Source organism: Sphaerisporangium sp. NPDC088356 (assembly GCF_040685555.1).
In the GTDB taxonomy this organism is placed as follows: Bacteria; Actinomycetota; Actinomycetes; order Streptosporangiales; family Streptosporangiaceae; genus Sphaerisporangium.
The window spans coordinates 1-40,652 of the sequence record NZ_JBFBIK010000068.1; the positions used below are offsets into that span (position 1 = coordinate 1).

The following is a 40,652-nucleotide window of genomic DNA, read 5'->3' on the forward strand; positions in this document are numbered from 1 at the left end:
CTACCACGTGTCCAAGCGCCTGTGGGCGCTCGCCGCCTACAGCCGCTTCATCCGGCCGGGCGCCGTGCGCATCGGGGCTCGGACCACCGAGGACGGGCTCAAGGTCACGGCCTTCCGCAACGCCGACGGCGGCCAGGTCGTCGAGATCCTCAACACCGGCACCACGGCCGTCACCACCGGCCTGCTCACGGGAAGCGACGCCCGCGCCACCGCCTACCTGACCGACTCGACCCACTCGGTGACGCCCGTCGCCGCCGTCCGCGGGCGGGGAGGCCACCTGCGGGCCGACCTGGCCCCGCGCTCGCTGACCACGATCGTGCTCGGCGGCGGAGGGCACGACGGATGATCCGCGTCGCCATCGTCGGGACGGGGGGCATAGCGGGCGTCTGCCACATGCCCGCCCTCGCCGGGGAGCGTCACCGGGCCGAGGTCGTGGCCGCCGTCGACATCGACGGCTCGCGGGCCAAGTCCTTCTGCGCCGAGCACGGGATCCCTCAGGCGTACACCGACCTCGGCGAGATGCTGGCCTGCGAGCGGCCGGACCTTGTCCACATCTGCACACCGCCCTACGCCCACGCGCGCCAGATCGTGGAATGCCTGCGCGCCGGGACGTGGGTGTGGTGTGAGAAACCGCTGTGCCTGTCACTGGCGGAACATGATCGGATCACGGCGGCGGAGCGCGGCACCTTCGCCGCCGTGGTCTTCCAGCACCGCTTCGGCTCGGGGGCCCGCCATCTGCGCCGCCTCGCCGCGAGCGGGGAACTCGGCCGCCCCATGGTCGCGCTGTGCGTGACGGCCTGGTACCGCGACAGCGCGTACTACGCGGTGCCCTGGCGCGGCACGTGGGAGACCGAGGGCGGCGGCCCGACCCTTGGGCACGGCATCCACCAGATGGACCTGATGCTGTCGGTCCTCGGCGACTGGGAGGAGGTGCGCGCCATGGCGCGCCGGATCGACCGTCCGGTGGAGACCGAGGACGTGTCCATGGCGTCGGTCAGGTTCGCCGGCGGCGCCATGGCCTCGGTGGTCAACAGCGTGCTGTCCCGCCGCGAGGAGAGCTACCTGCGCTTCGACTTCGCCGAGGCGACCGTGGAGCTCAGGCACCTGTACGGGTACGACAACCACAACTGGACGTGCACTCCCCCGGACCTGTGGAACCCCCCGGACGACGTGCCCAGCTCCCACGCCGCCCAGCTCTCGGCCCTGCTGGACGCCTACGAGCGCGGCGAGCGCCCGCCCCTGAGCGGCGCGGAGGGGCGGCAGACGCTGGAGTTCGTCACCGGCCTGTACGCCTCGGCGTTCACCGGCAGGCCGGTGCGGCGATCGGAGCTGACCTTCGACAACCCCTTCTACCATCGCCTCGACGGGGTGTGACCCTGTGAACGGGGCTCCGGGGGTGATCCCGTGAGCCACCCGCTGAAGGACACCGGCACCGAGCTGATCGCCGAGGCGGGCGGCGTCGAGCTGATGCGGTACGTCTACCGGCCCGAGATGCCCGCCTTCGAGGGGCCCAAGCCGTACTTCCACCCGCTCAGAACGGCTGCGGGCGACGTGGTCACCGCCTACCGGCCGCACGACCACCGCTGGCACAAGGGCCTGCAGATGACGGTCTCCCACCTGTCCGGCCAGAACTTCTGGGGCGGCGGCAGCTACGTACGCGAGCTCGGGGCCTACGCCGACCTGCCGAACGTGGGCACGATGCGCCACGAGGAGTTCACCACCCCCGGCCGCGAGCGGCTGACCTGGCACACGCGGGCGGGCGAGCACTGGGTGGACGAGGTGCGGGAGCTGGCCGTACGGGACGTCGAGGACGGCTCCTGGGCGCTCGACCTGTCCACCTCGATGACCAACGTGCGCGGGGAGCCGCTGCGCTTCGGCAGCCCGACGACCGAGGGCAGGCCCATGGCCGGGTACAGCGGGCTGTTCTGGCGGGGCCCGAGGTCCTTCGCCGGCGGCCGGGTGATCGCCGGGGATGGGCAGGGCGGCCCCGAGATGATGGGGCGCACCGCGTCCTGGCTCGCCTACACCGGCGAGCACGACGAGGTGGACCGCGCCTCGACCCTGCTGTTCCTCTCGGGGCCTGGCACCACCTGGTTCGTGCGCACCACCCCCTTCGCCGCCGTGAACCCCTCGCTGGCGTTCTTCGAGGAGGTCGAGCTGCCTTCCGGCGGGACGTGGACCCACCGCTACCGCGTGGTGGTCGCGGACAGAGCCTGGGACCGCGGCAGGCTGGAGGCGTACGTGCGCGCCCACCCTCTGGAGGGATGTCCATGAGCTTTCCCGGGGGCGTGGGCGTGTCCGGGCTGCGGGTCTACGACTGGGCCTCGGCCGACGGCGTCTGCGGCGGCTCACCGCACATGCACCTGCTCTGCTCCGAGGCCTACATCGTGGTCGAGGGGACCGGGGCGGTCCAGACCCTGACCTGGGACGGGTACGCCGTGACGCCCCTCGAACCCGGGGCCGTGGTGTGGTTCACCCCGGGGACGGTGCACCGGCTGGTCAACGACGACGGGCGGCTGCGCATCGTGGTCGTCATGCAGAACAGCGGCCTGCCCGAGGCCGGGGACGCGGTCTTCACCTTCCCGCCCGCCGTGCTGGCCGACCCGGTCATGTACGGCGAGATCTCCGCGATCACCGACGCCGACGGGGCGCGGCGCCGCCGTGACGTGGCGATCGAGGGCTTCAGCGAGCTGCGCGACCACGGGCGCGACGCCCTCGCGGCGTTCCACCGTCAGGCCGCGCGCATCGTCTCGGGCAAGCTGGACGCCTTCGAGAAGCGGTGGCGTGAGGGTGCGCTCCAGGCCGCCGAGGTCACCGGGGTCCACCTCCAGGCGCTGCGCGAGGGGGACGTGGACCACCTCAAGGAGGCCCGGATCATCTCGGCCTCCCCCGAGGCCCGGCTCGGCATGTGCGGCAGGCTCGACACCTACCTGCTCGACGGCTGACGGCCGCCAACAATGGACAGGCCGAGGTCTCGGTGGAGTATGCCCCAGTTTGGGGGGTTTAGCGCAGGGTAGGCCGTGCACGCCAGCCGAAAGGCGAATGAGGCGGTAGTCATGTCCAACCGCGTTTTCCAGGACAGGCGGGATGCCGGACGCGTTCTGGCGGGCCTCCTGCGGCACTACCAGGGCCGTCCCGGGCTCCTGGTCCTCGGGCTCCCACGGGGCGGCGTGCCGGTCGCGTACGAGATCGCCGTCGCCCTCGACGCCCCGCTCGACGTCTTCCTCGTCCGCAAAATGGGCGTACCGGGACGCGAGGAGCTCGCGATGGGGGCCATCGCCACCGGCGGGGTGGTCGTGGTCAACGAGGATGTCGTACGCGGGCTGGAGATCCCCCCGGAGACGATCCAGGAGGTCGCTCAGCGCGAGGGCCGCGAACTGCTGCGCCGCGAGCAGGCGTACCGGGAGGGGCGCCCGCCGCCCGGCCTCACCGGCGTGACCGTCATCGTGGTCGACGACGGCCTCGCCACGGGCGCGAGCATGCGCGCCGCGATCGAGGCCACACTGCGGCACCGGCCCGCGGAGATCGTCGTCGCCGTGCCCGCCGCGCCCGAGTCCACCTGCCGCGAACTCACGACCATGGTCGACGAGGTCGTCTGCGCCACCACGCCGTCCCCGTTCCTCGCCGTCGGGCGGTCGTACTGGGACTTCACCCAGACCACCGATGAGGAGGTGCGCGACCTGCTGCGCGCCGCCGCGAGGACGCGGACGCCGGACGTGCCGAGGCTGCCGACCGACGTCGCGCTCGTACGCTCCGAGGCGCTCCCGACCGAGGACGGCGCGCCCGGCGACGACGTGCTCTTCGACCTGGTGGGCGACGCCCGTTTCGTCCTGATCGGCGAGGCCTCGCACGGCACCCACGAGTTCTACGCGGCCCGCGCCCACATGACACGGCGGCTCATCGAGAGCCGGGGGTTCTCCGCCGTGGCGGTCGAGGGCGACTGGCCCGACGCCTACAGGGTCAACCGGTACGTCCGCGGCCACGGCGACGACGCGACGGCCGAGGAGTCGCTCCGCGGGTTCCAGCGCTTCCCGACCTGGATGTGGCGCAACTCGGCGGTGCTCGACTTCGCCGGGTGGCTGCACCGGCACAACGAGGAGATCGCCGCGGACGACCGGTCGAAGGCCGGGTTCTACGGGCTGGACCTCTACAGCCTCCACGCCTCGATCCACGAGGTCATCGCGTACCTGGAGCGGGTCGACCCCGAGGCCGCGGCCCGCGCGCGGGAGCGCTACTCGTGCTTCGACCACGGCTCGGGCGACGACGGCCAGGCGTACGGCTACGCGGCCGCCTTCGGCGCCGGGGAGAACTGCGAGCGCGCCGTGGTCGAGCAGCTCGTCGACCTGCGGCGCCACGCGCTGGACTACGCCAGGCGCGACGGGCTCCTGGCCGAGGACGATCTGTTCTTCGCCGAGCAGAACGCGCGGGTGGTGAGGGCCGCCGAGGAGTACTACCGGACGATGTTCGGCGGACGGGTATCGTCCTGGAACCTCCGCGACGGCCACATGGCGCAGACCCTTGAGGCGCTGGCCGACCACCTCGGCCGCAGGCAGGGCCGCCCGGCGAAGATCGTCGTGTGGGCGCACAACTCCCACGTCGGCGACGCCCGCGCGACCGAGGCCTCGTCGCGCGGGGAGGTCACCATCGGCCAGCTCGTCCGCGAGCGGTATCCGCGGGAGTGCCGCCTGATCGGCTTCACCACCTACACCGGCACGGTGACGGCGGCCGACGACTGGGGCGGCCCCGCCGAGCGCAAGCGGGTACGGCCGGCGCTCTCGGAGTCCATCGAGGAGCTCCACCACGAGGCCGGGAGGAAGGAGTTCATGATCTCCTTCGGCGTCGCGCCACGGGCCGCCGAGGCGCTGCGCAGGGCCCGCCTGGAACGGGCGATCGGCGTGATCTACCGGCCGCGGACCGAGCGGCAGAGCCACTACTTCCACGCCCGCGTGTCGGAGCAGTTCGACGCGGTGATCCACATCGACGAGACGCACGCGGTCGAACCCCTGGAGCGCACCGCCGGCTGGGAGGCGGGAGAGGCCCCCGAGACCTACCCCTTCGCCGTGTGACGCACCCGCCTCACACACCCGCGCGGCGTCGCGCACGAGCCGAGGAGGTCCGATGGCGGAAACGGGATACCCGTCCTTCAACACGACGGTCGACAAGACCAACCGCGTGCTGAAGGAGATCGAGCAGGCCTACGGATGGCCGAAGGAACGGAGGAAGCAGTCCTACGCCGCTCTGCGGGGGGTGCTGCACGCGCTGCGCGACCGCCTCACCATCCAGGAGGCGGCCCAGTTCGGGGCCGAGCTGCCCATGCTGATGCGCGGCGTCTACTACGAGGGCTGGGACGTCAACCGCGTCCCGGTGAGGATGAGCAAGGACGGGTTCCTCGCCCGGGTGCGCCAGGAGTTCCCGTATGAGGTCAAGGGCGGAATCGAGCAGCTCACCCGGACGGTGGTGGATGCGCTGAAGATGTACGTCTCCGAGGGCGAGTGGGCCGACGTCAGGGCCGGCATGCCCAAGGACCTCGCCGAACTGATCTCGTAACCGGGCGCCGTAACGGTACGGACGCGACGCTCACGCGGCCGTCAGGGGACGGAACGGATCTTCCACACCAGGCTCGCGCCGAGCAGCACGAGCGCGGCCGAGGTGAGGTAGAGAACGGGGTAGCCGCCGAGGCTCGCGACGATCGGGCCGGCGATCACCGGGCCGAGCACCTGCGGGCCGGAGTTGGCGATGTTGATGACCCCGAGGTCCTTCGCACGACCGGCCGCGGCCGGGAGCACCTGGGTGACCAGGGCGTTGTCCACCGAGAGATAGATGCCGAAGCCGATGCCCATGATCACCGCGGCCACCATGACCATGGTCCACTCGGGCCAGAAGGCCATGATGATCGCGGGCAGCGCGCTGATGACGCCCGACACCGTGACGAGGGTCTTGCGGCGCCCCAGGCGGTCGGAGATCACGCCGCTGGCCACCGTCGTGAGCACCACGGCCGCCGTGTAGATCAGGATGAGCACCAGCAGCCCGTCCTCGGCCTTCTGGCCGGGGAACCGCTGCTCGTAGTGGACCGCGTCGGTGAGGAAGTACAGCAGGTAGAGCAGGGCGACGGCGTTCCCGAGCTGCATCAGGAACCGGGTCAGCCAGGCCCAGGCGAAGTCCGGATGCTCGCGCGGGCTGATCCAGAAGCCGCGCAGGAACTCCCTGGCGTCGAACGGCGCCCGACGCGCGGCGGGCAGCCGCGCGTCGGCGGTGGTGAGCACGAACGGGAGCACGCACAGCGGGACCAGCGCGCCGATCAGCAGGTATCCGGACCTGGTGGTGGTCGCGACGGTCGTCACGAGCACGACCGCCAGCACCACCCCCAGCGTCTGCGGGATGCCGATCCACCCGGACACCTGGCCGCGCTGGCTCACCGGGACGTGGTCGGGCACCCCCGCCGTGAGCGAGGCCTGCATGGCGTTGAGCCCCGCCTGCGCCAGGCACCAGCCGATCGCCACGCCGAGGACCGTGCCCTGGAACGCGAGGAACACCAGGCCGAGACCGCCCGCGACCGCACCCGCCAGCGTCCACGGGTGGCGCCTGCCGAAGCGCCCCGCCGTACGATCGGACAGGGCGCCCGCCACCGGGTTGAAGACCATGGCGACGGCGGCGCCGACGCCGGTCACCCAGGCGAGCGCGGCCTCCTTGCCCAGAGGGTCCGCCGCCTCGATCTGCTGGGGCAGCAGCACCTGAAGGGGGCCGAAGTAGGCCATCCACAGGGCGAGGTTCGCCAGCGAGATGAAGGTGATCCATCGCGGCCCCACCCGCCGTACGGGCTCGGCGAGGGCGACCGGGAGGTCGGACGGCGGCGTGACCGGGGGGACAGTACTCACCAGCGTGGCTCCAGGTAGTGAGGCGTGCTGGGATAGTAGTCGCCCCCGCCCGCCCAATGAAGACCCACTTTCCACCGCCCCCACCCGGCGACCTACGGGGCGCGCCGGTGGACGAAGGGGGCCCAGGTGCGTGGGGACGCCGCATGCGCGTATAGATGGCACCATGGCTGCGTCCATGGAAGGCGAAGGAAAGGTCATATCGCGGTGAGGCGACTCCTTACGGTCCTGCTGGTGGCCTGCGCGGCGCTGGCCGTGGGCGTCGCGCCCGCCCAGGCTCACAACGTGCTGACGGGCAGCGATCCGAAGGACGGCGCCCGGCTCGCCTCCGTGCCCGGCCGGGTGACGCTGACCTTCGACCAGCCGGTCAGGGCCGACTTCGCCCAGGTGGCGCTGACCGGCCCGGACGGCACGGTCTCCAAGGCGCCGGTGCAGGTGGCGGACAACAAGGTGGTGGCCACGCTTCCGGCCACCGCGACGGCCGGCGCCTACGTCGTCGGCTACCAGATCGTCTCCAACGACGGCCACCCCGTCAGCGGGAAGGTCGGCTTCACCGTCGCCGGCGGCGCCGCCGCCCCGGCTCCGGCCCCCGCCGCTCCGGCGAAGGAGTCGTCCACCTCGGCGGTTCCTCCGGCGAGCGGCGGAGGCTGGGTGTGGGGGCTCCTGGTGGTCGCGCTCCTGCTCTCCGGCCTCGGCGTCCTCGTCGTCGCCCGCCAGGGACGCCAGGCGAAGGGAGAGAGCGCGTGAGCACCACAGGCGAGACCGGCACGCGCTCCACCACCACCGAACCCCCCACAGCGGAACCACCAGGCGAGCCGTCCACGACAGCCGGGCCACCGAATGTGGCGGGACCGGCCGGGGCGGCCGGCGTGGCGGGTGGGGTGGCGCGGTGGGGGCTGGTCTGGGGGGCGGCGGGGGCCGCGTTGCTGGCCGTGCTGGTGGCGAGCTGGTGGACCTCACCGGAAACCGTCCCCGGCATCGCGATCCCCGGACCGGTCGTCGAGTACGGCCTGCCGGTCGTCCGGCTGATCCTCGACCTGTGCGCCCTCGCGACCGTCGGGCTCAGCCTGCTGCCCAGGTTCCTCGGCTTCGACGATCCGCAGCGCACCGAGCCGGTCCTCAGCATGGCCCGGAGCTGGGCGGTCCTCGCGGCGTTCGGGTGGGCCGTCGCGGCGCTGGTGGCCATGGTGCTCAGCGCCGCCGAGGTCACCCCCGGACGGATGCCCGACCCCGCCGCGTACGTCAGCGTGATCGGCTCCGGCCAAGGGCTGGTGATCAGCGCCGCGTGCGCCCTGATCTACACGTGCTTCGGGCTGCTCGCCGTGCGCTTCGGCGAGAAGGTGCCCGCCGAGCTGCGCGTCGTCGTCGCCCTGTTCGGGCTGCTGCCGCTGCCGGTCAGCGGCCACGCGTCGAACTGGTACTGGCACGACCTGAGCATGGTCTCGATGGAGCTGCACGTCGTCGGGGCGTCGGCGTGGACCGGCGGCCTCGTGGCGCTGGCCGTGCTGCTCACGAGGGACCGCGACCTGCTGGCCCGCGCCCTTCCGAGGTTCTCTCGGCTGGCCACCGTCGCGCTGGTCGTGGTGGCCCTCTCCGGGCTGTTCAACGGCCTGGTGGAGCTGGGGTTGTCGCCGACCACGCGGCTGCCCGGGTCGCTGTTCACCACCCACTACGGGCAGCTCGTGGTCGCCAAGATCGTCCTGGTGTGCGTGGTCGCGGTGCTCGGGGCCCACATCCGCTGGCGCCTGCTGCCGGGTGTCGCGCGGCGGCAGGCGACGTCGTTCGCCGCCTGGGCCGCGCTCGAAGTCGGCGTGATGGGCCTCGCGTACGGCGTCGCCGTGGCACTCACCCGCGCCCCGGTCGCCTGACCCGGGCGCCGGTCGCTCCACCGGGCCCCGGTCGCCTACCCGGGGCCCAGGTCGTCTGACCTCGGTAAAACGTCCTGTCCCAGGCCGCGATCACGGGGCCCGGGGCAGAGCCGGTTGAGCGGTCCGCGGAGCCCTAAGGCGTGACGGGGGCGCTCACCGGGAGGGGGCCTCGGGTCTTGGAGGCGCCCGAGCGCCTGCGGCCGTACCACTCGACGCCGAACCACGCCGCGCCCAGCACGACGGCCGCGACCGGGGCCGAGGCGAGCATGTAGGGCGGGGCCTCAAGCACGAGGTCCTGAACGGCGAGCCCGCCGTACACCGCCACCGTGACAAGGACGGCGCCGAGCGCCGCCCGGGCGGCCGGTAGCCGGATCAGGAACGCCAGGTCCACGCAGACGGCGGCGGCGATCAGGAAGAACGGGACGGCCGACGGCGGGAAGTGGAAGACGACGAGCAGCGGCCAGATGGCGGCACGGAAGCCGACGTACACCGCGGCCACCGCCGTGGCGGCCCACCTGCGGCCGATCAGCCTGCGCACCACGACCAGCACGAGCACCGCCGCGATGCCGAACCACAGGGGATACACCCAGTCGGGGACGGGCAGCGAGAACTTCTCCACCATGCCACGGTCCATCGGGCGCTTCATCTGGTCGGCCGCGAACTTGATCAGGCTCGGCTCCGCGTACGGCTGGCCGCGATCCCAGGAGGCGAGCTCCAGCACGCCGTACTCCTGGTGCTCGCTCGGGAAGAGCGTGTTCTCCAGGAAGAAGACGAAGAGCGCCCCAAGGACGATCGGGCGCTGCCTGCCCTCGGGCGCGTAGAGGTACCACCCCCGGATCACACCGGCGATCATGAACGCCGTGCCGATGTAGAGCAGCATGTGGGAAGGGCTCCACGAGGTGATGTCGACGCCGTTCACCCTGTGGTTGATCAGGTCGATCGGGACCGCGATCAGGAACGCCCCGGTGCCCCACTGGATCAGCCGCTGCGCCGTGCGGTCGACGCCGTACCCGGTGTAGCCGTGCACGATCATCAGTGCGACCACGATGGCCGTGCCGGCGCTGTTGAGCAGGTGCGGAGGCGCCAGGTCGTCGCGCAGCCACTTGAAGTGCCAGGAGACGTCCCAGGATGCGCCGAAGACCTTCAGCACGAATGCCGCGATCCAGCCGAAGTAGAGAACTCGGAAGAGGTCCGGCGGGGTCTCCCTGCCCGCCTCTCCCCTGGTCCAGTAGGGGAGGGCCCACTCGATCCACTGAGTGGCCTTGTCCTTGGTAGCCGCGCCTGACTTCACGCGATGAAATGATGCCGGTCCTTGACATGCTCCGCAATCGGGGACTTCCCCGAGATAACCCGCATCCACCTCGGGCGAGGCGTCTCAGCGATCTCTCAGCGGCGATAAGTAGGCTCTCGGCATGAAGCTTGCGGGGAAGCGGCCGGCGGCGTTGATCGTCGCGGCGCTACTGGTCCTGGGCGCGGCGGTGTGGGCCCTGTGGCCCGCTTCCCCGCCCGTCAGGGGGTTCGACCAGGCGATCCAGGTCGTCGACGGGCCGCGTGACGACCAGCACGTAACGCTGGACACCACCTTCTTCCCACCGGCCGGGGGCGGTAAGGCGCCCGCGGTGCTCCTCGCCCACGGGTTCGGCGGCAGCAAGCGGAGCGTGCGAGACGAGGCCGTACGGCTGGCGCAGGCGGGCTACGCCGTCCTCACCTGGTCGGCACGGGGATTCGGCGCCTCCACCGGGCAGATCGCCCTGAACTCCCCCGACTACGAGGTCAAGGACGTCAGGCAGCTCATCGACTGGGTGGCCAAGCGGCCCGAGGTGCTGCTCGACTCCGCGGGCGACCCCCGCCTCGGCATGGCCGGAGGCTCGTACGGCGGGGCGATCACCCTGATGGCCGCCGCCTACGACAACCGGATCGACGCGATCGTCCCGCAGATCACCTGGTACGACCTGGCGGACGCGCTCTTCCCCGACGCCACCGGCGAGGGGCCCGGGAAGGGCGTCTTCAAGCGCATGTGGGCCGGGCTGTTCTTCAGCAGGGCCGTCGACTCGCCCCTCGCGCCGGGGGCCGGCGGCCTTGGAGGCGGACTTGGAGGCGGGCCGGCGGACGGGCGGGCCGCGACCGGCTCGGCCGACCTGGGCGCGCAGGCGCAGGAGGTGCGGTGCGGGCGGTTCCTGCCGGAGATCTGCCAGATGTACCAGCAGGTCGCGGAGACCGGCCGCGCCACCTCGGGCGCCGTCGAGACCCTGCGCAGGTCGAGCCCGATCTCGGTGCCCGGGAAGATCCGCGTGCCGTCGCTGCTGATTCAGGGCAAGCACGACTCGCTGTTCCCGCTCGGCCACGCCGACGCCAACGCCAGGGCCATCGCCGCCACCGGTGCCCCCGTGGAGGTCGCCTGGTTCGACGGCGGCCACGACGGCGGCGACACCGAGACCGACTGGGTGGCCGACCGCACGATCGGCTGGTTCGGCCACTGGCTCAAGAAGGACGGCTCCCCCCTCGGGGACGCCTTCACCGTCACCCGCGACGGCGGGCGCGACCCGGGCACGCGGCGTCCCGTGCTGGTCCACGCCGGCACCGGGCGCTATCCCGGGCTTTCCGGCACCGCTCAGTCGTCCGTCCAGATCGCGGGCCCGGACCAGCAGGTGGCCAGCCCGCCGGGCGGCTCCCCCGCCTCGATCTCCACGGTGCCGGGCGTGGGCGGGCTGCTGGGCAACTTCGGCGGGGCCGGCCTCTCGATCGACATGCCGGGACAGAGCGCCACCTTCGACTCCGCGCCCCTCACCGCGCCCCTGGAGGTGACCGGCGCGCCCGTGGTGAACATCCGGGTGCACGGCGAGGGCGAGGTGACGCTGTTCGCCAAGCTCTACGACGTCGGCGGGCAGCGCCCCGCACTGCCGCAGGGCCTGGTCGCCCCGCTGCGGGTCACCGCGAGCGAGGCCGGCACGCCCGTGTCGGTCACGCTTCCGGCGATCGACTACCGGTTCGACGTGGGGCACCGGCTGCGGGTCGTGCTGAGCACCACCGACATGGGGTACGCCTCGCCGACGGCCCCGGCCGTCCACCGCGTCGGGCTGACCTCACAGATCCTCGCGGTGCCCACGGACGCGTCGCTGAGGGCCGCCGCCGCCGGCCTCGCCTGGTGGGCCTGGGCGCTCCCGCTCGCCGCGCTCGCCGTCGCCGCCGTCCTGCTGCTGCTCGGACGTGGGCGCCGTACCGACGAGCCCGACCCCGAGCTGGCCGGGGTGCCGCTGCAGATCACCGGCCTGACCAAGAAGTACCGCGACGGCGAGCTCGCGGTGGACGACCTGTCGTTCCGGGTCGAGCATGGGCAGGTCCTCGGCCTGCTCGGGCCGAACGGCGCGGGCAAGACGACGACGATGCGCATGCTGATGGGCCTGATCCATCCGGACGCGGGCGAGATCCGGATCTTCGGGCACCGGGTGACGCCGGGCGCGTCGGTCCTGTCGCGGCTCGGGTCGTTCGTCGAGGGCCCCGGCTTCCTGCCCCACCTGACCGGCCGGGAGAACCTCGATCTGTACTGGCGGGCGACCGGGCGTCCGAGGGACGACGCCCACATGGAGGAGGCGCTGGAGATCGCCGCCCTCGGCTCGGCCCTCGACCGGGCGGTGCGCACGTACTCCCAGGGCATGCGCCAGCGCCTCGCCATCGCCCAGGCCATGCTCGGCCTGCCCGACCTGCTCGTGCTGGACGAGCCCACCAACGGCCTCGACCCGCCGCAGATCGCCGAGATGCGCAAGGTCCTGATCCGGTACGCCGCGCACGGCCGCACGGTGATCGTGTCGAGCCACATGCTGGCCGAGGTGGAGCAGACCTGCGACCACGTGGTCATGATGCACCGCGGCCGGCTGGTGACGGCCGGCCCGGTCAGCGACCTGCTCGTCGGCGCGGTTTCGTCCAACGGCTCGAAGGGGCGTCTCGAAGACGTCTTCCTTGACCTGATCGGGGAGAAGGCGTGACTTCCGTACCGAACACCGCGAACGCGGCCGGGCCGCGCGAGGCCGGCGCCGCGTACGCGCCGGGCCGCACGCTGCCGCTGCGGGTGGAGATCGTCAGGCAGTTCAAGCGGCGCCGCACGCTGGTGATGTTCGGCCTGCTGCTGGCGCTGCCGTGGATCCTCGTGGTGGCGTTCTCCCTCGGCCCCGCGCCCGCGCAGCAGAGCTCCCTGAGGCTCTCCGACCTCGCCACGCAGGGCGGCCTCAACTTCGCCGCCTTCACGCTTTCGGTGTCGGCCACGCTGCTGCTGGTGGTCGCCGTGGCGCTGTTCTGCGGGGACACCGTGGCGAGCGAGGCGAGCTGGTCGTCGCTGCGCTACCTGCTGGCGGCCCCGGTGCCACGCGACCGGCTGCTGCGCCAGAAGCTGACCGTCGCCCTTGGATACTCGGCGGCGGCGGTGATCGCGCTGCCGGTCATGGCGCTGCTGGCGGGCACCGTCGCCTTCGGCTGGAACGACATCCGCCTGCCCGGCACCGGTGAGACGATCGCGGCCTCCACGGTGCTGCCCCGGTTCGGCATCGTCATCGGGTACGCCCTGGTGAACCAGCTCGTGGTCGCGGCGCTGGCGTTCCTGCTCTCGGTGAGCACCGACTCACCGCTGGGGGCGGTCGGCGGAGCGGTGGGGCTCGTCATCGTGAGCAACATCCTGCAGGCGGTCGAGGCGCTGGGCGTGGTGCGCGAGTTCCTGCCGACCTTCTGGAGCACGGCCTGGCTGGACGCGCTCGTGCCGCAGCTCGACTGGAGCGGCATGATCAAGGGGGCGTCCCTGTCGGTGACCTACGCCGCGATCCTCGTGGCCCTGGCCTTCCGCCGCTTCCGCCGCAAGGACGTCGTCTCCTAGCCCCGGCCGTCATACCCGGTGCCCGACCCCGGTGCCCGACCCCGGTGCCCGACCCCGGTGCCCGACCTGGGTCTTCCAGCCACGCCCTCGCCGCCCGCCGGTCCGCCGACCCCCGAACTGGTCTTAGTCCGACAAATACCCCCAAAACCGAAAAATCGCATTTATCGCTTCATATCCGGCAATGCTCGGCGGAGCCGCGGGGCGCTCCCCCGGAGCGACGGGGGCCGCGGTGTTCGTACTCCTGGGGCGGCTGCGTAAGGTGACTTTCGCGAGACAAATGTCCGTTTATGCAAACATGTTTGGCGATATTCTGGAATGATCCTCTCGGTAATCCTGTCGGACATCGAGAACGACGGACAGAGACTGATGCCCCCCATCGATCAGATAACGACTTTCACCTCCGAACACCGGGTTGAAACGGCCATCATCTGCGTGTCCGCCCTGGTGCTTCTGGTCCTTGCTTACTTCGCCCTGCGCGCCGCCTACCGCGCGGCGGCCCAGGCCTTCCGCCGGTTCGCCGAGAACCGCCCGGCGGAGGACATCCTCACCATCGTCGCGGCCAGCATCGCCACCGGTGTGTCCGCGCAGGGCATGTGGCGCTTCTCCGGTGACGTGCTCGGCTTCGACGGGCCGCTGAGGTTTCTGCTCTTCGCGTTCATCGAAGTCGCCGTGATCACCAGCGCCGTGCGGGCCCGCCGCAACATGCGGGAGAACTTCTCCGCCGGCATCGACGGCATGGCCGTGTGGGCGCTCACGAGCCTGTCCGCGGTCCTGTCCAGCCTGGACGCGCGCAGCCTCGCCGAGGCGATCTTCCGGCTCGCCGCCCCGCTGGTCGCCGCGTGGCTCTGGGAGCGCGGCATGGCCATCGAGCGCCACCGCATCACCGGGCGTTCGCGCATCAAGTGGCGGCTGACGCCCGAGCGCGCGATGGTGCGGCTCGGGCTGGCCGAGGTGAGCGACCGCACCGCGAGCGAGGTGGACGCCCACCGCAGGCTGACCCGCGTGGCCCTGGCCGCCAAGCGCGCCCGCGCGCTGCGCGAGGCGGGCGCCTCCGACCGCAAGATGCGCGCGGCGCTCGGCAGGCTCGACCGCATGATGGACCAGGCCGTCGAGCACACCGGGCTCGCGGTCGACACCGACCGCCAGGAGGCGCTGCTGTCGCAGATCGGCGCGCTGTACAACACCAGCGCACTGATCGACCTGCGCCCGCCGGTCCCGTGGGGTCCCGAGCCCGAGGAACCGCCGAGGCCGCACGCGCTGCCCGTCGCCTCCTCCCCCGTCGCGGCGTACATCGCCGACGACGACGAGGACGCCGAGATGGTCGACCCGGCCCCGGCCGTGGTGGACACCGCCCAGCGGGCGGCCCTGATGCGCGCGGCCCGCGCGTACTGGGACAAGCAGATCGACCGCAAGTTCGTGCCGCGCGCCGCCGACATCGCGAGGGAGACCGGCATCTCGCTGGTCACCGCCCGTGAGTACCGCGCGCTGTGGAAGCTGGAGCCACGGGCTCACGCGCTGATCGAGATCGCGTACAACGAGCACGGCATCGTCGACACCGGGACCTTCCCCGCCATCGTGGTGCCGGACAGCCCCGATGGGGCCGACCGGCCCGAGCGGGTGCTCACGGTGAACGGCTCCACGCCCTCGGCGTCCACGGCCGGCGCCTGACCGCCACCCGCGCGGGCAGGGTCGGAGGATCATGGAAGGTACGGCCCGGAGGCGGTGTCAGCCTCCGGGCCGCGAGGCCTCTCTCCCTCGGACGTCAGTCCCAGTGCGGGGGGCGCTCCTCCAGCAGCCAGGACACGTCGTCGTCGGACGGGGAGCGCCACTCGCCCCAGCCCGAGTCGGTGTCGTCGCTCGTCTGGTCGGGCAGAACCGGCAGCCCCTCGTCGGAGAGGTCCACCGGACGCAGGTCATCCGGCTCGCGCACAGTCACGGCACAATGCTACGTGGCCGCCGGACCGCGCGATCATCCCCCGCGCCAAGATCTCCCCTGTCACCCCCCAAAAGTGATGCCAGGTGCGGTCCCCGGAGCAGTCAGCCCAGGAGACCGCATCTCGGGCGTACATCGGCGGCACAAGGACAGGTAACGCCCCGCACGATACGATGCGGAGGCAGGTAGCACGCCGGAACGATCCCCCGTGAGGCGGCCCATGGCAACGCCGGCAGGATGGCGCAGAGAGGGAAATCTTCCCGCGGAGCTCACCAGCTTCGTCGGAAGAGATCGGCTGCTCGCCACCATCAGGCAGCGCCTGCACAGCTCCCGCCTGGTCACCGTGACGGGCATCGGCGGGGTGGGCAAGTCCCGCACCGCCCTGCGCGTCGCCCATCAGGTCGGCTCGCAGTTCCCCGACGGCGTCTGGTACGTCGACCTGTCCCGGCTGCAAGATCCCACCATGGTCCAGCACGCCGTCAGCGCGGCGCTCGGCATCGCCGACCAGTCGGCGCGGCCCGAGGCCGAGGCCCTCACCGAGTGGCTGAGCCGGCGCGAGGCCCTCCTGGTGATCGACTCGTGCGAGCACCTGCGCGGCGCGTGCGCCGAGCTCGTCGACCAGCTTCTGCGCAGCGCCGAGCGCGTCCGGGTGCTGGCGACCAGCAGGCAGTCCCTCGGCGTGCAGGGCGAGCAGTCGATCCCCGTGACGCCCCTGCTGGTGCCGGGCGACGACGACCTCGAGAGCCCGTTCGTCAACGAGTCGGTCCAGCTCTTCGCCGAGCGGGCGTCGGCCGTCGCCCCCTCCTTCTCGGTCGACGAGGACAACATCACGGCGGTCTCCGAGCTGTGCCGGCGGCTCGACGGCATCCCGCTGGCGATCGAGCTCGCCTCGGTCCGCTTGCGCGCCCTGTCGGTGGAGCAGATCCTGGCGCTGCTGACCGACCGCTTCAGCCTGCTCGCGGGCGCCAGCCGCACGGCGCTGCCCCGGCACCAGACCCTGCGCGCGGCCATCGGGTGGAGCCACGAGCTGTGCGAGCCCGCCGAGCGGCTGCTGTGGGCCCGGCTCTCGATCTTCGCGGGCGACTTCGAGCTGGAGGCCGCCCGCTACGTCTGCGCCAGCGAGAACCTCCCCGCCGAGAGCGTCATGGAGCTGATCACCGGCCTGGTGGAGAAGTCCATCCTGCTGAGCGGCAACGAGCGCGCCGGGGTGCGCTACCGGCTCATCGACACCCTGCGCGGCTACGGCAAGGAGTGGCTCGACAAGCTGGAGGAGACCGACTGGGTCCGGCGCCGCCACCGCGACTACTACCTCCAGCTGGCCGAGCGGGGCGAGCACGCCTGGTCCGGGCCGCGGCAGGTCTACTGGTTCGGGCGCATGCGCCAGGAGCACGACAACATCCGCGCCGCGCTCGACTACTGCCTCCACGACCCGAGGGAGGCGCGCACCGGCCTTGAGCTGCTGTCCTCCCTGTGGTTCATGTGGGTCGCCTGCGGGTTCGCCCGTGAAGGCCGCCTCTACCTGGAGCGGGCCCTGCACAACTGCCCCCAGCCGAGCAAGGAGCGCTGCAAGGCGCTGTGGGTGCTGGCGTACGTCCGCAGCGCCCAGGGCGACACCGAGGGCGCGCTCGACGCGGCCGAGAAGTGCGCCACCGACGCGGTCCGCGTGGGCGACTCGATCGCGGTCATCCTGGCGACCAAGATGCAGGGGACCGCCGCCTTCCTCCAGGGCGACCTGCACAAGGCGACCGCCCTGCTCGGCGTGGCGATCGAGTTCCACCGCAGCGGGCGCGAGCTCAACCCCGGGCTGCTGCCCGCGATCGTCGAGCTCGCGGTCGTGCTCACCCAGCAGGACGAGCTGACCGAGGCCGAGTCGCTGCTCCGCGACTGCCGCCGGCTGTGCGCCGAGCGCGGGGAGCTCTGGCTGCGCTCCTACGCCGTCTGGGCGACCGCCGACATCGAGCGCGTGACCGGCCGCACGGACGACGCCGTGCTGAGCGCGCAGGAGTCCCTGCGGATCAAGCGCCACTTCCATGACGTGCTGGGCGCCGTGCTGGCGATGGAGACGCTGTCCCAGCTCGCCGTCGACAAGGGCGACCCCGCGCGGGCGGCGCGCATCCTCGGCGCGGCGCAGGCCAACTGGCAGCTGTTCGGGCTGCCGCAGTTCGGCTCGCCGTTCTTCGGCACCGAGCACGAGCAGTGCGTCAAGGAGTGCAAGCGCGTTCTCGGCGAGGAGTCCTACGTCAGCGTCTACCAGCAGGGCTCCCAGATGAGCTTCGAGGAGGCCGTCAGCTACGCCATGGGCGAGATCGACCCGAGCGAGGCGCCCGTCGCCTAGCCGGACGGCCCCCGCGCGGGGGCCGTCCCGCCAGGTGGCGGGGGCGGCCGGGTCAGCCGCTCTCGTGGCGCATGACGCGCTGGGCCGCCGTGCCCTGCCAGGCCCTCGTGTACCTCGTGCTCGTCACGGAGTAGGCGATGCTCCCGCTGATCCAGTGCTCCAGGCCCCTGATGTAGGCCTCGACGGCGTCGGAGTTCAGGCCTTCCAGCGCCGAGCGAAGGTCCACCATCCGCTGGATCGCCTCGTCGCGCATCCTGCCGATCTCGTTCATCGCGTGCTGGATCGACCGGTGCCGGTGCCTGGCCAGCACGCTGACGAGGTTGTTGCGGGAGTTGACGCTGTTGCGCTCCTTGGCGTACGAGAGCAGGTCGTTGTCCCACACGACCACGTCGTTGGCGCTCTCGGTGATCGCCCGCACGTCGGGGTGGCGCCACTCGCCGGGGGTGAGGGGATGCCCGGTGGCGACGTCGATCAGCGCGAAGACCGTCAGCATGGCTCCGGTCCTGCGCCGCATGAAGATGTAGTCGCCGTAGGTGGGGACCACGGCGTCCTCGCGGTTGGCCGCCTCCCACACCTGCGCGAACAGGTAGTCCTTGGTGACCGAACGCCACCGGTCGAGCTGGTCGGCGTCGGCCGCGGCGCTGACGCGGGCCTTGATGTCGAGCATCGCGCGGGCGAACGGGTTCTCCACGTGGGCGACGTCCACGGGGCCGTCGAGATCGTCGAGGACGGCGAGCAGCTGCGGCAGCGCGCGGGCGATCTCGGCCGCGCGGCGGTCGGACTCGCAGAACGCGTCGTCGAAGGCGAACAGCCACACGCACCAGTCGGTGACCAGCCGGAGCATGTCGTTGCCGGCGTAGGGATAGGTGCGGGCACCCAGGTTGCCGTAGCCGGCCTCGCGGTAACGGTCGAGCTCAGCCGAATCGTCGATCATGTGGCTGGCGACCAGCCAGGAGAAGGTCTCCTCGTTGACCTGGTCGACGTACGGGCTGACAAGGCTGGGGAACGGACACGATAAAGGTGGAAGAAGAAGCCTGGAGGGCGCTAAATCAGCCATCACCACATCATGACAAGAAAAACCCGGCATAACTACAACGCAACATACCCGGATGTGCAGTGCTATTTATGTTTGTGCTCGAACCATTTCAGGAATTGGGCATGTCCGAACATCTGGGCGGTGTCGACCGCGGAGGGCGTGCCCGCGGCCGGGTCGGCCCCGGCGTCGAGCAGCGCCCGCACCACCTCGGGCTCCTTCTTGAAGACCGCCCCCGCGAGCGGGGTCTGCCCGCGATCGTTGGCGCGCCCGGGATCGGCGCCCCGTGACGCGAGCGCCCGGACCGTCTCGGCGTGGCCGTGGTAGGCGGCCAGCATCAGAAGCGTGTCACCCTTGTCGTTGGTGAGGTTCGCGGGCACCCCCGCGTCGACATAGGCGCACAGCCGCTCGGTCTGCCCCGACCTCGCCAGCTGGAACAGCCTGGTGGCAAGCTCCTCGACCTCCGCGTCCTCCCGCACGCCCTCCATTGTGCACCGCCGGGGTGCTCTCGCCCGAACCGCGGGTAGCGGCGACTCGCCCGGCGGAATCCCCAGGACATCCCATAGGTTCTCTCTTGAGAGACGAAAGAAAGGCTGGGACCCAAGGTGTTCGACCCGACGGATCTCTACCGGCTCAGCGGTGATGTCCCTGAGCTGACCGATCCGGTGCTGCTCTACCACTTTGAGGGCTTCGTGGACGCCGGAGGAGCCGGAAGGCTCGCCATCGGCCACCTGCTCGCCGAACTGGAGCACCGGGTCGTGGCGACGTTCGACGTCGACCGCCTCCTCGACTACCGGTCGCGGCGGCCTCTGATGACCTTCGACACCGACCGCTGGGTCGACTGCGAGGCCCCCGAGCTCGCCGTCCACCTCGCCAACGACGCGACGGGCACGCCCTTCCTCGTGATGAGCGGCCCCGAGCCCGACCGCGAGTGGGAGCTGTTCACCGAGGCGATCGGCGCCCTGGCCACCCGGCTGAACGTCGGCAAGCTGGTGACCATGCACGGCATCCCCATGGCCGCGCCGCACACCCGCCCGCTCGGCGTGACCGCCCACGGCACGAGGCCCGAGCTGGTGGGCGGCCCGGGGAGCCCGTTCGGCAAGATCCAGGTGCCGGGCAGCGCCGCCGCCCTGATCGAGCTGCGGCTCGGAGCCCGGGGCCACGACGCCCTGGGCTACGCCGTGCACGTACCCCACTACCTCGCCCAGGCGGAGTACCCGAGGGCGGCGGTGACGGCCCTGGAGGCCGTCACGCGCAGCACCGGGCTGGTGTTCCCCCTGGCGGCCCTGAAGGACGCCGCCGAGAAGACCACGGCGGAGATAGAGGAGCAGATCATCGCCTCCGCGGAGCTGTCCACGGCGATCCAGGGGCTCGAACAGCAGTACGACGCGTTCACCACGGGCGCCGAGCGCGAGAACCTCATGGCCGAGACCACTCCCATGCCGACGGGCGATGAGCTCGCCGCGCAGTTCGAGCGCTTCCTCGCCGAGCGCGACGAGAGGGACTCGTGATCAAGGTCGGCCTGGTCGGGTACGGCCCGGCCGGGGAGTTCTTCCACGCGCCGCTGGTCGCCGCCACACCGGGCCTGCGGCTCGACGCCGTCGTGACGCGGGACTCCGAGCGGGCCGGCCGCATCGGCCGCGACCACCCGGGCACCCGGGTCGTCCCGTCGGCCGAGAGCCTGCTCGGGCTCGACCTCGACCTCGTGGTGGTCGCGTCGCCGAACCGCACCCACGTCCCGCTCGCCACGCGGGCGCTGTCGGCGGGCCTGCCGGTCGTGGTGGACAAGCCCCTGGCCGCCACCGCCGCCGAGGCCCTGGACCTCGTACGGCTGGCGCGCGAGCGCGACCTGATGCTCACGGTGTTCCAGAACCGCCGCTGGGACGGCGACTTCCGCACACTGGGCAAGCTCGACCTGGGCGAGGTCCATCGCTTCGAGTCGCGGTTCGAGCGCTGGCGGCCCGTGCCCAAGGGCGGCTGGCGGGAGAACGGCGGCCCTGACGAGCTCGGCGGCCTGCTGTACGACCTGGGAAGCCACCTGGTCGACCAGGCCCTGCACTTTCTCGGCCCGGTGACCGACGTGTACGCCGAGACCGACATCCGGCGGGCCGGGGTGGAGGCGGACGACGACGCGTTCATCGCGCTGACCCACGCGAACGGCGCCCGGTCCCATCTGTGGATGAGCGCCGTCGCCGGGCGGCTCGGGCCGAGGTTCCGCGTGCTCGGGTCGCGGGCGGCGTACGTCAAGTGGGGCCTGGACCCGCAGGAGGGGCGGCTGCGGGCGGGCGAGCGCCCGGGCGGTCCCGGCTGGGGAGCCGAGCGGCCCGAAGACTGGGGCGTGCTGGGCGTCGACGGCGACAGCCGTCCGGTCGAGACCGAGCCCGGGGCCTACCAGGAGTTCTACGCCGGCGTGGTGGCCGCCCTCAGGGACGGCGCCCCACCGCCGGTCGATCCGGTCGAGGTGGCGGCGGCGCTCGCCGTGCTGCACGCGGCGCGCACCTCGGCGGCCGAACGCCGGGTCGTCCCGCTCGCCTCGGACGCCGACCCGCTCGGCCCGGCCTAGCGCGACGGCTTCCGCCCGGCCTGATCCGCCTGATCAGGCCGGGCTCGCCTGTTCCTGGCCCGGTTTCAGCCGAGCAGGCGGGAGCGGAGCGCGGCGTTGTCCTCGGCCGTCCAGCCGTGCTCGTCGAGCCAGCCGAGCGGTCCTCCGTGCCTCTCGTCCAGCGCCCGCAGCAGGTTCTCCATGAACTCCCGGCGCGGCAGGTGGCTCTCGGCCGGGTGCCCGTCGAGGTCGTCGCGGTAGGTGTCGCTGCTCCGCAGCCGGGCGAGGATCTGCTCCAGCCGGTCGCCCGTCGCGATGTAGTCGGCCACGATCGCCTCGCGGGTCACCCCGGCCACCGACAGCGCCAGGGAGCACACCACCCCGGTGCGGTCCTTGCCCGCCGCGCAGTGGACGATCGCCGCGCCGTCGCCGTACGCGAGGACCCGCAGCGCGGCGAGGACCGAGTCGGGACGGTCGCGAAGGTAGGCGTAGTAGAAGCCGAGGACCCTGACCTCGGCGGGGTCGCTCTCGCGCCTGCCCTGCCAGGGCAGCACCAGCACCTTGTCGCCTTCGATGCGCGTGGCGGCGGAGTCCCCGGTGTCGGCCTCGACGTCGGTGTACCGGCCGCCCTCCGCGAACAGGGTCAGGTGATGGATGCCGACCTCCGGCACCCTGGTGAGCGGGCCCGGGCCTTCGAGGGTGACCTCGGCGTTGGAGCGCAGGTCGACCACGTCGCGCAGTTTGAGCTCGCCGACGAGCTTTTCCACGTCGGCGTCGGTCAGGCCCTGAAGGTTGTCAGAGCGCAGCACCCGCCCGAATGTCGTCGTCTCGCCGTCGACCGTGGGAAGACCGCCGAGGTCTCGCACGTTCACGGCGCCGTCAAGAGCTATCCACCTCGTTAGATCATTCATCACTTCCAACCCTATATGCGCCATATGTCCGCGCGAAGAAGGCGGTAAGGGCACAGTGGCAAAAGAACGTGTCCATCGCGTGGCGTCTGCCACCGTGACGCCGGCCCGTACGTGATGTAAAGGATCGAGCCCTCATGGGCTCCGGCCGCTCGGCCGCCTTCCCCCCAAGGAGGTCATGTGGACTCACGGACGCCCATCCCGAAGCTCGTTCTCGACCCCGCGCTGCCGGCCGGCGTCGCGCGGATCCTCCGCACGAGCCCCGGAGCGCTCCGCGCGGTGCGTGCCGGAGCCGTCCCCGCGCCCGCCGGTCCGAGCCCGGCCGTCGTCGTCACCGTCACGCTGTTCCTGCTCGCCGCCCTGAAGCTGACCGGTCCCTGGGGCATGTTCACGCTCGGCGCCGTCGTCACGGGACTCGGCGGCGCCCACGCCCTGGCCGGCGACCCGAAGCGGCGCGACGCGCGCAGGCGGCTGCGGGTGGCGGCCGAGCACGCCGGCCGGTTCATCCTTCCCGAGGACCTCGACGAGGGCTGCCGCGAACTACTGGCCCGGGCCCAGGCGTCCGTCGAGGACGTGCTGGAGTCGGAGGTCCACGCCACCGGCCTGCTGGACTCGATCGACAACGTGGTGACGCTCCCGGCCGAGATCTGGCGGCTCGGCGAGCGGCTGGCCGACCTGACCCGCACGCGGGCCGAGCACGAGAGGATCGTGCCCCGCGACCTGCCCGACGACGTCGCCGGGGTATTCACCCCCTACGGCGACGCGCTCGACCGTGTGCTCCGCTCGCTCACGGCACGCGTGGCGACCCTGGAGGAGTACGGCCGCGAGGTGCGGCGCGCCGACGCCGTCTACCGGGCCCACCGGCAGCTGGAGGTGCTTCGGGAGCGCACCCCCGACTACGAACGGCTGCTCGCCGGCACCGCCGAGGACCGGCTGGCCGCGCCGCACATCGACGGGCTGAGCGGGCAGGCACGGGACGTGGAGCGGGTCTTCCACCGCAGCCTCGACGAGGCCCGGCGGGCCGGGGGCCACCTGCTCTCCCGCACCCCGCTCACCCCGGCCTAGCGTCCGCTCGGACCGGGAGCCCCCGCTCCTGCGGCCGGGCCCGTGCCCGGACTGGCGGCCGCCGCTCGGGCCCCGTTCGCGGGAAATTCATGTCCGGTGTCCGAAACACCGCGTAACCCGGCACTACCACGGGCTACATCTGACCATAATTAAGCTAGCCGAAAGCCTACAATTCGGCCAGACCGCTCAAAATAAAGCCTTTCACCAGCAATTGCGCTTAGGCGAAGATCTCCCCTTTAATCTCCTCTGGACAAAGATCCCGGTACGAGCTCCCGCCCGCGACACGTTGGACAGCTCCGCGCCGCCCGCGACACGCCGGAAAGGAGAAGGGTGATCCCGTCATGACCGCGCTCATCGAGGTCCGTGACGCGAGCGTCCGCTACCTTTCCACCGGGCAGACCGCCCTCGGCTCGACCTCCCTCACCGTGAACCCCGGGGACCTCACGCTGGTCAGCGGGCCCTCGGGATGCGGCAAGAGCACGCTGCTCCGCCTGGTCAACGGGCTGATCCCGCACGCCTACCGCGCCGAGGTGACCGGCGAGGTGCTGGTGGGCGGGCTGCCGGTGGCCGGCCGGACGATCCGCGACCTCTCCACGGTCGTCGGCACGATGCTCCAGGACCCGCGCAAGCAGATCGTCGGCACCACCGTGGCGGCCGAGATCGCCTTCGGCCCCGAGAACCTCGGCCTGCCCCGCGAGGAGATCCGGCGGCGCACCGCCGAAGTGGCGCACCGCGTCGGGATCACCCACCTCCTCGACCGCGCCACCGCCGAGCTCAGCGGCGGGGAGCTGCAGATGGTCGCCTTCGCCGGGGTGCTGGTGATGCGGCCGAAGGTCGTGATCGTGGACGAGCCGCTGGCCAACCTGGACCCGGCGGCGAGCCTGCGCCTCATGCGGGAGGTCCGCAGGTTCGTCGACGACGGGGGCGCCGCCGTCGTCGTCGAGCACCGGGTCGAGGAGATCCTGGAATTCGGGCCCGCCGAGGTGCTCTACCTGGAGGAGGGCACGACCCGCTACCAGGGGCCGGTCGAGGGGTTCCTCCAGGTCGCCCCGGTCGGGCACGTCAAGCTGCCGTTCGCCACCCTGGTCTCCCGCGCCGCCGAGCTGCCCGGCGTCACCCCGCCGCCCCGCCACGAGGCCGCGACGAGCGTCCCGAGGCTGGAGTACCGGGACGTCAGCCTCGGGTACGGCAAGCGCACGGTGCTCGCGGGCACCGACCTCGCCCTCGGCCCGTCCGAGCGGGTGGCGGTCCTCGGGCCGAACGGAGCGGGCAAGTCCACGCTGCTGCGCGCCGCCGTGCTGCTGATCGCCGCCTCGCGGGGCGAGGTGCTGGTGGACGGCTCCCCCGTCGCCGACCGGTCGATCGCGAGCCTGGCGACCACCTTCGGCTACGTCTTCCAGAACCCCGGGCAGGCGCTCTTCAGCGCCACCGTCGGCCAGGAGCTGGCGTTCGGCCCGCGCAACCTCGGCCGGAGCCCCGGGGAGATCGCCGCGGAGTCGGAGAAGGCCCTGCGGGCGGTGCTCCTGGACGGCGAGAAGGACATCATGGACCGGCCGCCGCGCACGCTGTCGTACGGCCAGCAGCGGCGCCTCACCGTGGCGCTCGCTCTTGCCATGCGGCCCCGCACCCTGATCCTCGACGAGCCCACCGCCGGGCAGGACCTCCACACGACCACCGAGTTCATCGGCCACGCCCTGGCCGCCGAAACCGTGGAGAGCGTCTACTTCATCACCCACGACGTCGACCTCGCCCTCACCTGCGCCGACCGCGTCGTCGTCGTGGACGAGGGCCGCGTGGTCGCCGACGCCTCCCCCGCCGAGCTGGCCCGCGCCGAGGGCGTGTGGTCGCGCGCGGGGCTCCAGGCCACCAGCCTGGTGCGGGCCGTCCGCGAGCACCTGCCGGACGCGGGCTCGGTCCCCCACCCCTTCGACCTGGCCCGCCGCCTTTCGCACCACGCACGTTCCAACCCATCCTCCCCGGAAGGAACCACCCCCTCATGAGCACAGACGCAACCGCCCCGCGAGAGCCCGTCTTAGCGATCTCGTCCCGTACCGTCGTGTTCGGCGCGGTCGGCGCGGCGCTCTACGCCGTCCTCGGCCTGTTCAGCTTCCTCATCCCCGGCACGCAGAGCGTCGCCGTACGTCCCGCCTTCGCGCTCGTGCCGTTCTTCGGCAAGCGCTTCGGCGTCATCGCCGGGTTCTTCGTCGGCCTGGTGGGCAACGCCATCATCGACCTGCTCCAGGGCAGCGGCCTGACCTGGTGGAACTGGAGCGTCGCCAACGGCCTCGTCGGCGCGATCGCCGGGCTGATCTTCGCGTACTTGCCGCCGATCGGAAGCGAGGCGCTGCGCCTGGTGGTGACCGCCCTCGGCTCGCTGCTCGCCACCGCGATCGGCCTGCTCTTCGTCATCACCGACGTCTGGGTGCAGGGCATCAGCCTCACCACGGTGTTCACGGCCAACTACGGGCCGGCCCTCCTCGCGGACGGCATCGCCGTCGTCATCCTGACCCCCGCCCTGGACGCCATCTGGGAGCCGCTGTCCAAGCGGACCGGACGGTAAACGGGTGGACGTCACGCCACGCTACCTGGGCGCGGGTTCGTTCCTGAGCCGTCGCGACCCGCGCGTGCTCCTGCTCGTTCCCGTGCTCTACCTCGTGGCCGTGGCGGGGATCGACGACCTCCGGCCCGTGCTGCTGTGCACCGCGGTCGCCCTCGCGTACTACCGCGCCGCGGGGATCCCGTGGCGCGGGGTGCGGGCCAACTGGGCGTTCATGCTGACCTTCACCACGGCTCTGGTCGTGGCGAACAGCATCCTGACCTCGGCGGACACCCGTTCCGGCGGGAACGCCGACGTCCTTTTCACCGTCCCGGTCACCCACACCGCCGTCACCTGGGCGACCCTGTCGTACGCGGCCACCCTGCTCGTGCGCTACATCTCCCTGGCCATGGTCGGGTTCCCCGTGGCGTTCAACATCGCGCCCTCCGACCTCGGGGTGGCGTTCGCGCGGCTCGGGCTGTCCCAGCGGCTCGCCTACGGCGTCGACCTGACCTTCCGGTTCCTGCCCTCGACGTGGGCGAGCCTCCAGGAGACCGTGGACGCGCAGCGGCTCAGGGGGTACGAGCACAGCCGCACCCGCAACCCCGTGAAGAGGCTGATGACGCTGAAGCCGGTCGTCGTGCCCGTGACGGTCAACGCGCTGATCGACGCGGAGGACACCGTGAACGCCATGGACCTGCGGGGGTTCGGCGGCAGGCATCGCACCTGGATGCGCGAGCTGGCCTTCGACCGCGTCGACCACCTGGTGCTCGGAGGCTTCGCCGCCGTGGCCGCCGCGATGGTCGCCGCCAAGATCCTCGGGCTGACGGGGAACGTATGGGTGCCGTGATCCACTCGGCGCCGCTGGTCATCCCCGTCACCCGCCCGCCGATCCGCGACGGCGCGATGGCCGTGGCGGGCGGCAGGGTGCTCGGAATCGGGCCCCGCAGGGACATCCTCGCCGCCCACCCCGGCGAGGAGGAGCTCCGCTGGCCGGGGGTCGCGGTGGCCGGGCTGGTCAACGCCCACACCCACCTGCAGTTCACGCGCATGGCGCAGGTCGGCCGGCGCGTCTACGACACGTTCGAGGAGTGGTCGCACGCCTTCGACGCGGTCTACTTCTCCTCCGCGGGGGCCGACTGGGCGGGGAGCGCACGCGAGGGCGCGCTGCTGGCGCTGCGCCACGGCACCACGGCGGTCGCCGACGTGGTGACCGACATCGAGGCGATGCCCGTGCTCAGCCAGGCGGGCCTCGCCGGGACCTCCTACCTTGAGGTGCTCGGCGACACCGACAAGAGCTGGGCGGAGACCGGGCGCCACCACCTGATCTCGACGATCCGCGAGCTGGACGGCGCCGGCACGGGGACCATCGGGCTCTCGCCCCACGCGCCGTACACGCTGGACACCGGAGTCCTCGCCGACCTGGCGGTCCTCGCCCGCACGTACGGGCTGCGCCAGCACATCCACCTGCTCGAGTCGGCGCACGAGCGGGAGTACACGATCTCCGGCACAGGGCCGATCGCCCGCCTGGTCCGCGAGCTGGGCTTCGACTTCGAGATCCTGCGCGCGGGCGGCACCGGTCACGGGCCGGTCGCCTTCCTGGACGCGCTCGGGCTGCTCGGGCCGCGCTGCCACGTCGCCCACGGCGTCCACCTCGACGCCGAGGAACGGGCGCTGCTGCGCGAGCGCGGGGTCAGCGTGGCGCTGTGCCCGAGGTCCAACCACACGCTCGGCCTCGACGGGCCGCCGGTGGCGGCGCTGCTCGAAGAGGGCGGCGCGATCGCCGTCGGCACCGACTCGCTCGCCTCCTCGCCGTCGCTCGACCTGCTGGAGGACGTACGGCTGCTCCACGCCCTGGCCGTCGAGCAGGGGTACCGGGCGCCGGACCTCTCGCGCCGGCTCGTCGAGGCGGCCACCGTCGGCGGCGCCCGCGCGCTCGGGCTGGCCACGGGGCCCGGCCGGATCGGCTCCCTCGCGGCGGGCACGCGGTGCGACTTCGCCGTCTTCGCCATCGATCCCGGCGAGCGGGATCCGTACCGGAGCCTGGTCGAGGACGGACCGGGGCGCTGCGTCGCCACGGTCACGGGCGGCGACCAGGCCGGCCGCGTACACCTCGTGAACTCCACCCCGGAGGTTCACCGTGGGTGCTAACCTCGCAGCGATCTTCACGAAATCAAGCGCGATATCACATTTTCGTAGGCCTTACGCTAGGCGCGGAGACATGGCCCTTCAGAATCGCACTATTCGCTATAAGTTATATTCACTGCTCAGCCTGCCGGTGGTCGCGCTTATCGTGCTCTGGACCTTTATCACCGGGCACATCGTGGGCGACTTCTTCGACCTCCGCAGGGCCGTGACACAGTTCGAGCAGGTGGCGAGTCCCGCCGCCGTCGTGGCCGGCCACGTGCAGCATGAGCGCCAGCTTTCGTCCATCCTCCTGAGCGGCGACTCCCCCGACGAGGGGCGCCTGTCCGCCGCGCGCGACGAGACCGACAGGGCCGTGGTCCTGTTCCACCAGCGCGCCACCTCGCTGGAGGGCAGGTCCGCCACCGGGCCCGAGGAGGTCCAGAGCCTCACCGAGCTTGAAAGGCAGCTCGACAGGCTCAACCTGATCCGCGAGGACGTCGACTCGCGCGCGATCGGCCGCCTCCAGGCCATCCTGCAGTACACCGAGATCCAGGAATCGCTCTACCAGATGTACGACCAGCTGGTCACCGTGCCCGAGCTCGCGCTGTACCGCAAGGCCGCCGGCCTGCAGACGGTAGTGAGGTCCCGCGAGCTGCTGTCACAGGAGGACGCCCTGCTCTCCGGGGCCATCCTGCATGGTTCGCTCGACGCCGAGGAGCAGCGCGCGTTCGCCCAGATGGTCGCGGGGCGCAGGCTGCTGCTCGGCCGGGGGCTCCAGGCGCTCGATTCGGAGCTGCGGCAGCCGTACGACGACCTGCTCTCCTCGGCCGACTACAAGCGGTTCACCACCATGGAGAACCACGTGATGTCGCGGGGCGGCCTCCCCGAGCAGCCGGCCGCCTGGCAGCCCCTCGCCGACCAGCTCGGGTCGCGGGTCGACCGGCTGGGCGTCAGCCGCGCCAACCTGCTCAACGCCCGCACCGACGCCGCCGCCTCGGGGATCATCGCGCAGATCGTCATCGCGGGCGGTCTCGGCCTCATCGCGATCCTTCTAGCCGTGATCCTTTCCGCGCGCCTCGGACGCGGGCTCGCCCAGGAGCTGGCCGGCCTGCGCGCCGCCGCCCTGGACCTGGCCGACGTACGGCTCCCCAGGGTCGTGGCCAAACTGCGCGACAGCAAGGCCGTGGACGTCGAGAGCGAGGCGCCGCCGATCCCCGTCACCGGCACCACGCTGGAGGTGCAGGACCTCGCCCAGGCGTTCTCGACCGTGCGGCGGACGGCCGTCGAGGCCGCGGTCGGCCAGGCGGACCTGCGCAAGGGTGTCAGCCTGGTCTTCCGCAACCTGGCCCGGCGCAACCAGTCGCTGCTCCACCGCCAGCTCACCCAGCTCGACTCCATGCAGCGCAAGACCAGCGCGCCCGACGCCCTCGCGGACCTGTTCCGGCTCGACCACCTCACCACGCGCATGCGCCGCCAGGCCGAGGGCCTGATCATCCTGTCCGGCGCGCCGGCCGGGCGTGCCTGGCGCAAGCCCGTCCCCATGCACGACGTCGTACGGGGGGCCGTGGCCGAGGTCGAGGACTTCACGCGCGTCACCGTGCTGCCGATGACCGACGCCTCGCTGGTGGGCACGGCCGTGGCCGACGTGATCCACATGCTCGCCGAGCTGGTGGAGAACGCCACCGTCTTCTCCCCGCCCAGCACGCGGGTCACGATCAAGGGCGAGCTGGTGGGCCGGGGGTTCGTCGTCGAGATCGAGGACCGGGGCCTCGGCATGAACGACGAGGACCGCGCGGAGGTCAACCGGCGCCTGGCCAACCTCCCGGAGTTCAACCTGGCCGACAGCGACCGGCTCGGGCTGTTCGTGGTGAGCGAACTGGCCGACCGGCACGACGCCAAGGTGACGCTGCGCCGCTCGCCGTACGGCGGCACCACCGCGGTCGTGCTCCTGCCGCACACGCTGATCATCCCCACGGGGGAGGACGCACCCGCCGCGCAGGAGCCCGGCCTGAACACCCATCCGCTCGCCCCGGCGATCGAATCGGCTCCCGAACCGGGCAAACCGCTGTGATCGGCGCCGGCGAGCCTCAGAAGCGCCGGGCGGCGAGGACGGTGACCAGCTCGGGTATGCCGTCGATGATCGCGTCGGCACGCAGCGCCTCGGGCCGCTCCGCGTGCAGGTAGCCCCACGGGCCGCGACGCAGCAGCGCGGTGCGCATCCCGGCCTCACGGGCGGGGAGCACGTCGTTGTCGAGCCGGTCGCCGACGTACAGGATCTCGCCGGGCTCCCGGCCGGCGACGGCGGCCACCTTGGCGAAGAACTCCGGCCGGGGCTTGCTGACCCCCCACCCTGCCGAGGTGTGGACGCCGTCCACGGGAAGGTTCATCGCGACCAGCGCGTCGTAGGCCTGCGGGGGCTGGTTGCCCGCGATGATCAGCTCGTATCCCGCCTCACGCAGCGCCGTCAGGCCGGGCCGCACGTCGGGATACAGATCATCGGCGTCGAAGTTCTCGCGCAGGCCGCCCGGGTCGTCGCGGCGCCACGCCTCGATCTCGGCGTAGACGTCGAGGCCGGGCCGCACCACCTCGAAGGCCTCCCTGTGCGACCGGTCGAGCGCCGCCATGCCGCCGAGCACCCCGAGCATGACGAACCGCGGGACGCCGAGCCGGTCGGCCCAGCGCGACCAGATGCGCGTCTCGTCGATGAGCGTCTCCCCGACATCGAACACCACCGCCCGGACCACGGGACCTCCTCCTCGCAGGCGCCCTAAGACCCTACCCCGGCCGCCGGATGGCCGGTCAGCCGGTGAGCTGGGCCAGGGCCTTGTGGATGCGCTTGTCGGAGATGGGGTACGGAGTGCCGAGGGTCTGGGCGAAGTAGCTGACGCGCAGCTCTTCGAGCATCCATCGGATGTCGGCGACCGCCTCCTCCGACCTGCGGGCCGGGGGAAGCTTCTCCACCGCCTCGTCGTACGCGTCGCGCACCCGGTCGAGCTGGAGCATGCGCTCGCGGTCGCGGTAGGGGTCGTCGGGGAGCTTCTCCAGCCGCCGCTCCACCGCGCGCAGGTAACGCTGCAGGTCGGCCAGCCGCCGGTAGCCGGTGGTGGTGACGAAGCCGGGGAAGACCAGCGACGACAGGTGCTCCTCGATCTCCTCAAGGGTGTCGGCCGGGCTCTTCATCGCGCTGAGCGTGTTGCGCACCGTCTGCCAGATCGCCAGCACGCGCTCGACCCTGGACACGACCTCCGAGACGGTGTCGAAGAGCTCGGCCCGTACGTGCTCGTGGACGCGGTGGAAGTCGGCGGGCTTCCACGCCGGGCCGCCCGACTCGGCGATGAGCTTGTCCGCGGCGCAGGTGACGCAGTCCTCGAACAGCTCGGCGGCGTCCCGGTGGGGGCTGTGGCTCAGCGCCAGCTTCTGCGCGGTGGTGAGGCCGCGCAGGATCGCCTTCGCCGGGGAGTTGACGTTGAGCAGGACGAGCCGCCGCGTGCCCGCCCACATCGCGGACCGCTGCTCGGCCTCGGTCTCGAAGACCCGGATCGCGACGCTGCCGCCCTCGTCGACCAGCGCGGGGTAGGCCTTGACCCGTCCCTGCTCGAACAGCTTGGGCAGCTCGCCGAAGGTCCAGGAGCGCAGCCCGGTGCGTTCGAGCTCCTCGCCCGCGCGGGCGAGCGTGGCGCGCATCTTCGGCGCGAGCCGCCGCTTCAGCGCCGAGAGGTCCTTGTCCTCGGCGACGGTGTTCCTGCGCTCGTCGACGACGCGGTAGGTGACCCGCAGGTGGTCGGGCAGGCGGGCGGGGTCAAAGGCGTCGGGCGGCACCCGGACGCCGGTCAGCTGGAACAGCTCCCGGGCCACCGCGTCGACCAGCGGCTCGTTCCCCGGCGTGACCCTCTCGAGCACCGCCTTGGCGTAGTTGGGCGCGGGCACGAAGTTGCGCCGGATGGGCTTGGGCAGCGACCGGATCAGCTCGACGACCAGCTCCTCGCGCAGCCCGGGGATCTGCCAGTCGAAGCCGTCGCCGTCGACCTGGTTGAGCACCTGGAGCGGGACGTGGACGGTCACGCCGTCGGCGTCGGCCCCGGGCTCGAACTGGTAGGTGAGCCGCATCCGCTGGCCGCTCTGCCGCCAGGCGTCGGGGTAGGCCTCCTGCAGGCCCCCGGCGTCCGCGCCCTGGTTGATGAGCATGTCGGTGGAGAAGGTCAGCAGGTCGGGCTCGGTCTGCCGCTGCCGCTTCCACCAGGTGTCGAAGTGGGCGGCGGACAGGACGCTCTCGGGCACCCGCTTGTCGTAGAAGTCGAACAGCGTCTCGTCGTCGACCAGGATGTCGCGGCGCCGGGCGCGGTTCTCCAGCTCCTCGACCTCCGAGAGCAGCCGGCGGTTCTCCTTGAGGAAGCGGTGGTGGGTGTCCCAGTCGCCCTCGACCAGGCCGTGGCGGATGAACAGCTCGCGCGACAGCTCGGGGTCGACGCGGCCGTAGTTGACCTTGCGCTCGACCACGATCGGCACGCCGTACAGGGTGACCTTCTCGTACGCCATGACCGCGCCCTGGTTCTTCTCCCAGTGCGGCTCGCTGTAGGTGCGCTTGACGAGGTGCTGTGCGAGCGGCTCGACCCACTCGGGCTCGATCTTGGCGACGACCCGCGCCCACAGGCGCGAGGTCTCGACCAGCTCGCCGGCCATGACCCAGCGGGGCTGCTTCCTGAACAGCGCCGAGCCGGGGAAGATCGCGAACCGGGCGTTGCGGGCGCCGATGTACTCGCGGACCGCCCTGCGGCGCGGGCCGGGGTCGTTCTTGTCGGCCTTCTCGACGTCCATCAGCCCGATGTGGGAGAGCATCCCGGCGAGCAGCGAGACGTGGATCTGGTACGGCGCGGGGCGCGTGGTGTTGAGCGTGACGCCCATGCCCTTGGCGACCTGCTTGAGCTGGCTGTAGATGTCCTGCCACTCGCGGACGCGCAGGTAGTTGAGGAAGTCGGCCTTGCACATGCGCCGGAACTGGCCCGAGGACAGCTCCCTCTGCTGCTCGCGCAGGTAGTCCCACAGGTTGAGGTAGGACAGGAAGTCGGACTCCTTGTCGGCGAAGCGCGCGTGCTTCTGGTCGGCCTGGGCCTGCTTGTCCGAGGGCCGCTCGCGGGGGTCCTGGATGGACAGCGCCGCCGCGATGATCATGACCTCGGTGGCGCAGCCGTTGCCGTCGGCGGCCAGCACCATGCGGGCGAGCCGGGGGTCGACCGGGAGCTGGGCGAGCTTCCCGCCGATCGCCGTGAGCTTGCGGTGCTCGTCGAAGGCGCCGAGCTCCTGCAGCAGGTTGACGCCGTCCTTCACCTGCCGCTGGTCCGGCGGCTCGACGAACGGGAAGGCCGCGATGTCGCCGAGCCCGAGCGAGGTCATCTGCAGGATGACCGAGGCGAGGTTGGTACGAAGAATCTCCGGGTCGGTGAACTCGGGCCGTCCGAGGAAGTCCTCCTCGGAGTAGAGCCGGATGCAGATGCCGTCGGAGGTGCGGCCGCAGCGGCCCTTTCGCTGGTTGGCCGACGCCTGCGAGACCGGCTCGATCGGCAGGCGCTGCACCTTGAGCCGGTGGCTGTAGCGGGAGATGCGCGCGAAGCCGGGGTCGACGACGTACTTGATGCCCGGCACCGTCAGCGAGGTCTCCGCGACGTTGGTGGCCAGGACGATCCTGCGCCCCCGGTGGGCCTGGAACACGCGGTGCTGCTCGCCGGACGACAGCCGCGCGTACAGCGGGAGCACCTCCTCCTTGCGGCCCTTGAGCGCCTCGGCGGTGTCCCTGATCTCACGCTCTCCGCTGAGGAACACCAGGATGTCGCCCGGGCCCTCGGCGCACAGCTCGTCGACCGCGTCGACGATCGCCTGTGCCTGGTCCTCCTGGTCCTCGCTGATCGGCCGGTGGCGCACCTCGACGGGATAGGTGCGCCCGGAGACCTCCACGATCGGGGCGTCGCCGAAGTGCCGGGAGAACCGCTCGGGGTCGATGGTCGCCGAGGTGATGATCAGCTTGAGGTCGGGGCGCTTGGGGAGCAGCTGCTTCAGATAGCCGAGGATGAAGTCGATGTTGAGACTGCGCTCGTGCGCCTCGTCGATGATCAGCGTGTCGTACCGCGACAGGAGCCGGTCGCGCTGCATCTCGGCCAGCAGGATGCCGTCGGTCATGAGCTTGACGAGCGTGCCCTCGCCGGACTGGTCGGTGAACCGCACCTTGTACCCGACGGCGTCGCCGAGCGGGGTGTCCAGCTCCTCTGCGATGCGCTCGGCCACCGTGCGCGCCGCGATGCGGCGGGGCTGCGTGTGGCCGATCTGGCCCCTGACCCCCCGGCCGAGCTCCAGGCAGATCTTCGGGATCTGTGTGGTCTTGCCCGAGCCCGTCTCGCCCGCGACGATGACCACCTGGTGGTCCCGCACGGCGTCGAGGATGTCCTCCCTGCGCTGGCTGACCGGCAGGCCCGCGGGGTAGGTGATCTCGGGTACCAGCGCCCGCCGGGCGCCGACGCGGGCCTCGGCGGCCTCGATCTCGGTGGTCACCTGGTCGGTGATCGCCCGAAGGGCCTTGCCGTCGCGCACCCTGCGCGCGCCGTCGAGACGGCGGCGCAGCCTGATCTCGTCGCGGAGCATCAGGGCCGGCAGGCGTTCGCGCAGGTCGGTCAGGGGCGATTTCAACGAAGCTGTTCCCATGGTCGCTTTCCCGGCCATCTCGTCAGACGGCCGCCACCGGCAAGGATAAGCAACCCGCCCCCCGTCTTCGCCAACGGTTTACCGGTGACCCCGTGCCCCCGCCCTCTCGGGCGGGGGAGGAGCAAGCTCAGTGAGCGGTGAGTAGTTCGCCCGGAGAGTCTCGGACGTACCGCAACGCCTTCTCCAGGCAGACGATGGCACCGTGTTTCGGGCGGTTCATGAAACGCACGTCGTCGGCGAGTGCCCGCATGATCTGGAGCCCCCGCCCGTGCTCGGCCAGCGGAGATCTGGCCCCGACCTTGTCGGGATCGAACCCGTTGCCCGTGTCGACCACAGTGATCAGGAATTTGTCGGCGATGAGCTGCGCGCTCACGGTGTACTCATCGGTCTCTGAGGCGTGCGTGATCACGTTGGAGCACGCCTCGGTGAGCATCAGCTGGATATCCTCCTTGATCACCTGCTCGACGCCGAGCACCTCCAGCTCCGCACCAAGTATCTGCCTCGTGACGGACACGCTCGCTGCATCGCGCGGCAAGCGCAATGCGATGGTCACCTCCACAGTGCCTCCTTCCGGCCCACCTTGATAAAGGTGCCCTCAGGACCAGGCACAAACACAGAAGCCCCCAGGAAATGCGGCCGGGGGCCGGGGCCCGCCCCGGCCCCGCCGCCCCCCCCCCCCGCCGCGGGCGGCCCCCCCGCGCCCGCGCCCGCCCGGGCGGCGGCCCCCCCCGCCGCCCCGCCGCCCCACGCCTCCCGCGTCAGTGGCCGTCCACCGGCCGCGCGGCCAGGGCGGCCCCGATGATGCCCGCCTCGTTCTGCAGGATCGCGGGCACGATGGTGGCCCCGGCGAGCCCGATGTGCGGCAGGAACTTCTCCGCCTTCTTGCTCACTCCCCCGCCGATGATGATCAGGGACGGGGACAGCAGCGCCTGGATGTGCTCCAGGTACTCCTGTACCCGGTGCGCCCACTTGTGCCAGCTCAGGTCATGCGCCTCGCGGGCGTGGTCGGAGGCGCGGTGCTCGGCCTCGTGGCCCTTGATCTCGATGTGCCCGAACTCGGTGTTCGGGATGAGGACGCCGTCCATGATCAGGGCGCTGCCGATCCCGGTCCCGAAGGTCAGCATCACCACCAGGCCCTTGCGGTCCCTGCCCGCGCCGAACGTCGCCTCGGCCACGCCCGCGGCGTCGGCGTCGTTCAGGACCGTGACGTCGAGCCCCGTCGCGTCCGCGAACATCTTCCTCGCGTCAAGGTCGATCCAGGCGTGGTCGACGTTCGCGGCGGTCCTGGTCACCCCGTCCACCACGACCCCCGGGAAGGTGACCCCGACGGGCCCGGTCCACGAGAAGTGCTCCACGATCTGCCGGACGACCTCGGCCACGGGGCCGGGAGCCGACGGGCTGGGCGTCGGTATCCGCAGGCGCTCCTCCAGAAGCGTCCCGGCCACGGTGTCCACGGGGGCACCCTTGATCCCCGATCCGCCGATGTCGATTCCCAGTACGTTCATGCCACTCCTCAAAAAGCCCGTGCAGCCCTTATTGCCGGGATACGACCGGTGATGCGTGCCGGCGCCAGGCGTGTCGCCGAACCGACACCCTACGGAACATCCGGGCCTGGCGGGCCGGCCGCCGCCGGCCTTGACCGGCGATCGGCAGCGCCGGAGATGTCCGTTCTGGTAGGGATGGGGAATGATGTGGCTTACGCGCCGTGCGCCCCTGACGATGGCCCTGACCGCCGCCCTGACGGCGGCCTGCGGGACCGTACAGCCGGTGCCGGACGCGGCGGCGCCCACACCGGCCGCGGGCGGCGGCGCCGCCCGGCAGTCCACCGTGAAGGCGACGCCGACGCCGGCCGCGTCCACGGGCGCCCCCGCCCGCCCGCCCGCCCCGGGTGTCGGCGGGCACGGCGGCGGGCTTCATGGTCTTCGACCGCACCACGGGGAAGGCGACGCTCGGCTACAAGGTCCATACCCGGTTCAGGTCGGCGTCGGTCGTCAAGATCCTCATCGCGCTGGACTACCTGGAGTCGCGCAAGCCAGGCACGGCCATCCCCGCCGGCGACCGTGACCTGCTCCAGCGGATGCTCCGCTCCAGCGACGACGACGCCGCGACGGCCTTCTGGAAGCGCGGCGGCCAGCGGGCGGTCATCGACCGCATGGTGCGCCGCGTGGGCCTGACCGACACCGGGCCGCCTCCCGCGTACAAGCCGGGCTTTTGGGGCTACACCGCGCTGAGCGCGGCGGACGTCGTGCGGACGTACCGCTACCTGCTGGAACGGGCGGACCCCAAGGTCCGCGATCTGGTTCTCGGCCACCTGCGGAACGCCACGCGATGCGCCGCCGACGACTTCAACCAGTATTTCGGCATCCCGAGCGCCCTCCCCCGGCCGTGGGCGGTCAAGCAGGGCTGGTCCGGGTACGGCTCCACGCCCGCCGTACGGTGCGCCGGCACGCGTGCGAGCAGCGTGTCGGAGACGGTGACCCAGCCCATGGACGCGTCGGGCCTCGCGGCGACCGAGACCACGACCGGCGTCGCCGCGCAGGCCACGGCGACCGGGGCCCCGGTGAACCTGAGCCGTCCTGTGCTCCACACGACCGGCCTGATCGGCAAGGGAGACCGCCTGATCGTCGCCGTGCTCACCCTCCAGCCGGCCGGGGCCGCCTTCAAGGACTCCGCCGCCCGGCTCACCGCCCTCACCAAGGCCGTCTACCGCAGCGGCCGCCCGAGATGACCGCGGGCTCCCGTCGCCGACCGTACGGTCAGGGTCTGCCGCCGTTTTTGCGGCGGGGGGTGTCGGAGGTCACGGCGCTGAAGGGGGAGGTGTTGGCGTCGAACGTCCAGCGGGACGTGGTGTCCAGCGGGTCCAGGCGGCCGTGCCGGGGGTCGTCGCTGCCCACCACGAACGGGTCGCCCTGGTAGGAGGCGGCGGCGGGAAGCTCCCGCTGGTACGAGGCCGGCCCGGAGCGGTCGTACGAGGGCGAGGCCGCCGGAGGCTCCTGGTACGAGGACGACGCGGCGTAGGAATCGCCCGGGTAGGAGGACGATCCGGTGTAGGGGTCGTGGGCCGCCGGCGACTCCCTCTTGTACGGGGAAGCGGCGTAGGAGTCCCTCGCGTACGGGGTCTCGGCCAGGTACGCGGTGCCGGCCAGGTACGGGGTTTCGGCCGCGTACGGGGTTTCGGCCGCGTACGGGGGGTCGGCCTGGTGGGACGGTGAGGCGCCGATGGCGGCTGCGGCCCTGCCGTTGCCCACGGAGAACAGGCAGGAGTGCAGCGCGTCGACCAGGCGCTGCGCCTCCTGCGCCGGCGCGACCGCCAGGCGCAGGAACCGGCTGCTGGAGCCCAGCTTGTCGCCGCACTCGCGCACGAGCACGTTGTGCGCCGAGCCGAGGTGCTGGCACAGGGCCGTGCCGTCCTTGCCGTGGGGCAGCCTGACCAGGAGGAAGTTGGCCTGCGACGGGTAGACCGTGACCCCGGGCAGCGTGGAGAGCCGCTGGAACATCGACCGGCGGTCCGACGCCACCAGCCGCAGGCTGTCCTGGTAGTCCCGCATGTGCTCCTTGAGCAGGTGGACGACCGGCTCCGCGAAGGAGTTCAGGCCCCACCTCGGCAGCACGCGGCGGACGTTCGCCGCCAGGGCCGGGTTCGCCACCATGTACGCGAGCCGGATGCCGTGCAGGCCGAAGTTCCTGGTCAGGCTCTTCAGCACGATCACGTTGGGCCTGATGGCCGCCTCGTCGGCGACGCTGGGGTCCCGCTCGGCGTCCACGAAGTCGATGAACGACTCGTCCACGACCACGAGGTCCAGATCCGAGAGCCTGTCGAGCAGATCAACGACCTGGCCGCGCGGGAGGTAACCGCCGTCGGGGGTGCCGGGGTTGCAGACGACCGCGACGCGCGACCCCCTCTTCCGTACGAACCGCACGTAGGCGTCCACATCGAGCGCGAAGCCGTCGGCCTCCGCCAGCGAGAACATGTCGACCCGCTTGCCGGTCTCCAGCGGCTGGTCGGTCCAGCGGCCGGAGGTGGGGATGGGCACGGCGAGGCTCTCGCGGACGAGCAGGTGGTCGATCCAGGTGATCAGCTCGGTGGATCCGTTGCCCATGACGACCGTCTGGGGCTTGAGCCCGAGGACCGCGCTGAGCGCGGCGGCGACGGCGTCGCTCGGGTAGCTCGTCAGGGTGGAGGCGACGTTCCTGCCGAGCGACTCGACCATCTCCGGCGTGGGGAAGTACGGGTTGCGTGGAACGCGGAAGTCCACCGGAGCACCGTGAGGCCCGGAGGTCCCCCGCGGGAGCGAGAAGTACGACGGGCCCTGCGCGTCAGCGCGTAGCAGGTTGAGATCGGTGGAACCGGCCAATGGTGGCCTCCTCCAAGACGGTGGGTGACACCTGGAGGTACGCGGCACGGCCGTCGCCGGTTCACCCCACTTCGGAAAGGGGGCCCGCACCGGGCCCCTTCGGCTCACCGCCGGAGGATCACCCGCCTCAGCGGCCGGCGCCGGCCGGGACGGGCTCCTCGGAGGCCGGGGGCGGCGCGGTGCCGTCGTGCTCGTCCACGAACGTCGCCTCGTCGAACGGGATCCGCCCGGAGAGCACCTCCTCGGCGCGTTCCCGGTCGAAGTCCCGCACCCACGTGCCGATCAGCACGGTGGCGACCGCGTTGCCCGCGAAGTTGGTCAGCGCGCGGGCCTCGGACATGAACCGGTCGATGCCCACGATGAGGCCGACGCCGTCCACCAGTTCGGGCCGGTGCGACTGGAGTCCTCCGGCCAGCGTCGCGAGCCCCGCCCCGGTGACGCCCGCGGCGCCCTTCGACGCGATGATCATGAAGACGAGCAGCGACACCTGCTCCCCGATCGAGAGCGGGGCGCCGGTCGCCCGCGCCACGAACAGCGTCGCCATCGTGAGGTAGATGGCGGTCCCGTCGAGGTTGAAGGAGTACCCCGTCGGCACGGTGATGCCCGCCACCGCGCGGCTCACCCCCAGGTGCTCCATCTTGGCGATCAGGCGCGGCAGCGCGGACTCGGAGGAGGAGGTCGACAGGATGAGCAGGAACTCCCTGCCGAGGTAGCGCAGCAGCGACAGCAGGTTCATCCCGGCCCCGAACCACAGCATCGGCCCGAGGATCAGGCCGACGAACAGCAGGCAGGTGACGTAGAAGGCGGCCATGAGCAGGGCCAGGCTCCGCAGCGCGCCGAACCCGCCCGCGCCGACCACCGCCGCCATCGCGCCGAACGCGCCCACCGGGGCGGCCCACATGATCATCGCCAGGACGCGGAAGACGAGCCGCTGGATGTGGGCGAGCCCGTTGAGGATCGGAACCGCCCGCTCGCCCATCGCCTGGAGCGCGAAGCCGGTGAGCAGGGCCACCAGCAGGGTCTGCAGCACCTGGCCCTCGGTGAAGGCGGAGACGAACGTCAGGGGGATGATGCCGAGCAGGAACGAGGTAGTGTCGCTCTCGCCGCCCTTGGCCGCCTGGTCCTCGGCGGCCTTGCGCAGCTCGTCGGTCAGTTGCAGGCCCTCGCCCGGGTGCACGAGGTTGCCGACCACCAGGCCGATCACCATCCTGGACCCCTTCTTCTTACCCGACAGGATGCGTTGCAGCTTGGCGAGTTTCCTCTCCCGCCGCCGCAACCACTTCGGATTGGCGACCTTGCTCCCGTCGCTGAGGATCGCATAGTGCGTGAGCCCCAGATCGATCCCCGTCTCGGCGCCGACCTCGGGCAGGACCTGGCCGCCGCCGGGGACCTCGACCACGAACGAGGCGAAGTACCGCCCGGCGGCATCGGCGATGACCGTGACCGACGAGGGACCGGCAGGCAGCGCGCGGGACCAGCGGACCTCCACCTCGCCGACCTTCGCCAGATACAACCGGCCGCCCGGGG

Annotated in this window: 33 protein-coding genes; 21 read left to right on the forward strand and 12 right to left on the reverse strand. The window is 71.7% G+C overall.

Going from position 1 to position 40,652, the window contains the following annotated elements:
- From AB0O34_RS23375 to AB0O34_RS23400, 6 genes are all read left to right on the forward strand, one after another.
- Positions 1-346 (forward strand): glycoside hydrolase family 30 beta sandwich domain-containing protein (locus AB0O34_RS23375; RefSeq protein WP_363918575.1); only part of this gene is annotated, 346 nt, incomplete at its 5' end.
- Positions 343-1,374 carry a Gfo/Idh/MocA family oxidoreductase gene (locus AB0O34_RS23380; RefSeq protein WP_363918577.1) on the forward strand — a complete coding sequence of 344 codons (1,032 nt, stop codon included), beginning with the start codon at positions 343-345 and terminating at the stop codon, positions 1,372-1,374. The genes AB0O34_RS23375 and AB0O34_RS23380, both read left to right, overlap by 4 nt.
- A gap of 30 nt (positions 1,375-1,404) precedes the next feature.
- Positions 1,405-2,274, forward strand: coding sequence for a PmoA family protein (locus AB0O34_RS23385; RefSeq protein ID WP_363918579.1), 870 nt, complete (start codon positions 1,405-1,407; stop codon positions 2,272-2,274).
- Positions 2,271-2,945 (forward strand): cupin domain-containing protein, encoded by a 675-nt coding sequence (locus tag AB0O34_RS23390; protein WP_363918581.1) that lies wholly within the window; start codon positions 2,271-2,273, stop codon positions 2,943-2,945. Before AB0O34_RS23385 ends, AB0O34_RS23390 begins: the two co-directional genes overlap by 4 nt.
- Before the next feature lie 111 nt (positions 2,946-3,056).
- Positions 3,057-5,066, forward strand: a complete 2,010-nt coding sequence (locus AB0O34_RS23395; RefSeq protein WP_363918583.1) for an erythromycin esterase family protein — start codon at positions 3,057-3,059, stop codon at positions 5,064-5,066.
- Positions 5,067-5,118: 52 nt separating this feature from the next.
- Complete coding sequence (locus AB0O34_RS23400) at positions 5,119-5,547, forward strand: DUF2267 domain-containing protein (protein WP_363918585.1); 429 nt, start codon at positions 5,119-5,121, stop codon at positions 5,545-5,547.
- Between the two features lie 41 nt (positions 5,548-5,588).
- Here AB0O34_RS23400 and AB0O34_RS23405 read toward each other — a convergent pair whose 3' ends face one another.
- On the reverse strand, positions 5,589-6,875 hold the full coding sequence (locus AB0O34_RS23405) for an MFS transporter (RefSeq protein ID WP_363918587.1): 1,287 nt from the start codon (positions 6,873-6,875) through the stop codon (positions 5,589-5,591).
- A gap of 204 nt (positions 6,876-7,079) precedes the next feature.
- Between AB0O34_RS23405 and AB0O34_RS23410 the strand changes: the two genes are divergently transcribed.
- Both AB0O34_RS23410 and AB0O34_RS23415 read left to right on the forward strand, forming a co-directional pair.
- Entirely contained in the window at positions 7,080-7,619 is a 540-nt protein-coding gene (locus AB0O34_RS23410; protein ID WP_363918588.1) for a copper resistance CopC family protein, read from the forward strand.
- Positions 7,616-8,740, forward strand: a complete 1,125-nt coding sequence (locus tag AB0O34_RS23415; protein WP_363918589.1) for a CopD family protein — start codon at positions 7,616-7,618, stop codon at positions 8,738-8,740. Before AB0O34_RS23410 ends, AB0O34_RS23415 begins: the two co-directional genes overlap by 4 nt.
- A gap of 133 nt (positions 8,741-8,873) precedes the next feature.
- Here the strand turns inward: AB0O34_RS23415 and AB0O34_RS23420 are convergent, their stop codons facing one another.
- Positions 8,874-10,031, reverse strand: coding sequence for a hypothetical protein (locus AB0O34_RS23420; protein WP_363918590.1), 1,158 nt, complete (start codon positions 10,029-10,031; stop codon positions 8,874-8,876).
- A 121-nt stretch (positions 10,032-10,152) separates the two neighbouring features.
- Between AB0O34_RS23420 and AB0O34_RS23425 the strand changes: the two genes are divergently transcribed.
- The 3 genes from AB0O34_RS23425 (at position 10,153) to AB0O34_RS23435 (ending at position 15,269) form a co-directional block, all read left to right on the forward strand.
- On the forward strand, positions 10,153-12,723 hold the full coding sequence (locus tag AB0O34_RS23425; RefSeq protein WP_363918591.1) for an alpha/beta fold hydrolase: 2,571 nt from the start codon (positions 10,153-10,155) through the stop codon (positions 12,721-12,723).
- Entirely contained in the window at positions 12,720-13,601 is an 882-nt protein-coding gene (locus tag AB0O34_RS23430) for an ABC transporter permease subunit (protein ID WP_363918593.1), read from the forward strand. Before AB0O34_RS23425 ends, AB0O34_RS23430 begins: the two co-directional genes overlap by 4 nt.
- A gap of 366 nt (positions 13,602-13,967) precedes the next feature.
- Complete coding sequence (locus AB0O34_RS23435; RefSeq protein WP_363918595.1) at positions 13,968-15,269, forward strand: hypothetical protein; 1,302 nt, start codon at positions 13,968-13,970, stop codon at positions 15,267-15,269.
- Positions 15,270-15,363: 94 nt separating this feature from the next.
- On the opposite strand, the gene AB0O34_RS23440 is transcribed toward AB0O34_RS23435, so the two are convergent.
- A complete protein-coding gene (locus AB0O34_RS23440) occupies positions 15,364-15,537 on the reverse strand; it encodes a hypothetical protein (protein WP_363918635.1) in 174 nt (57 codons plus the stop codon).
- Between the two features lie 217 nt (positions 15,538-15,754).
- Here AB0O34_RS23440 and AB0O34_RS23445 point away from each other — a divergent pair, with 217 nt between their 5' ends.
- Positions 15,755-17,869 carry an AAA family ATPase gene (locus AB0O34_RS23445; protein WP_363918597.1) on the forward strand — a complete coding sequence of 705 codons (2,115 nt, stop codon included), beginning with the start codon at positions 15,755-15,757 and terminating at the stop codon, positions 17,867-17,869.
- Positions 17,870-17,921: 52 nt separating this feature from the next.
- Here AB0O34_RS23445 and AB0O34_RS23450 read toward each other — a convergent pair whose 3' ends face one another.
- Together AB0O34_RS23450 and AB0O34_RS23455 are read right to left on the reverse strand one after the other, a co-directional pair.
- A complete protein-coding gene (locus tag AB0O34_RS23450) occupies positions 17,922-18,926 on the reverse strand; it encodes a 4-epi-cubebol synthase (protein WP_363918599.1) in 1,005 nt (334 codons plus the stop codon).
- Positions 18,927-18,988: 62 nt separating this feature from the next.
- Positions 18,989-19,390: an ankyrin repeat domain-containing protein gene (locus AB0O34_RS23455; RefSeq protein WP_363918601.1), complete on the reverse strand. Its 402-nt coding sequence runs from the start codon at positions 19,388-19,390 to the stop codon at positions 18,989-18,991.
- 117 nt (positions 19,391-19,507) lie between these two features.
- On the opposite strand from AB0O34_RS23455, the gene AB0O34_RS23460 reads away from it, so the two are divergent.
- Both AB0O34_RS23460 and AB0O34_RS23465 read left to right on the forward strand, forming a co-directional pair.
- Positions 19,508-20,413: a PAC2 family protein gene (locus tag AB0O34_RS23460; protein ID WP_363918603.1), complete on the forward strand. Its 906-nt coding sequence runs from the start codon at positions 19,508-19,510 to the stop codon at positions 20,411-20,413.
- Positions 20,410-21,465, forward strand: coding sequence for a Gfo/Idh/MocA family oxidoreductase (locus tag AB0O34_RS23465; protein WP_363918605.1), 1,056 nt, complete (start codon positions 20,410-20,412; stop codon positions 21,463-21,465). The genes AB0O34_RS23460 and AB0O34_RS23465 overlap by 4 nt, the downstream gene beginning before the upstream one ends.
- Positions 21,466-21,530: 65 nt before the next feature.
- On the opposite strand, the gene AB0O34_RS23470 is transcribed toward AB0O34_RS23465, so the two are convergent.
- Entirely contained in the window at positions 21,531-22,355 is an 825-nt protein-coding gene (locus tag AB0O34_RS23470) for a tyrosine-protein phosphatase (protein WP_363918607.1), read from the reverse strand.
- Positions 22,356-22,532: 177 nt separating this feature from the next.
- Between AB0O34_RS23470 and AB0O34_RS23475 the strand changes: the two genes are divergently transcribed.
- The 6 genes from AB0O34_RS23475 (at position 22,533) to AB0O34_RS23500 (ending at position 30,151) form a co-directional block, all read left to right on the forward strand.
- Entirely contained in the window at positions 22,533-23,417 is an 885-nt protein-coding gene (locus AB0O34_RS23475; RefSeq protein WP_363918609.1) for a hypothetical protein, read from the forward strand.
- Positions 23,418-23,758: 341 nt separating this feature from the next.
- Complete coding sequence (locus AB0O34_RS23480; RefSeq protein ID WP_363918611.1) at positions 23,759-25,417, forward strand: ABC transporter ATP-binding protein; 1,659 nt, start codon at positions 23,759-23,761, stop codon at positions 25,415-25,417.
- Positions 25,414-25,977: an ECF transporter S component gene (locus AB0O34_RS23485; protein WP_363918613.1), complete on the forward strand. Its 564-nt coding sequence runs from the start codon at positions 25,414-25,416 to the stop codon at positions 25,975-25,977. The genes AB0O34_RS23480 and AB0O34_RS23485 overlap by 4 nt, the downstream gene beginning before the upstream one ends.
- 4 nt (positions 25,978-25,981) lie before the next feature.
- Complete coding sequence (locus AB0O34_RS23490; protein ID WP_363918615.1) at positions 25,982-26,803, forward strand: energy-coupling factor transporter transmembrane component T; 822 nt, start codon at positions 25,982-25,984, stop codon at positions 26,801-26,803.
- The gene (locus AB0O34_RS23495) at positions 26,791-28,104 is read left to right on the forward strand and encodes an amidohydrolase family protein (protein WP_363918617.1); all 1,314 of its coding nucleotides are present in this window, start codon (positions 26,791-26,793) and stop codon (positions 28,102-28,104) included. The genes AB0O34_RS23490 and AB0O34_RS23495 overlap by 13 nt, the downstream gene beginning before the upstream one ends.
- A 70-nt stretch (positions 28,105-28,174) precedes the next feature.
- The gene (locus AB0O34_RS23500) at positions 28,175-30,151 is read left to right on the forward strand and encodes a nitrate- and nitrite sensing domain-containing protein (protein ID WP_363918619.1); all 1,977 of its coding nucleotides are present in this window, start codon (positions 28,175-28,177) and stop codon (positions 30,149-30,151) included.
- Between the two features lie 16 nt (positions 30,152-30,167).
- Here the strand turns inward: AB0O34_RS23500 and AB0O34_RS23505 are convergent, their stop codons facing one another.
- The 4 genes from AB0O34_RS23505 to ppgK all read right to left on the reverse strand — a co-directional run bounded on the left by AB0O34_RS23505 (position 30,168) and on the right by ppgK (position 36,275).
- Positions 30,168-30,824 carry an HAD family hydrolase gene (locus AB0O34_RS23505; protein WP_363918621.1) on the reverse strand — a complete coding sequence of 219 codons (657 nt, stop codon included), beginning with the start codon at positions 30,822-30,824 and terminating at the stop codon, positions 30,168-30,170.
- 55 nt (positions 30,825-30,879) lie between these two features.
- Entirely contained in the window at positions 30,880-34,770 is a 3,891-nt protein-coding gene (hrpA, locus tag AB0O34_RS23510; RefSeq protein ID WP_363918623.1) for an ATP-dependent RNA helicase HrpA, read from the reverse strand.
- A 127-nt stretch (positions 34,771-34,897) separates the two neighbouring features.
- The gene (locus AB0O34_RS23515) at positions 34,898-35,329 is read right to left on the reverse strand and encodes an ATP-binding protein (RefSeq protein ID WP_363918625.1); all 432 of its coding nucleotides are present in this window, start codon (positions 35,327-35,329) and stop codon (positions 34,898-34,900) included.
- Positions 35,330-35,528: 199 nt separating this feature from the next.
- Entirely contained in the window at positions 35,529-36,275 is a 747-nt protein-coding gene (gene ppgK / locus AB0O34_RS23520; protein WP_363918627.1) for a polyphosphate--glucose phosphotransferase, read from the reverse strand.
- Between the two features lie 410 nt (positions 36,276-36,685).
- Between ppgK and AB0O34_RS23525 the strand changes: the two genes are divergently transcribed.
- A complete protein-coding gene (locus AB0O34_RS23525) occupies positions 36,686-37,498 on the forward strand; it encodes a hypothetical protein (protein WP_363918629.1) in 813 nt (270 codons plus the stop codon).
- Between the two features lie 28 nt (positions 37,499-37,526).
- On the opposite strand, the gene AB0O34_RS23530 is transcribed toward AB0O34_RS23525, so the two are convergent.
- Both AB0O34_RS23530 and AB0O34_RS23535 read right to left on the reverse strand, forming a co-directional pair.
- Positions 37,527-39,125, reverse strand: coding sequence for an aminotransferase class I/II-fold pyridoxal phosphate-dependent enzyme (locus tag AB0O34_RS23530; RefSeq protein WP_363918631.1), 1,599 nt, complete (start codon positions 39,123-39,125; stop codon positions 37,527-37,529).
- Between the two features lie 127 nt (positions 39,126-39,252).
- Positions 39,253-40,614 carry a cation:dicarboxylase symporter family transporter gene (locus AB0O34_RS23535; RefSeq protein WP_363918633.1) on the reverse strand — a complete coding sequence of 454 codons (1,362 nt, stop codon included), beginning with the start codon at positions 40,612-40,614 and terminating at the stop codon, positions 39,253-39,255.
- Between the last annotated feature and the right edge of the window lie 38 nt (positions 40,615-40,652).

Bases quoted from the DNA above. Each gene is read 5' to 3' on its own strand.
- AB0O34_RS23500 (WP_363918619.1), top strand. From the start codon at position 28,175: ATGGCCCTTCAGAATCGCACTATTCGCTATAAGTTATATTCACTGCTC.
- hrpA (WP_363918623.1), bottom strand. From the start codon at position 34,770: ATGGGAACAGCTTCGTTGAAATCGCCCCTGACCGACCTGCGCGAACGC.
- AB0O34_RS23485 (WP_363918613.1), top strand. From the start codon at position 25,414: ATGAGCACAGACGCAACCGCCCCGCGAGAGCCCGTCTTAGCGATCTCG.
- AB0O34_RS23395 (WP_363918583.1), top strand. From the start codon at position 3,057: ATGTCCAACCGCGTTTTCCAGGACAGGCGGGATGCCGGACGCGTTCTG.
- AB0O34_RS23425 (WP_363918591.1), top strand. From the start codon at position 10,153: ATGAAGCTTGCGGGGAAGCGGCCGGCGGCGTTGATCGTCGCGGCGCTA.
- AB0O34_RS23400 (WP_363918585.1), top strand. From the start codon at position 5,119: ATGGCGGAAACGGGATACCCGTCCTTCAACACGACGGTCGACAAGACC.
- AB0O34_RS23445 (WP_363918597.1), top strand. From the start codon at position 15,755: ATGGCAACGCCGGCAGGATGGCGCAGAGAGGGAAATCTTCCCGCGGAG.
- AB0O34_RS23525 (WP_363918629.1), top strand. From the start codon at position 36,686: ATGGTCTTCGACCGCACCACGGGGAAGGCGACGCTCGGCTACAAGGTC.
- AB0O34_RS23390 (WP_363918581.1), top strand. From the start codon at position 2,271: ATGAGCTTTCCCGGGGGCGTGGGCGTGTCCGGGCTGCGGGTCTACGAC.
- AB0O34_RS23480 (WP_363918611.1), top strand. From the start codon at position 23,759: ATGACCGCGCTCATCGAGGTCCGTGACGCGAGCGTCCGCTACCTTTCC.
- AB0O34_RS23470 (WP_363918607.1), bottom strand. From the start codon at position 22,355: ATGAATGATCTAACGAGGTGGATAGCTCTTGACGGCGCCGTGAACGTG.
- AB0O34_RS23450 (WP_363918599.1), bottom strand. From the start codon at position 18,926: ATGGCTGATTTAGCGCCCTCCAGGCTTCTTCTTCCACCTTTATCGTGT.
- ppgK (WP_363918627.1), bottom strand. From the start codon at position 36,275: ATGAACGTACTGGGAATCGACATCGGCGGATCGGGGATCAAGGGTGCC.
- AB0O34_RS23380 (WP_363918577.1), top strand. From the start codon at position 343: ATGATCCGCGTCGCCATCGTCGGGACGGGGGGCATAGCGGGCGTCTGC.
- AB0O34_RS23495 (WP_363918617.1), top strand. From the start codon at position 26,791: ATGGGTGCCGTGATCCACTCGGCGCCGCTGGTCATCCCCGTCACCCGC.
- AB0O34_RS23435 (WP_363918595.1), top strand. From the start codon at position 13,968: ATGCCCCCCATCGATCAGATAACGACTTTCACCTCCGAACACCGGGTT.
- AB0O34_RS23455 (WP_363918601.1), bottom strand. From the start codon at position 19,390: ATGGAGGGCGTGCGGGAGGACGCGGAGGTCGAGGAGCTTGCCACCAGG.